The sequence below is a fragment of the Pseudomonas helvetica genome (genome assembly GCF_039908645.1).
Lineage (GTDB): Bacteria > Pseudomonadota > Gammaproteobacteria > Pseudomonadales > Pseudomonadaceae > Aquipseudomonas > Aquipseudomonas helvetica.
On sequence record NZ_CP150917.1, the window covers coordinates 3,823,736 to 3,880,622 of the forward strand.

Consider the following 56,887-nt stretch of genomic DNA (forward strand, 5'->3'; position numbering starts at 1 on the left):
GCACCAGGTCCAGCAGTTCGCCGATACGCTCGCGCAAGGCGGCGCCCTTGAGGCCGAAATACATTTTCAGCGGCCGGCTCAGAATGGTGCTGATGCTGTGCATCGGATTGAGCGCGGTGTCGGCGTTCTGGAAGACCATTTGAATGCGCCGGAATTGTTCATCGGTACGCTCGGACAGGCTGCCGCCCAGTGGCTGACCATCAAAGGTCAGGCCACCCAACGCCGGCGTCAGCAACCCGGCCACCACCCGCGCCAGGGTCGACTTGCCGGAACCCGATTCACCGATCACGCCGATGGCCTGGCCCCTGCGCACCGTCAGGTCGATGTCTTCCAGCACGCGGATCGACGGCATGCCTTGGGTGTTTTTGTTGCCATAGCCGGCGGTCAAACCTTTGATGGTCAGCAGTGGCTGATCTTCGGCCACACCACAGGGCGGGCGGATCGTTGTATCCGGGCGCGCCGCCGCCAGCAGGCTACGGGTGTATTCATGGGCCGGGCCTTTGAGCAAGGGCGCGGTGGCGCTCTGTTCGAAGATCTGGCCGCCATTGAGCACCACAATCTGATCGGCCATTTGCGCCACCACGGCCAGGTCGTGGGACACGTAGACCGCCGTCGCCCCACGCTCACGTACCACCCGCTTGAAAGCGCGCAGCACGTCGATTTGAGTGGTCACATCGAGCGCGGTGGTCGGCTCGTCGAGCACCACCAGCAACGGATCGCTGATCAGCGCCATCGCCGCCATCACCCGCTGCAGCTGTCCGCCGGACACTTGGTGCGGATAGCGTTGGCCGATGTGTTCAGGGTCCGGCAGGGCCAGGTCGCGGAACAGCTCGATGGCTTTGGCTTCGAGCACGGTCCGGTTGCCCAGGCCGTGAATCAGCGCGCCCTCCACCACTTGGTCGATGAGTTTTTTCGCCGGGTTGAACGCCGCCGCAGCGCTTTGCGCGATATACGACACACGGTTCCCGCGCAGGCCTTGCAGTTCACGTTCGCTCAACGCCAGCATGTCGTGTTCACCGACTTGCACCACGCCGCCGGCCAACCGGCAACCGCGCCGGGCGTAACCGAGCAGCGCCAGGGCGATGGTGGTCTTGCCGGAGCCCGACTCACCGATCAGCGCCAGCACTTCGCCTTTTTCCAGGGAGAAGCTCACACCCTTGACGATTTCTACTTCGCCGCGTTCGCCACAGGCGACCACGCGCAGGTCCTGGACCCGAATCAATTCACTCATTTCAATGCCCCCCCGTACGTCGACTACGCCGGGACGACAGCCTGTCGATAAACAGATTCACGCCAATGGTCAGGGTGCCAATCGCCAGCGCCGGAATCACGATGGCCGGCGCGCCCTGATTGAGGCCGCCAATGTTTTCGCGCACCAGCGACCCGAGGTCGGCATCTGGCGGTTGCACGCCCAGGCCGAGGAAGCTCATGCCGCTGAGCAACAGCACAATGAAACCGAAACGCAGCCCAAGGTCAGTCAGCACCGGGTTGAGCATGTTCGGCAGGATTTCCACACAGGCGATATACAGCCGGCGTTCACCACGGGTTCGGGCCACTTGTACGTACTCCAGCGCTTCGATGTTCACCGCCATGCTGCGGGCAATGCGGAACGCGCCGGGGGTGAAACTCAGCACTGCGGTGCAGATCAGCAACGTCACCGAAGAGCCGAAGGCCGAGACCATGATCAGCGCCAGCATCTTGCTCGGGATCGAAATGAACGCGTCCATCAAGCGGCTGATGATTTCATCCAGCCATTTCGGCGAAACCACCGACAACAGTGCGCAGCTGGTGCCCAGACCGCTGGCCAGCACGGCGGCAACCAGCGCCAGGCCGACCGTGAAACGGGCGCCGACGAGGATTCGGCTGAGCATGTCGCGGCCCAGGTAATCGGTGCCAAAGGGGTACGCTGCACTCAGGCTATCGAAGACATTGTCGGAGACCACTTCACCGACCGGGTGCGGCGCCAGCCACGGGCCGAAGACCGCCACCAGCAACCAGATAAAACACATCGCTGCCCCGACCAGACCCAGCCAGGATGGCCCGTTTGACACCTTGCCAACCGACAGGTCGGGGGTCACAGGCATCGATTTCACAATGAGCTTGTTCATTGGTTTCTCAGCCTTGGATTGGAAAGAATCGCGCACAGGTCGGCAATCAGCACCAACCCCAGGTACGCCGTGCAAAACAGCATGGTGCAGGCCTGGACCAGCGCCATGTCACGGTTGGTCACCGCATCGACCATCAGGCTGGCGATGCCGGGATAGTTGAAGATCGTCTCGACGATCACCACCCCGCCCAGCAGGTAGGACAGACTCAAGGCGATGGCATTGGCAATCGGCCCGATGGCATTGGGCAAGGCATGGCGCAGGACGATCCGCACCGGGCTCACGCCTTTGAGCCGGGCCATTTCCACATACGGGCTATCGAGTTGATCGATCACCGCCGCTCGGGTCATGCGCGCCATTTGCGCAACGATCACGCAGCAGAGCGTCATCACCGGCAAGGCGTACGTGCGTAGAAATTGCAGCGGTGAAGTGATGTCGCTGGCATAGGACAGCGCCGACAACCAGCCCAGGTTCACCGCAAAAATCAGCACCGCCAGCGTCGCTACCAAAAACTCCGGTACGGCGACCATCGCCAGGGTGACAAAGCTGAGAAAGCTGTCGATGCGCCCGCCCCGGCCCATGGCCGAACCGATGCCCAGAATCAACGCCACCGGCACTGACACCAGCGCCGTGGCGGCCGCCAGCATCAGCGTGTTGGGCACCCGACCGGCCATCAAGTCGCTGACCGGCATAGCGTTGGAGACCGACAGGCCCATGTCGCCGCTGAGCAGGCTCATCAACCAGTGCAGGTAACGCAACACACCGGGCTGATCGAGCCCCAGTTTCAGCCGCAGTGCCGCCACCTGTTCCGGCGTGGCGAACTGCCCGAGGGCCTGTTGTGCCGCGTCCCCCGGCAGTACCGCCGTGATGGCGAAAACCACCATGGACACGATCAACAAGGTCACGATCGCGGCGCCCATGCGCCGGCCGATCAACCACAGTGTGTTGCTATTCATCGCCCTGTTCTCCTGCAATGTTGCTACGGCACAAACCTCATCGGCGCATCAAGCGTCCAGCCAGACCTGCTCGGCGAACATGTAGCCCATGAAGCCGCCCAACGGGTTGCTGCCATAGCCTTTGACGCGCTGGTCGACGCCGTCGATGTTGCTGATGAACACCGGGATGCCGATACCGCAGTGGTCATGCGCCAGGGTCTGCATGTCCGCGTACATCTTGCTGCGCTTGGCGTCGTCGGTTTCCGCGCGGGCGAGCATCAGCAACTGGTCGAACTGGTCGTTCTTCCAGCCCGATTCGTTCCACGGTGCGCTCGACTGGAAGAACTGCGAAAACATCACGTCGGCGTTCGGCCGCGGGTTGATGTTGCCGAAGCTCAACGGGTGCTTCATCCAGTGGTTGGACCAGTAGCCGTCGCTGGGCAGGCGGTTGACGTCGAGCTTGAGCCCGGCCTGTTTCGCCGATTGCTGCAGCAGCACGGCGATGTCCACCGAACCGGTCGCGGCAGGTGATGCCACCAGCGGCATGTTGATGCTGTCCATGCCGGCCTTCTTCAGCAGGAACTTGGCTTTCTCCGGGTCGTAGACGGTCTGCGGCAGGTCAGCGTTGTAGTAGCGCGAACCGGGGGCAATCGGATGGTCGTTACCGACCACTGCAAAACCACGGAACACTGCGGATTTGATTTGCTCGCGGTCCATCAGGTACTTCATGGCCTGGGTGAATTCCGCGCTTTTGCCGGGCATCTGATCCTGACGGATGATCAAGTCGGTGTAGTTGCCCGAGGGCGCATCGACGACGCGGTGACCGGCGCTGGCCTTGATTCGCGTGGTGGAGCGCGGGTTGACCTCGTTGATCATGTGCACGTCGCCCGACAGCAGCGCGTTGACCCGCGATGGCTCGTCGGCAATGGCGATGAACTCGATCTCGTCCAGGTAAGGCAGGCCCGGTTTCCAGTAGCCGGTATTGCGCGCAGCAATCGAACGCACGCCCGGTTTGAATTCCTTGACCTTGAACGGCCCGGTACCGATGCCCTGATTGAAGTCGGTGGTGCCTTCGGGAACGATCAGCAGGTGCGACACGGCGAGGATCGACGGCAGTTCGGCGTTCGGCGCGCTCAGGCGGATCTGTACTTCGTGGGTGCCGGTGGCCTTGATCTCGGCGAACTGCTCCATCAGCGGCATGACCTTGGAACCGGTCAGCGGGTCCTTGTGTCGCGACAGCGAGAACACCACGTCGGCGGCGCTCAGGGTTTTGCCGTTGTGGAAGGTCACGTCCTTGCGCAAGGTAATGGTCCACAGCGTGGCATCGGTGTTGTCGATGCGCTCGGCCAGCTCCAGTTGCGGCACCAGATGGCTGTCGAAACGGGTCAAGCCGTTGTAGAACATATAGTGGCGCACGTAGTCGGTGGACAGCGCACCCTTGGCCGGGTCCAGGGTATCGGCGGTGGAGCTGGACATGCCGGCGACGCGAATCCGTCCGCCCGGCTTGCCTTTGCCGGGGCTTGCGGCTTCGTCGGCGAACAGTTTGCCGGCGGCGCCGAACAGGCTGCCGGCGCCCGCTGCAGCCACCCCGGCGACACCGAGCAATTGCAACGCGTTGCGGCGCGACATGCCGCGATTGAGGCCTTCGAAGACTCTCAGGCTTTCCTGGCCGGAGATCAGTTTGGAGTCGATCTTGTTATCAGTCATATCTGTTGTACCTGTCGATAAAGAGAAGGCTCGAGTGTTCCGGTTGACCGGAACGTCCTGGAAACGCAAACGACGGTAAAGCCACAACATCAACTCAATGCAAATAGTCCTGGAACCGGTAATAAGCGCCCACCAGCGGCAGGAACCACGGCTTGCCGAAATGCCCGGGAATCGCCGGCCAGTCGAGTTCGCGCCAGGGATTGGCCTCGACCTTGCCGGCCATCACGTCGGCCATGACCTGGCCCATGTGCACCGACATCTGCACCCCATGGCCGCTGTAGCCCATGGAGTGATAAACCCCGCCGTGCTGGCCGGCACGGGGCAACCGGTCGGAGGTCATGTCCACCAGCCCGCCCCAGCAGTAATCGATCTTGACGTTGGCCAACGCCGGGAACATCTGCACCATCGCCGCCCGCAGCACCTTGCCGCTCTTGGCGTCGGAGACGCTGTCGGACATGGCAAACCGCGCACGGCCGCCAAACAGCAGGCGGTTGTCCGGGGTCAGGCGAAAGTAGTTACCGATCATCCGGCTGGTGACATAGGCTCGCCGACCGGGCAGCAACTGGTCGATCAGGCTCTGCGGAAGGACCTCGGTGGCGATCACGAAACTGCCCACCGGCACGATCCGCCGCCGATACCAGCCCAACCCGCCGTGCTGACAGGCGCCCGTCGCCAGCAGCACTTGCCCGGCGTGCAGCGAACCCTTGGCGGTATTGACCTGATAGCCACCAGCCTGGGCTTTCCAGTCCGTCACCGGCGTGTCTTGATAGATCAACGCACCGTGCCGTGCCGCCGCTTCGGCCAGACCGACGCCGAAGCGCCCGACATGCATCTGCACGCCGTTACGCTGCAGCAATCCTCCGTGGAACTGGGCCGAGTCGACTTCAGCGCGGATCTGTTCGGCGGTCAGCAACTCGACATCGGCATCGACCTCCCGGCGAATCAATTCGCAAGTCCGTGCCAGGCCCTCGTAGTGCATCGGCTTGGCGGCCAGCTTGAGCTTGCCGTTACGCTTGAGGTCGCAAGCGATCTGCTCCTGCTCCACCAGCGAAACCACGCTGTGCACGGCACTCTCGTAGGCCTTGTAATAGGCCCGCGCCTTGTCGGCACCGAGGCTGGCGCTCAGGCCGGCGTAATCCTGGGCCACGCCGGTATTGCACTGACCGCCGTTGCGACCCGAGGCTTCGCCGATCACCCTGCCGGCCTCCAGCACCACCACACTGGCGCCCTTCAAGGCCAGCGCCCGAGCCGCCGCCAGGCCGGTGAAACCACCCCCGACGATGGCCACGTCGACCTGCCCGGGCAACGCGCCGGTCTGAGCACCGGTGAACGCCGGTGCAGTGTCGAGCCAGTAGGATTCACTGCCCATGTCTAACCCGCCTCTACCAAAAAGACTGCCGTGAGAATGCCGTTGCCGTGACGACTCAGAGACCGACCAGCGCGGCCAGCCCGCCGATGTCGGTGATCTGCCGGTACTCGTAGAAAGCGTTGGCCGGGACTTCGTGACCACGGGCGACGAAGGCCTTGTTCTTGATCTTCATGTCGTGGGCCGGCATCAGGTCGTAACGGAAGCTCGACGACACATGCAAGATGTCTTCCGGGCCGCAATTGAGGTTGTCGAGCATGAACTCGAACGCGGCCAGGCGCGGTTTGTAGGCTTGTGCCTGCTCGGCGGTAAAAACCTTGTGAAACGGTGCGCCGAGCTTGTCGACGTTGGACATGATCTGGCTGTTGCTGGCGTTGGAGAAAATCACCAGCGGGATTTTGTCGGCGATTTTCGACAGGCCGGCCGGTACGTCCGGGTGCGGGCCCCAGGTCGGCACGGCGTCGTAATACAGTTGGCCTTCGTCACGGTATTCAATACCCCAACGCTTGCAGGTCCGCGCCAGCGCGGTCTTGAGGATTTCGTCATACGGCCTCCAGTCACCCATGACCTGGTCCAGGCGATAGGCCGAGAAGTCCTTGACGAACTGCTCCATCTGCTCGGGCACCACGCGATCGGCGAACAGCTCGCGAGTCATCGTACCCATGTGGAAATTGGTCAGCGTACCGTAGCAGTCGAACGTAATGAATTTGGGGCGAAGAAAGCTCATTGAGTGCGGTCCTGAAGTTCGTTGAGGTCATGGCGTGACAAGCATTCGCTCCGTTCCGGGAGCCGTGATGCATCGCTGCAGCACACCGTCATTACACCACCGTGAAATCAGCAGATGGCGTTAAAAGCGACCTCTGCTCGATACAAACCACCGTTTTAGCGCCCCCCCTCAGCAGACTTTGCGGGTCGCTCCAGCCTTGGGCAAACCCCGTATTCATGCGCTCTTATGGGCCTTTATAACGCCGCAAGGCTCAAGCGCACACCCATTCACCGCAGAACCTGCGCCGGACAGAACGAAAACGGGCGCTTCCCTGAGGAAGCGCCCGTTTGGATGCGGTTTAAAGCTTACTTCTACCCCTCGTACCCTTCGTGCACCTCGTACACCTCGTAGCAGCTGCCGAGCCTGCGAGGCTGCGTTCGGCTGCGAAGCAGTCGTAAACCCGGTGTGCGAGATCTGCCTGATGTACCGCGAGTTCTGATTTTGCGACTGCTCCGCAGCCGAACGCAGCCTCGCAGGCTCGGCAGCTGCTACGGTGTTACAGGTTGCGTCGGGCTTTATGATCGGCGTGTTATTGGACGATATCGATCAACACACTCTTGAAGCGCAAATTGGCTTCGAACGCTTCACGCCCCAGGTCCTTGCCAATGCCGGAGCGTTTGTAGCCACCGGTCGGCAGGATGTAGTCGTTACTGCGTCCGTAACGATTGACCCACACCGTCCCCGCTTCCAGGCGCCGAACCAGACGCAAGGCACGGTTGATGTCGGCCGTGTGCACACCCGCCGCCAGACCGTAAGTCGCATGCGCCGCCAGGCTCAGCGCCTGCTCTTCATCATCGAACGCCTGCACCGTCAGCACCGGGCCGAAGATTTCTTCGCAGATCGCCGGGTTCTGGTGGTCCAGGCCGGTCAGTAAAGTCGGCTGGTAATAGGCGCCACCGAGCCCCTCGAACAGCCCGCCACCGGTCAGCACTTCGGCACCGGCCTGACGCGAGCGCTGGACGATGCCATCGATGCGGCTAGCCTGCAGCCGGGAAATGATCGGCGACAGCGTGCTCTCGGACGACCAGGTCGGGCCGGGGCGCAGCTCCTCGAAATACGCCTGCAAGTGCGCGATAAACGGCTCCATGATCGAACGCTGGATCAACAGCCGAGACCCGGACACGCACACCTGCCCGGCATTACCGGTAATGGCCATGGCCACCGTGCGAGCGGTTTTGGCGATATCCGGCACATCGGCGAAGACCAGTTGCGGGCTCTTGCCGCCAAGTTCCAGGGTGACCGGTTTCGGACCGACCAGCGCACAGGTGGACATGATGCTCGAGCCGGTCGCGGTGGAACCGGTAAAGGTCACCTTGCCCACCCGCGGATGACGGCACAAGGCATCGCCCGTAACGCGGCCATCGCCCTGAATCACGTTGAAAATCCCCGCCGGCATGCCCGCCTGCAACGCCAGCTCGGCAAAGCGCAGGCTGGAAAACGGTGTCAGTTCTGAAGGCTTGAGCACCACGGCATTACCTGCGGCCAGCGCCGGCGAGACTTTCCACGAAGCCATGCTCAACGGGAAATTCCACGGCGCGATGGCGGCAATCACGCCGTAGGGTTCGGCGATCTGCATGCCCAGTCGATCGGTCTGGGTGGCAGCCACATGACCGCCATGCTTGTCGGCCAGCTCGGCAAAGAAACGAATGCCTTCGGCGACGTAGGGAATATCCCAGGCGATCACATCTTTATGGGGACGGGTCGAGCCCACCGCTTCCAGCGGCGCCAGAACAGCGGCGTCAGCTTCGATCAGATCGGCCCAACGGCGCATGACCCGCGCCCGCTCCCGGGGTGGGCGGCTGGCCCAGTCGCTGCGATTGAACGCCTGCCAGGCATCGTTGACCGCTTCATCCACCAGGTCGGCATCGGCGACCGGCAACTGGGCATAGACCTGGCCATCCGACGGCCGCACCACCTCAAGTCCCGGTTGAGCATCGCGGTATTTACCGGCAATGAAATGAGCGCTGCGCACAGCGATAAGGCGAGGATCGAAGCTATCCATGGAGCACTCCAGATAAGGGACGGCGAGTCGTGAACTCAGGCCTCCATCGTAGAAAAAAAGCCCAAGCATTTGCTGCCGACCTTGCCGGGCAATTAAGTAGTAAGTGTGGTCTTGTGGCCTCGGGCGTGCGGAATCTGCCGAATGTTCCAGCCCCTCTTGTCAGGCCTTCGCGCAGATGGGATACAGGCACCATCGCGCCGCACAGCCGGTTGATTGCGCACACTGTCCAACGGAGACTCGCCATGTCCGCCCCGCACCCTTCTGCTTATGTTTATCGCCCGATGACGACCGCCGACCTGCCCTCGGCCCATGCCTTGTCCGTGCAATTGAAGTGGCCCCATCGCCTGGATGATTGGGCCATGGTGTTGCGCCTCAGCGACGGCGTTGTGGCACTCGATGGCGAGCGTCTGATCGGCACGGCGTTCACCTGTCCCCAAGGCGACTTCGCCACCATCGGCCTGGTGATCGTCAGCGACGACTATCAAGGCAAGGGTATCGGTCGCAAGTTGATGGAACAGGCACTTGATGCGTGCCAGTCACGCACCCCGGTACTCAACGCGACCCTTGCCGGTGCGCCGCTTTACGCGAGTCAGGGCTTTGTCGAGTTCGGGCGGATTCAGCAACACCAGGGCCCGGCGCAAACCGTTACACCTGTGCCGCTGGCCGATGGTGAACGCTGTCGCCCGCTGCGTGAGGCCGATAAGGCCCGCGTGCTGGAACTGGCCAATGCCGGCACCGGGCTGGACCGGCAAACGGTGCTCAACGAGCTGTTCGATGTGGCCGAGCATTCGGCTGTCATCGAGCGCGATGGCCAAGTGCACGCCTTCGCCCTGCTGCGTCCTTATGGCCGTGGTCGCGGCCTTGGCCCGGTGGTCGCCGAGAACATCGAACAGGCCAAACACCTGATCGCCGTGTTGCTGGCCCACGTACCGGAGGCCTTCGTGCGCATCGACATTCCGGCGGACAGTGGCTTGAGCGAATGGCTGGACTCGGTCGGTCTCAAGCAGGTCGATACCGTGGCGCAAATGGCACGGGGCACACCGCCGCAAGCGGTCAACGGCGTCCGACAGTTCGCACTCGTCACCCAGGCCATTGGCTGACAACCGCGCGCAAAGCAGTCGCCGCTCTCCAACATCCTCCACCCCCCATTTGCATGGAGCGTCACCCGCATGTCTCAACCTACCATTCTGCTGTTGGCTCGCGCCGACGGCAGCCGTGTCGCCATGTCTTTCAAGGCAACGTCCTTGAGCGCTGCCGACCCCTTCAAGGAATATCGTCAGGTCACCTACACCGGGCCTGATGGCATCTGCGCCGGGACCGTGAACACAGGCGAATCACTCGATATCAATGATTTCCCGCACACCGAAGTGATCGTGGTCCACGCCGGCCACGTCGTGTTGAAATCCAAAGGCCAGACGCTGGAACTGGGGATCGGTGCCAGCGCGGTGATCGGTCGTGGGACCACGCTGCGAATCGAGGCGCAAGCCGATACGTGCTGGGCATTCTGTGCCGTGATCAGCCCCAGCGCTGAACCGACTCCTGGGCTGACAGCGCTGGACCCGCTAGCGATGCTCTCCCCTTCGGCCGCGCCGGAACCGCAAATACTGATCGGGCCCACCCCGCAGTGCCGCTCACGCAATGCCTTCGAAGACAGCAGCACCGACCTGCGCGTCGGCGTCTGGGATTCGACCCCCTACGAACGCCATGGCCGGCCGCATAAACTCAACGAGCTGATGCACCTGATCGAAGGCAGCGTCACCCTGCGGGCAGCCGATGGTACGAGCCTGACAGTCAACACCGGCGACACCGTGTTCGTACCGCAAGGCGCACCGTGCGCCTGGCAAAGCACCCGGTATGTCCGCAAGTTTTACGCCGTGAAATAAGCCCCACGGCACAACGCCGGCAACCGCGCCGGCACTGAACCCACCGACCGGTCGCGAGCCAACGCAGACCGGCCGACGAGGCAAGCCGCCTCGCTACAACGCGGTACTACGGCGCCTCTGGCTGATCGTAATTATCCAACGCCCGATTCACCAACAACTCCCCCAACGAAATCATCTGCTGAATCGCCAACGCCACATGCCGACGCGTGCCTTCCAGCTCGAACGCCAGATCGCTGGCCAGCACATTCAGCGATGCCAGGGTTTCCGAGGCGTGAGCCAGCAGGGTTTCGTTATCCAGATCAGGGATGACCGCGAAGATGTTGGAGGGACGTTTATCGGGCGGGTTGCCCTTGTCGAACGGCGGCTTGAGGTAATGATCCAGCGCCCGCTCGGCGGCGTCGTGGAGTTTTTTGGAGTCGGTTGTGGCGTAAGGGGAAGTGCTTGGGGTTTCTGCGAGATCAGGAGTGATCTTGTGCATGGTGAAGCTCCTTTTTACGGATTGAAGCCCTTTCGCTCATCGGGTTTCCAGGCCCGGTCGCTGAATTGGCAGCGACAGCCGGAGGTTATCCATTCACCTTCCCACCCGGCAACCTTGAAAAGCTGTCGGAGAATTCTCTTGAGCACCTGATGTTTGTAGGTATTTCCTAGGACTGAATCGATTGCTCTTGGATCGGACATCCACGCAAGCGGGTCATAGGTTCAACCGATAAGTAGACTGCACCAACCCCGAAGGAAAGCAGCGGCTTGATACCAGTTTCAAATCAATATCCTGCTCAAGGGCCCCGAATAATGGCCTTCCCGACCCGATCAGCACAGGAACAGTGGTAATCACCATATCGGCGACTAACCCTTCGCGCAGGAATGATTGCACCAACTGCCCACCATCGACATAGACCCGACGCACGCCTTGCCTGGCCATTTCCGCCATCACGTCCCTGGGCTTGAGGTTGGAGAAACGCAATTTGCCCGTCAGTGCCTCGGGCACCGCCGAATCGGCCAGCTGTTCAGACAGCACCACGACGGGCCGGTCGTAGAACCACGTGTCGAAGGTCAGCGCCTTCTCATAGCTTCCCCGCCCCATCACAATCACATCCTTATCGGCGATGAAGGCTGAGTAGCCATGATCCTCAGTCGGATCATCGCGCTGCAACAGCCAGTCGATGTCGCCATCAGGTCGGGCGATGAAACCATCCAGACTGGTGGCGATGAAAACATGTGCCGTGGCCATCAAAATCTCCTTTGGCCGACTTTTGAAAAATCAGCAATTTAAACAATACTTAGGGTTTGCCTGTTGATTTGCCAACGTTCAGCCCGGCTGACTACGCGGCTGGAGTGAACGTATCAGACCTGATTCTGGAGAAGCAAAATGGTCAGCAAAAACACGATTTGCCTCTGGTACGACGGCACTGCGCAGGATGCTGCAGAGTTTTACGCCCGAACATTCCCGGACAGCGCGGTCGTCGCCGTCCATCACGCGCCTGGCGACTATCCGGCGGGCAAGCAAGGCGATGTGATAACGGTCGAGTTCACGGTGATGGGCATCCCTTGCCTCGGGTTGAACGGAGGGCCGGGGATCAAGCACAACGAGGCTTTTTCATTCCAGGTAGCGACCGACGACCAGGCCGAAACTGACCGCTTGTGGAACGCGATTGTCGCAAACGGCGGCCAGGAAAGCGTATGTGGCTGGTGCAAGGACAAATGGGGCCTGTCGTGGCAGATCACGCCCCGTGTCCTGAGCGCCGCGATATCCAACCCCGATCGAGCGGCGGCCAAGCGCGCTTTCGACGCCATGATGACAATGACCAAGATAGACATCGCGGCAATCGAAGCGGCACTTGCGGGTTAGCCGGTCGACACTCCGGCCGCTTGATTTCAGACGAGACGCTGCAAGGAACGATTCATCGGCGGTTGCCTGTGCGGCAACGTACGATTTATGGCGCGGGTCTGCCCGACAGCTCTCACTTAAACGTCGCGTGAGCCCTGGGTCACGACGTCTTCCCTGGAACCTGACGATGCAATCAATGTGCTCGAGGTGGCATGAACGCGAAACAATCACACCACCTCAATACCGCGAGATCAGTTAGTCATTCGCCGCTCCCCGCCAGCCGGCCCGATGCAAGGCTTTGAGCAGCGTCTCGGAATCCAGGCCCGGCACGGCATGGCCGTTGCCTTCAGCGGTGTCGGCGGCCAGCAAGGCATTGATGATGGCTTCTTCCACCGCTTCGGTGGCGGCCAGGAACAACTCGCTGATGTGGTCGTTGTTGACCATGCTCAGGTTGTCGGTAGTCGGCGCACGCTTACTCTCGTAAGCGGCCGGCGGCACATGCTGATTACCGGTGGCGAAGGCGATGAAGATGTCACCGCTGTGGTCTTCATTGCCGCCGCCGGTGCGGGCGAGGCCGAGGCTGGCACGTTGCGCCAGACGCGTGCATTGGTGCGGCAGCAACGGCGCGTCGGTGGCCAGGCAAACGACTATCGAGCCCATGCCCGGGTGCGGCAGCGACGCCTTGAGGAACGGCGAGTCGACCTGTTCCATGTAGCGTCCGACCGGGTAACCGTCGACGCGCAATTCGTTACGGATGCCGTGGTTGGCCTGGACGATGGCCCCAACGGTCCAGCCGCCCTGAGCACTGCTCAGACGCCGTGATGCGGTGCCGATGCCGCCCTTGAATTCATGACAGATCATGCCGCTACCGCCCCCGACGGAGCCTTCCGTTACCGGCCCGCTCTTGGCCGAACGCAGGGCCTCGGCCACATGTTCAATCTTCACATGGAAGCCGTTGATGTCGTTGAGCAGGCCGTCGAAAGTCTCCAGCACCACCGGCATGTTCCAGTAGAGGCGCCCGTCATCAGGCTGTTGTTCACGGTCCAGCACAACCAGCGCATCGCGCACCACGCCCAGGCTGTGGGTGTTGGTGAAGGCGATGGGACTGGTCAAAAGACCTGCCTCGCGAATCCATTCCAGACCGGTGGCGTCGCCGTTGCCGTTCAACACATGGACGCCGGCAAAGCACGGTTGCTGGCTGGTGGAACCGGCACGAGGCTCGATCAGGGTGACACCGGTCAGGATGTCGCGGCCATTGGCGGTGCGTCCTCGCACATTACTGTGGCCGACCCGTACACCGGGCACATCGGTGATGGCATTGAGGGGGCCGGATTGCAGTTGGCCGAACTGAATGTTCAGGTCGCGGGCACGTGGTTTCATCGTCTCTTTCATGGTCTCTCTCTTGTTTCATTTGTTGCATGAAGGGGCTTGGCTAGTCATCAGCAGAGCCGAGTTTGCCAATCAAGCGCCGGTCTTGACCGTGTTCCACGCGCGAGTGCGCACGCGCTCCATCTTCAGCGGGAGTGGTTCTAGCGGAAATAGCGTGTCAAGGACTTGCTTGGACGGATACACCCCGGGGTTGTCGCGGACTTTCTTCTCGACAAGCGCGGTGGCATCTTTGTTGGCGTTTGGATAGCTCAGGTAGTTGGATGACTCAGCGATGACTTCGGGACGCAGCATGTAGTTGATGAAGGCTAACCCTTGCTCCGGGTTCGGCGCATCGTTGAGCTGCACCAGGCTCTCCACCCACACCGGGGCACCTTCGCGTGGAATGCTGTAGACGAGGTTGCGATGGTTGCCGGCCAGCTCGGAGGCCTTTTGCGCATCGGCGACACCACCAGCCCAGCCCAGCACGACGCAGATGTTGCCATTGGCTAGATCAGAGATGAACTTGGAAGAATCGAAGTAGACAATATGGGGACGCAGTTTCAGCAGCAGATCCTGGGCTTTTTTGTAATCCTCCGGGTTCTGGCTGTTGTAGGGCAGTCCAAGGTAGTGCAACGCGATGGGAATGATCTCGCTAGGGGCGTCCAGCATGGCCACACCGCATTGACTCAGTTTGGCCAGATTTTCTTCCTTGAAAATCAGGTCCCAAGAATTAACTGGCGCATCTGGGCCGAGTATCGATTTAACCTTGTCCGCGTCATAGCCGATGCCAGTCGTACCCCACAGATAAGGGGCCGCATAGCTATTTCCGGGATCGTTGCTCTGCACCTTGGCGAGGATGTCCGGGTCGAGGTGAGACCAGTTCGGCAACTTGCTGCGATCCAGTTTCTTGAGCACACCTGCTTTGATCAGGTTCGGTAGTAGGTCACCCGTGGCGACCACCACGTCATAGCCACTTCGGCCGGCCATCAGCTTGCTTTGCATGACGTCGCTGTTGTCGAACACATCGTACACAGCGCTGACGCCTGCTTCTTTCTGGAAGTTTTTCACCGTGTCCGGGGCGATGTAGTCATACCAGTTGTAGATGTGCACGGTGGGGGTGGCGGGCTGGTCGGCCCTGGCGCCGACCAGGCCGACACTGAGAAGCGAGGCCAACGCGAATTGCATATAACGAGTCGATTTCATCGGGGTGCTCCAGAGCGTTAACGGCAGGTCCGTGGACGCGCGCGCCGCTCCTGCTAGTGTGTGAATTATTGTTATGGCAGGGCTGAAATCAGCATCAAGGTTGAAGAACCGTTTTCGTGCGAGACGCCCCCTCGCGCGGGGCACAGGGGATCAGTAGTTCACGGCGACCATCAGCGTGTTCAATCTGTTCGCCAGTCAGGAACAGGCGGCGGTCATTGAGGTAGTCATAGTCTCGGCGGGCGGAGCGCAGCAGATCGAGGTCCAGCTCGACAACCTGACGGCACTCTGCCCGCCCCGCTTCGAAGAGCGTGCGCCCGAAGGGATCGATCGCTGCACTTCCACCGGCAAAAACGAGGCCTTCATCGCCGTCGCCGACTCGATTCACCATCACCGTGAATGCCTGGTTTTCCTGAGCGCGAGCCATGATCGCGGTGCGGTGGACAGGGCCGTAGGGATCCATGTTGCCGTTAGTGACCAGAATCAGCTCGGCGCCGAGTTGACCGAGGGCTCGAGCGCTTTCCGGCAACTCAATGTCGTAGCAAATCAGGATGCCGACACGGACTCCCTTCCAGATCGCAGTGGCATAGCGGTCTCCCGGCTGGAACAGGCCGCGTTCCGACGGCCAAAGGTGAGTCTTGCGATAGCTCAAGGCGATCCCTTGTGGGGTTACCAGCAGGGAGGTGTTGTAGAAGGTGCCGGAGTCGTTCTCAGCCATGCCAACCACCACCGAGACGTTCCGTTCGCGTGCAGCGCGCTGCACGGCCTGCACACTTGGCCCGTTCAGGGGCTCGGCAACTTCGGCGAGCTGTTGCGCGCTGGCGAATCCCATCAACTGGGTCTCTGGAAATATCAGCAGATCGGTATCCGCTGTGCAGGTAGCGATAGCCTGCAAGGTACGCTCTAGGTTATAAGCGGTATCGCCATCGCGACCGGTAAGTTGTACGAGTTCAATCTTCATCGGTGATCCTTTCACGTGTATGTGGGCTCGCAATCGCCAAACTGAACAGCACCCGCCAGGGCTGGATGGAGTATGGAGAGCCATAAAACGGAAAGTAATCACATCGATGGGGTAACCCCGTATGGGTAGAAACGTGAGCATTACATTGCAGGATATGGCCTGGCACCAGGCAATTGGCAGGCTGATTGAGGCACTCGACCGTCCTGATTTCTGGCTAGCCCTGGTGCGTCTGCTAGATAGATACATACCGGTGGACAGTTGGGTCGTGCTGATTTTCAGCAATGGCCGGCCGCGGGTGCTCGCAGAAAGCCCTGGCAAGGATGGCGGGCCGGACCCGCTCTTTCAGGATTACCTCAAAGGCCTGTATCTACTCGACCCCTTTTACCTGGCCAACCGAGAGACACCGCAGAACGGCTTGTTGTGGCTAGCCGATGTGGCGCCGGAATGCTTCGAACAAACCGACTACTACCAACGCTACTTCCGCCTCAATGTCGTTGCCGACGAAGTCCATATCAACGTCCAACTCGACGCGAAACGCACCCTCAGCCTGTCGCTGGGAAGTGAGGCCCGCTTCAGTCCAGAGCAGATAGCCCTGCTCACACTCATCCAGTCCTGGGTTGCCGCCCTGATGCGTCAGCGCATGGCATTCGAGCGGGAGGTGCTGGAGCAGAACGCGTCGGCGACGCCAAACTGGCAGAGCTGGCTGGACTCCACTGACCAGCAGTTGGATACCCCGCTCTCCGCCCGCGAACTGGAAGTCGGCCGGCTAATGCTCAGCGGCTGCTCAAACAAGGAGATCGCGCGCAAGCTGGGGATTTCCGCCGAGACTGTGAAGGTCCACCGCAAGCACATGTACAGCAAACTCGGCATTAAATCTCAGTCCGAGCTGTTCTCACTGTTTCTGAACGCTCAGAGCTGAAAACGCCTACCTGCCTCTCAAAATCAGGCGTAATTGCGCGAAGACTGAATGACTTCGCGATAGGCAGAAATCGGCCAAATGAAGACATTTACCGAGCCACATACAAGCATCAAACAAGAGCGCCCCTCCCCCTGCTGCCCCCAAAATAACAAAGCCCAACACTGGACCAGGACTCAAGATGAGCGTGGATCGCTTATCAAGTATTCATTGAAAGGATGAGCATGATGAACCGAACCGGTCATATCTGCCTGATGGCGACCTATAACCAGTGGATGAACGCAAAGATTTATGAGGCCGCCAGTAGCCTGCCAGATGAAGAACTCTCCGTGGACAGGAAAGCATTCTTTGGTTCAATTCTCGGGACGTTGAACCACCTGGTGGCCGGCGACACTGTCTGGCTAAAGCGATTCGCCAAGCACCCAGCTGACTACTTGGCGCTGGAACCGATTCAGCAGCTTCCTGCCCTCAAAAGCCTCGACCAGTTGCTGTTCTCGAACATCCGAAAACTTTCGGCACATCGAGTGTGGCTCGACCAGAACATTGTCGAGTGGTCTCGCTCAATTGCAGAGCCGGATCTGGATCACACCCTCCATTACACAAGCATGGAGGGAATACCCGCTGACAGGAACTTTTATGGTTTGGTCATGCATTTCTTCAACCATCAGACGCATCACCGCGGACAAGTGACTACCTTGCTTTCACAAGCGGGTGTCGACATAGGTGATACGGATCTGGTCGCCCTTATTCCATCCGAGCCCTGCACACAGTAGAAAAGCCTGGCGCTAGACCAGGTATTTTCACATCTGATCGGGTCGGTGAAACAGCGCAGTCATCCGGACGGGTTGCCGATCCCGAGTGACGGTAAACGGTCAAGAACGGCCATTGCGCAACGACAACCCGGTTGCTCCCTCGACACCCTTGTGAGAGGTTGAAGTTTCGCTAATTTTTAGGAAGATCATGGACATTCGATCGACGGAAGCAAAAGACTGGATGCTGTTGAAGAAAGTCCGTCTCGCCGCGCTTTTGGACACTCCGACAGCGTTTGGTGTGAGTTACCAAACTGCCGCCAATTACAGTGACGAACAGTGGAAAGAACGAGCCTCGTCAGCCGGAACGGAATTCTGGCTGGCTATCAAGGAAGACAAACCGGTGGGAATGATCGGTGCCGTGGTCAGTGACGCAAATCGCTATAACTTGATCGGAATGTGGGTTGAACCCACTGCACGTGGCTCTGGCGTGGCAACTCAGCTGGTTGAGGCAGTGAAATCTCGCGCGATAGGGAAAGGGCATGATCGCGTTTTTCTGGACGTCTCTCCCGACAATGCGAGAGCCTCAAACTTCTATCTGAAGCAGGGTTTTTCTTTCATCGATGAATGGGAACCTTTAGAAAGTCACCCGCATATCATGGTTCAGACAATGCTCTGGACTATCCAAAACTAACTCACAAGCGTGTCTGCTCACTGAATGTCCACAGTTGAAAGCTGCCGGTCGCGACAGACAGCAAACGGCCAAAAGTGAACGTTCGCTCCACAGGGTCCCGCCCTGAATAAGGTCTACACCTGCTTCAGGACTACACAGGTTTTACTCAAGGCTGCTTCCGGTACATCCCCGTCAGCATGTCCTGAGAATCCGGCTCAGCGTTGTAGTTGATGACCGCGAAGTTTTTCACCAGCTGTATGTGATACGGGCCATTTATCTTGGACGCTTGCGGCTCACGCACAATGATCAGGTTTTCGGTTTCCATGGGTACGATGTGATGCTCGGTCACGATGTCTTTCAAGGTCACAGCGTCCTTCAATGTCACGGTGAACTCCGCCACTTCTCTCCCCTCGGCATCGCGGTCAGGCAGGATCTTCAAGTCCAGATCTCCGTCGCGCCCCAGAAAGTCCCGGCGCATCTGGTAATGGCCGCTGCGCTGGTCACGGTCGACTTCGTTGAGTTTGTCGTAGTCCGGTTCACGGTATTCATCGTGTAGCAGGATCGCCAGTTCGCGGTCGTCACCCTTGGCGCCGCTGACCCATGTGCCGGTGTAGTTGTGGGGTTCGATGGTTTGCCGTGTTATCCGCCAGATACCCGTCCGACGACCATCGTCAGCATATTCGTGAAGGTAGACAAAACTATCGTCGCCGTAGGCTTCCCGAGAACCCACCAGTTTGATCGGCTCACCGCTACCACCCTTGGTGTACCGCACCTCACCAATGAGGACCGCCCCCTGATCCTGGTACCAGATCTCTACCGGGATTTTGCCGTTGAGGGTTCCGACGAGACTCTGAGAATCTTCGATGACCGGTCCTTCCAGGCTGGGTTGTTCGTGCCACTGACCATCTTTCCAGTCGCCGGTGGTGCGCAGCATATAGCCGCGGGGCATGCTGGAATTTTCGCCAAACTCGGTCGGAGGGACTTCTTCCTGGGTGTACGAACGAAGCCGGACCAACTCGCCGTCGCGCATTTTCCATTGGCTAGTGCGCATCCAGCAGCAGCCGCGGTCAGTTTGCGAATACAGAATGCCGTCAGTTGGGCTGACCGAGAACATCCCGTTGCTCTCCTTCGCCAGGTCCGTCAATGCAGCGTTGAGGACCCATCGGGTTTGCTGCGGATCTTGCAAATAGACATCGAAATGCGCCTGGCCATCCACCTTGGGATCCGTGCCGTTGCGAATTGCCAGATCCTGACGACCATCGAAGTCGAAATCGGCGAAGTACAACAAGCCGTAGGGCCCGAGCAACCACGCGTCGGCTTTGTCATTGTGGTTTGCAGGCACGTTACCGGCCTGGGTCTGCAATTGCTGCAGGGTTTCGAGCGTGTTTTTGTCGCGCAAAGTGATGAGCGCTCGCGCCAGTTGATGCGGGTCTTCCGGTGGCTCCGGGAACAGCACTTCCACCAGGTACTTGCCACTGGGGTCATTTACCGCAAATGACAGTGGTGCGGCCACGACCGGGGCTACCAAGACCATGGAGAGGAGCACACCGTTGACGAACGAACGCATCCAAAGCTTCCTTGCTTAAATTTCGGGGGCCGCAGTGTAACGGCATACCCCATCTTATGGTAATCACGTCACGCCATTAACCCGAGATGCTCGCGATGTAGGCCCTCAGGTCTGTCAACGTCAGTTCCGGCTTTGTAGAATCCTGCCAGCGCTCACCATCAATTGAGGCCCGCATTGAAAAGTAGAATAAGACCGGAAATTGAGAGAGCGGCCTATGATGAGTTCTTAGCGCTTTGGGACAGCGGTGCATTCGAGAACCAGAGATTGGGTCAGGCTTTCTACAACCACTTCCGTCTGCATCGTCTCAGCGAGCAGAGGTTGCTACATGGTCTTTATGAATCTGACGGCAGGAAAGCCTTGAATGCAATTGCTGGAATCTTTCAGATCAAGTAACCACCACTCTTCATTGGTCAATGAATGTAATAGGCGGCTTTGGGTTGTGAATTCAACCGGTCGATAGCAGCCCTTGCTGACAGGCAGTCATCAGCCAAATGAAGACATTCGCCGAGCCACATACAAGCATCAAACAAGAGCGCCCCTCCCCCTGCTGCCCCCAAAACAACAAAGCCCAACACTGGACCGGGATTCAAGATGAGCGTGGATCGCTTATCAAGTATTCATTGAAAGGATGAGCATGATGAACCGAACCGGTCATATCTGCCTGATGGCGACCTATAACCAGTGGATGAACGCAAAGATTTATGAAGCCGCCAGAAGCCTGCCAGATGAAGAGCTCTCCGTGGACAGGAAAGCATTCTTTGGTTCAATTCTCGGGACGTTGAACCACCTGGTGGCCGGCGACACTGTCTGGCTAAAGCGATTCGCCAAGCACCCAGCTGACTACCTGGCTCTGGAACCGATTCAGCAGCTTCCGGCGCTCAAAAGCCTCGACCAGTTGCTGTTCTCGAATATCCGAGAACTGTCGGCACATCGAGTGTGGCTCGACCAGAACATTGTCGAGTGGTCTCGCTCCATTGCAGAGTCGGATCTGGATCACACCCTCCATTACACAAGCATGAAGGGAATACCCGCTGACAGGAACTTCTATGGTTTGGTCATGCATTTCTTCAACCATCAGACGCATCACCGCGGACAAGTGACGACCTTGCTTTCACAAGCGGGTGTCGACATAGGTGATACGGATCTGGTCGCCCTCATTCCATCCGAGCACTGCACACAGTAGAAAAGCCTGGCGCTAAACCAGGTATTGGCGAAACAGCTCAGCCATCGCTCCAGAGTCATTTGAACAATGTCCCGCAGGCTCTTTAGCGCCTATCAAGATAGCGGAACAGTTCCTCCTCCTGGTCGAAGTGCAGCTGCACGAGGGTATCCAGGCGAATTAACTGATGCTGAATCTCTTCGACAGGAACAGAGGTCGGGTCGGCACTGAAGTCGCTGCTCATGCGCGCCAGCAAATGGATACAGCGAAAAATCTCGCGGTGTCCGTGGCTCAGTGCCGACAAGGGGTCCTCGCCCGGCATGCTTCGGGTCAGCAGCGGGTACAGTGTGTTTTCATCGTCCCGTTCATGGCTGGCTAGCGAGACTTGCAGCTTTTCGACCAGATCCAACAGATCGGTCCGCGCTTGCTCAAGCGGACGCCGGGCGAAATCGCCGGCCAGTTGATGCAGATCACTCAGCACATTGGTGAGCTGTCGGTGTTCGTCTTGCAGGCGATCGATATGCTCGCCGGCCAGTCGCCGTTGGCCCAGTCCTGGCGATGGCCCCAATGCCCGCAGGGCATTAATGATGATGACCACGTCGATAACTTCCTGAACCACCGCGCCGGCGAGCGGCGGCAGGTAACCGAGGGCGGCCACGGTCATGGCCAGCAGTGAAAGCCCCATGCCGGCCAGCACGCCTTGCCGGGCGATATGGCGGGTACGGCGGGCAATCTCCAGCGCCTCGACCAGACGATCCAGGCGATCCACCAGCAGCACAACACCCGCCGCTTGTGCAGAGGCAGTGGCACCACTGGCCCCCATGGCCACGCCGACGGTGGCCGCCGCGAGTGCAGGAGCATCGTTGATGCCGTCGCCGACCATCAGCGTGCTGGCGCGCGTGCAGCCCTCCTGCACCGCGCGCACCTTGTCCTCCGGGGTCAACCCGGCACGCAGCTCGTCGATGCCGGCGGACAGAGCAATCATTTCGGCAGTTTCCGGGCGATCACCCGTAAGCATGACAATCCGCTTGATACCGCTGTTGCGCAGCCGGCGAAGGGTTTGCGGGGTTTCCCGACGCAGGCTGTCCGAGAAAATCAGCAGACCCGCGAGAACCCCATCCACTTCAATGAAGCTTCCACCGCAGGCCAAGTAGTCCATGTGGCGCAGCATTGCTTCGGTCCAAGCGCTGACAGACGCCTCTGTATGAGCAAAAGACAGTGTACCGAGGCGCACCCGCTGACCATCGATCAGCCCACAAAGACCGGAGCCCGGACTTTCTTCAACCTCTTGCGGGGCACTGAGCGGCAATCGGCGTTGGCGCGCCGCCTCGACGATGGCCTGGGAGATGGGGTGCACCGAGGCCTGCGCCAGCGAAGCGGCCAAGCCAAGCAGATGTTGTGGATCGACCTGGCCATTGACCTCAACCGACTGCAAACGGGCGTGACCACAGGTCAAGGTGCCGGTCTTGTCGAGAAACAGCTGTTTGCTCCCTGCCAGCGCTTCCAGGGTGGCGCCGTCCTTGATAAGGATGCCGCGCCGCGCCGCCTTCGAGATACCTGACATGATGGCGATCGGCACCGCCAGGATCAAAGGACAGGGCGTGGCCACTACCAGAACTGCCAGAGCCCGCACAGGATCTCCACTCAATTGCCAGGCCAGCCCGGCAATCAGCAAAGTCAGCGGAATGAAGAACAAGGCATAACGGTCGGCCAGACGCACGAAAGGCGCGCGCGAGCGTCGTGCCGTCTCGGCCAGCCGCACTATTCCGGCGTACGTACTCTGCGCCGCCGTCTGCGTCGCCATTAGCAGGATCGGCGCACCAGCATTGGCAACGCCACTGAGCATTTGCTCGCCTTCCCGGCGGGTTACCGGCAAAGACTCACCGCTGAGCGCCGACTCGTCCAGAGTGGCCGTGGGGCTGAGTAGACGGCCGTCGACGGGGACCACCTCACCCAGGCGTACAAGCAGTGTCTGACCCGGCTGGATCTGCTCAACCGGAATCTGGCGCAAGTCGTTCAGCTCCTGCAGCCAGGCAAAGCGTGGTGCCCGCTCGACGAGCGCACGCAGCTCGCGTTCGGCGCGCTGAGCAGTGAAAAACTCCAGGGTGCGCCCGGTGGCCAGCATCAAGGCAATGACTGCCGCCACCAGCATCTGCTCCAGCATCAGCGCCGCGCCGATCGACAGCAGCGCGATCAAGTCCACCCCTGCCTCATGCCGGGCCAGACGCCTGACGATCTCGATCAACAGCACAAAAGCCATCACCAGGCTGCCGAAGGCCCAGCACATTGCCGCCCAATCAGGCTGCTGGGCAAAATGCGCAACGCCACCCGCCAGCAGTGACAGCGTGGTCAGCAGCAATAGGGCGGGATCCAGCCACTTGTTGAGCATCGTTGTGGGTTCCTCAAAAGGGATACGCCTTCACGCTCTGCAAAAATGCCTGCTGCTCATCAGTATGAACAGGAGACAGACTTATTTATCTGCCGTTATGTCCGGGATTAGTGAACCACCACAACTCTACGCTCAACTGTTCGCGACGAAACACGCCCTTGACGCTTCCCGCACGATCTGGCTCCGGGTCGCCGAGTCACCCTTCGACATGAGCCTGAACGGCGCAGATCCACTTACCCGATAGCGCCCTAGGACGCCTGCTGAAAAAAGGCATTGTGTTGTCTCGAAAACAGATGTTATGTTTATAACATCAATTTAAATAATGACACCAAAATAACAAATAGCATTCGGGGGCTCTGACATGTCTATGGAAAAGAACAGCTTCCTACAGTTGCTGGAGCAAGAGTTCTCCAGCCTGACCCCTACCGGCAAGCGCATCGCCAGCTATCTGTTGGGTAACCCAGAACAACTTCCGTTCGAGTCGGCCGATAGCATCGCGCAGCAGACCTCCACCACTGGGATTTCTGTGGGGCGCTTTTTTCGATCCCTTGGTTACCAGAACATCGATGAGGTTAAACAGAGTCTGCGCGGTGAAACGCCGGCGTCATGGCTGATCACTGACCGCATCGGCGCCTTTCGTGCCGAAAGCAATCAGGAAGACGCTCTCGATCGTTCCATGAGTCGCGAGATCGAGGCCGTCCGACACGTCTACGGTCTAGCGCGCAGCAATGCCTTTGCCGATATCGTGCAGCGCATCTACGAAGCCGATGCAGTATTCATTCTCGGAATTCAGTCTACTCGCGGGATTCTCACAGCGTTTCATAGCCACCTTGAATACATTCGTCCCAAGGTCTACTACGTTGATGGCCTGTCAGGAATCTATGCAGAAACCCTGAACTCCGGCTTCGCCAATCCCTATGCAATCATTTCGGATTTTCGTGCTTATTCCAGCGTGACCCAGACCTTCTGCGACGCGGCGGTAGACAACGACCTACCACTGGCCCTGATCACCGACCTGCAATGCCCCTGGGCCAGAGATTACCCGGTTGACCTCTTGCAACTGAAAACCGATGTCGGGCAGTTCTGGGACTCCCCTGCCCCATTGGCCTGCCTGTTAAATCTCATCGTGTCAGCCGTCGCGGAGAAATACGGGGATCGTCTCGATGAGCGTTTGGCCAAGAACCGTCAATTGCAAAAAGCGTTCGGTCAGTTCGAAGGCTGATCCCATGGCCCCACCGAATCCCAACTGGAGTGTTTGCGTGAACAACAGCCCCCTTGTAGAGATTGATGCCCAGCGCTATCAGGTGCAAATCGACCTGATCTACGCCGGTGCAGACAACCTGGCTGGAAGAGTGATCTATCCGAATGCTCGTTGCCTGTTACATCGTCAAGCTGCCAACTGTTTGAACAAGGCTAGCCAGCTCGCGCGTCAGGCCGGGTTTACCCTGCGCATTTATGACGCCTACCGGCCGCCCTACGCCCAGTACCTGTTGTGGGACGCGCTGCCAAACAACGACTACGTGCGTGACCCACACTTGGGCTCCCACCATAGCCGTGGCGTGGCGCTGGATTTGACCCTGGTGGGTACTGATGGCGAGCCGTTGGATATGGGCACCGCATTCGACGCGATGGAAGAGAAATCCCATCAGTTCTACCCCGACTTGCCAGTAGACGTGCAACGCAATCGTCTGCTGTTGCTGGGGATCATGCTCGGTGCTGGTTTCCACGCAATTTCCACCGAGTGGTGGCATTACGAACTTCCGAATGCCGACGATTACCCATTGCTGGAGGACGAGTAAGCCAAGGCTTTTACAAGCAAATAGAACTGCAACACCGCGCAGCCCACGTTCAGTGCGGCTGATAACAACAACAAGTCAGCGCTACTTACGTTTCACCTGCAACTGCCCGGTTATAGCTTTTATAAAAAACCTGACGTACTTCCATATATCGAATGATCAAGGAAACCGGCATGAATCCAATGAACACCGTGACCAGCAAAACCTTTCCCGGCGCCGGCAAACTGCTGCTGACCGTTTTGTGCAGTGCATTGAGCCTCGGTGCCTGGCAGGCCGCGACGGCGGCTGTACCACAAGACACACTGGTCATCGGCAAACCCGCCGATCCGCAGACCCTCGACCCGGCCGTGACCTTTGATAACAATGACTGGACCATCACCTACCCGTCGTATCAACGATTGGTTGGCTACAAGGTCGAGGGTGGCAAAAGCAGCACCGAAGTTCAGGGCGACCTGGCCGAGAGCTGGACCGTTTCCCCGGACAATCTGGTCTGGGAATTCAAAATCAAGCCTGGCAACAAATTCGATGACGGCGCCCCAGTAGATGCCGCCGCCGTGAAGTTTTCCTTTGATCGCTTGATGACCCTTAAGCAAGGGCCTTCCGGTGCATTTCCGGAGGATATGGTGGTGGCGGTCGTCGACCCGCAGACCATCCGCTTCACCCTGAAGACGCCTTTCGCGCCGTTCCTGTTTACCCTGGCCCACAACGGTGCTTCGATCATCAACCCTGATGTGGTCAACAAGAGCTCGGACGTAAACGCCTGGCTGTCGAGCCACACCGCAGGCTCCGGGCCCTTTCGTTTGAGCAACTGGCAAAAAGGCCAGTCGTTGACCATGGAACCGAACACCTATTTCGCCGGCCCCAAACCTGCGTTAAAAACCGTTGTCATCAAGATCATCGGTGAGCCCTCCGTGCGTCGCTTGCAGTTGGAGCGCGGTGACCTGGACATCATCGAAGACATGCCCGAAGACCAGCTCGGCGCTCTCGCCAGCAAGTCGGGAGTGGTGGTCAAGGAGTTCCCGTCGCTGCGGGTGACCTACCTCTACCTGAACAACAAGAAGGGCCCGCTGACCAGCGTCGATGCTCGTCGTGCGGTTACCGAAGCGGTGGACTACAACGGTATAGTCAAAGGCATTCTCAAGGACAAGGCCAAGCTCATGAACGGGCCGATCCCTGACGGCATGTGGGCTTACGACAGCTCGCTGCCGCCAATGAAGCAGAACATGGCAGCCGCTAAGGAGAGCCTCGCCAAAGCACCGCAGAAAATCACCAACCTCAGCTACATGTACTCGGACAAGGATCCTAACTGGGAACCGATCGGCCTGACCCTGCAAGCAGCATTGGCGCCACTAGGCATCAACCTCAAGCTGGAAAAACTCGCCAATGCCACCCTGCGTGAGCGCGTCGGCCAGGCGGACTACGACATCGCTGTTGGTGCCTGGAGCCCGGATTTTGCTGATCCGTACATGTTCATGAACTTCTGGTTCGACTCCAAGATGCAGGGCCTGCAAGGCAACCGCTCGTTCTATAGCAGCCCGGAAGTCGACAAGTTGATCCGCGAAGCGGCCGCTAATAGCGACACCGCGAAGCGCGTCGAGCTTTACCAGACCGCGCAGAAAATGGTGCTCAAGGATAGCGTTTACGCCTACCTCTATCAGAAGAGCTACACCCTGCCGATGCGTGATTCGATCAAGGGCTACGTGTTCAACCCCATGCTCGAACAAGTGTTCAACCTGGGCAATATGAGCAAGTAAACCTGCTCCCTCGCGCTAGTCGTTCTCGACTGGCGCGGCTTCTGATTTTCGCCGCTCGTGTTACTGAGGTGCCAAATGGCCTTCCTGACTTTGTTGCGCAAACGCCTGCTTGGCCTGTTGTTGGTCGTGTTCGGTGTTTCGCTGATTACATTTGCAATTTCACACTTGATCCCGGGTGATCCTGCCCGACTGATCGCCGGCGATCGTGCCAGCGATGCGTTGGTGGCCGGCATCCGTCATCAGTTGGGATTGGATCTGCCGCTATATCAACAATACGGTCGTTACCTGATAGATCTGCTGCACGGAGACCTGGGTACCTCGATACGCACCAGCCGTCCCGTTCTGGAAGACCTGCAAGCATTCTTCCCGGCAACCCTGGAGCTGGCGCTGGTAGCGCTGGTGCTGGCGATCCTGGTCGGCGTGCCGCTTGGCGTGCTGTCAGCGGTTTACCACAATCGGGCCATTGACCAGATCGCCCGTACCCTTGCGGTCACCGGAATTTCAACGCCAGCCTTTTGGCTCGGCCTTGGTGCAATCGTTCTGTTCTACGGCCACCTTGGCTGGCTGCCCGGTGGTGGCCGGCTGTCCGAAGGGCTCGCGTCACCGCCGACAATCAGCGGTTTTTATCTGATCGACTCGCTGCTCGCCGGTGATGGCAGGCTGTTTCTCGATGCCGTGGAGCACCTGATTCTTCCAGCGGCAACTCTGGGGTTCGTGACCTTGGGCGTTGTCGCACGACAGATTCGTTCAGCCATGCTGGATCAACTGGGTGAAGACTATATCCGCACCGCACGCGCCTACGGTCTGTCTCGATGGACTGTGATCCTACGCCACGCACTCCCTAACGCCCTCATCCCTTCGGTGACCGTCCTCGGGCTGACCTTGGGTGATTTGCTGTATGGCGCGGTACTGACCGAAACAGTATTTGCCTGGCCTGGCATGGGCGCCTATGTCGTCAAATCGATCCAGTCGCTGGATTTCCCTGCGGTGATGGGCTTCGCAATTCTGGTTTCGTTCATCTATGTGCTGTTGAACATGGCCATCGATATTTTGTACCGCGTGATCGACCCACGCATCGGCGAGGTGAATTGAAATGTCCGTAACCCTGACGGCAACGCACCGCCCGCGCTGGAACGAAAAACTCGCTTATCTGGCCTATCGAGTCCGCCGGAGTCCACTGACCATGGCGGGCCTCGCGATCACCTTTATCGTCTTGCTGTGCATGATCTTCGCCCCTTGGCTCGCCAGCCACGATCCCAACGCACTGAACCTCGCCGAACGCCTGGCGCCGCCGTCCAGCGTCCACTGGTTCGGCACCGACGAAGTCGGCCGCGACCTGTTCAGCCGCGTGCTGTTCGGTAGCCAGCAGTCGGTGGGTGTCGGTCTGTTCGTGGCTTTTGCATCCTGCTTTATCGGCGGATTACTGGGATGCTTTTCGGGGGTGATCGGTGGTCGTTTCGACACGTTAATCATGCGTCTGATGGACATCATGCTGTCGGTGCCGTCGTTGGTACTGATTATGGCCCTGGCGGCTGCGCTGGGCGCGAGCCTGTTCAACGCAATGCTGGCGATTACCCTCGTGCGAATTCCGTCCTATGTGCGGCTAGCCCGTGGCCAGGCCTTGAGCATCCGAGAGATGGGTTACGTCAAGGCAGCCCAGACCTTCGGGGCCGGACGCTGGCACGTGGTGCACTGGCATGTGGCACGTAACGCCATGCCGCCATTGCTGGTGCAACTGAGCCTGGATATCGGCAGTGCGATCCTCATGGCCTCGGCCCTGGGATTTATCGGCCTGGGAGCGCAACAGCCTACGGCCGAGTGGGGCGCGATGGTCGCCACTGGGCGCAACTACATCCTGGATAACTGGTGGTACTCGACCTTTCCAGGTCTGGCGATTCTGATCACGGCCACCGGCTTCAACCTGCTGGGCGATGGCGTGCGCGATCTGCTCGATCCACGGCAACAGGGGAAATGACAATGCATACTGCGAGTCCAGTACTGGCCATCGACAACCTGAGCCTGGAATTCCCGGCTTATAAAAACAATGTCAAAGCCCTGAACGGCGTGTCGTTGCACGTCAATCCCGGCGAAATCGTCGGCGTGGTAGGCGAATCCGGGTCGGGCAAGTCGGTCACTGCCATGCTCAGTATGCGACTGTTGCCCGAGCGCAGCTATCGCATCACCGCCGGCAGCCTGAGTATGCTCGGTCGCGACATGTTGGCAGCTCCTGAAAAGGACCTACTAACGATTCGTGGACGCGACGCTGCGATGATTTTCCAGGAGCCGATGACAGCCCTGAATCCGACCCGGCGCATCGGTCGGCAAATGCTCGACGTGATCATCCATCACCAGAAGATCAGCGCCGCCGAAGCCCGTCTCATGGCGATTGCACTGTTGCGCGACATGCACATCGCCAGCCCGGAACAAGTATTGGAGAGCTATCCTTTCGAACTGTCTGGAGGCATGCGTCAGCGGGTGATGATCGCGCTGGCGTTCTCCTGTGAACCGCAACTGCTGATCGCCGACGAGCCGACCACCGCCCTCGACGTTACCGTGCAACGCCAAGTGCTGTTGCTGCTACGAGAAAAAGCCAGGCAGCGGGGCACGGCCATTCTACTCATCACTCATGACATGGCATTGGTTTCGCAGTTCTGCGACCGGGTGTACGTAATGTATACAGGTGCTGTGGTTGAGGAAGGCTGCACCGTCGAAGTTATGGGGAACCCGCAGCATCCCTACACGCAAGGGTTACTCAGTGGCCTTCCAGAAATGGTAGAGCCGGGCCAGCCGCTGCTGACTATCCCCGGTCAAGTGCCGAACCTGGCCTCTTTACCCGTGGGCTGCACTTTTCAGGAGCGTTGCCCATACGCCATGCCGGTTTGTGCCAAACGCCCGAACCTCAATACCATCAACGGTAATGACCAGCGTAAAAGTGCGTGCTGGTTACCGGTTAAGGAGCTTTCGTGATGAACAGTGCCGTCATTCATACCGTCACCAAAATGGCACCCACGATTCTTCAACTTAATGATGTTCGCGTCCGTTTCCCCGTCAGTAATGACTGGCTTGGTCGACCAAGGGGATATGCCCACGCCCTGAACGGCATTGACCTTCAAGTGCGGGCAGGCGAAACCCTGGGTATTGTGGGCGAGTCAGGCTGTGGTAAAAGCACATTGGCGCAGCTATTGATGGGCTTGGTGCCACCGAGCAGCGGTGAACTGAACTGGGCCGGTCGCAGCGGCAGCGAAGGCAGCAGAAACATTCAAATTGTTTTCCAAGATCCACAGTCTTCGCTTGATCCACGCCTGCCTATCTGGAGAATCATCACCGAGCCGTTATACGCCCGAGGCCATGCCCCCCGTGCGCAGATGCGCGATGTGGCGGCCAGGGTCGCGGCCCAAGTCGGCATCCGCCCAGAATACCTGGACCGCTTCCCCCACCAGTTTTCCGGTGGTCAGCGTCAGCGGATTGCCATCGCCCGAGCCCTTTCATCAGACCCGGATATTATTGTCCTGGACGAACCAACATCGGCGCTGGACATCTCGGTTCAGGCACAGATCCTTAACCTTCTTGCTGAGTTACAAAGAACTCGCAATCTGACTTATATCCTGATTTCCCACAACGTATCAGTAGTACGTCATATGGCAAACCGGGTAGCTGTGATGTACTTGGGGCAAATTGTTGAACTTGGCAGCGCAGCCCAAGTACTCGATCAGCCACGCCATCCTTATACCCGCCTGTTGCTTGAAGCTGTACCGCGACTAGGTGTGCCGCTGCATGCCGAACAAGTTGCGGCTCCTACCGAATTGCCAGGTAACCGTCTGCTACCGAGTGGCTGCTTCTTCCGCGAACGTTGCAGCCTGTGCACCGTTGGCTGCGAAAAGCCCCAGGCTTTGCTAGGAGATGAGCAGCAGCGTGTGCGATGTCATTTACAAAGCTGATATTTGCCAGCAGGCAATAGTGTCGAGTCTCAGAAATAGGATGGGGTTGACGAGTCAAGCTGAACAACTTATTTCTGGGGCGGGCCATTAAATTTGGCCTAGGCTAATACCGCTCCAGCTGAACAGTCTGGTCTTGAACGTGGAGTATCAGCACAGAAAATAATAGCTGGCGCTGCACACCACCAGGACGTTTGTAAAGGCACCGCCGCGGATCTTGCAAACCGGGGTGTTTTGGCTGTCTATCCCGGCATGGGGTGGTGAAGGACTCGGCCCAACCTGAAACGGTATGACCTACCAGCTCGCTACAGCTTGATTATCTCCAGGTCCCGTCCTGAAACAGCTGTAAACCTGTTTCAGGACTAGACACCTGCACAATCACCGGCTTTTTCGCCACAGGAAGTCCCCCTGCAACGGATTGTAATTCTGGGTAATGCCGGTAGCGGTAACTCTACCCTCGCCCGCACCCTGATCTCCTAGCGGGCTGTAAAGAGAAGCTCGACCGAGCGTTCCTGACCTTCCTGAGTTTCGTGTGGAATTTCGATCGCGGTTACCGCTCAGGTATCGAGAGCGTGCGCCTGTCCATAGGACCGGACGTTCCTACGGTGCACTTGCGCGATAACCGGCAGATTGCCGCATTTCTCGATAGCTTGCCCACAACGCCTGAGATCTGCCTTGAGATGACTGTGGTCTCTACCGAATCTCCGTTCCCAAGAGCCCACAGTGAGACTTCAAGGCGCTATAGCAACTGACGTCAGGGTGAAAATAATTGTTCAGAATTGACTTAAGGACAGGCCTTCAGCGCTGAAATAAAGTTCGCCCAACTGATGGCTACCAGCCATCAGTCTGTGCCGGGGGGGCAGAGTCCGGCAGGCAGAGTTGATGAACAGCCTTTGCGCTGCTGAACAAGTTGGCTGAATGTGGAGAGAATGATGAACGTAGTATTCTCTATATCTCATACGCATATTTGGTTCCAGAGAGAGTTTAAAGACTTATGCTTTGAGTGGTCGGTTTCAGATGAATATCTCCATGTGACGATGTGGTTGTCCGCCAAGTGCTGGACAGTGGAGCCTCGCTTTTCGTCGGCTGATTTAGTGTCAGGCAGACCGTTGCACTTTACAGTGATTTTGAAATGGGAAGAGCCGGGGTTGGTTTCGGCTGACGAAATTCTTGATACGTTTGTAACGGTGCGAAATAGATTCAAAAGAATAGAAGATGGTTGGCTTGTCAGTGCCGGTTATCTTGAACCTTCAACCGCTATCAGGCTGGTGGATTATTTGAGGGGGATTGCATACGAAAGCTGAGTCCGGTCGCTTGCGTTGCTGAAGGGCTGCGCCGATCACCTTCTGAAAATGAGTATAAATACCGGGTTGGCTGTATTTAATAGTGGGAGAAATATGGGTAGTGGCAGGTTTTCCCTATGTTTTTACAGGGATGAAAAAGCGCTGAGCGGCTGAGCTATAGTGTACCTGTCTGATGCCTGTCCACCGGTAATGGTGGTGTCGTTGCATTTTGGTGAGGTTTTTACATGGGGGGTAGTAGTCCGCTGAAAAAAAAGTCGTTGTCGTCCAGATGGAAGCTGCCATTAATCATATTTTGGTTATCGCTATTCGTTGGAGGGGGCGTGATATTCAAGCTGGAGTCCGCCCGCAGGAGTGTAGAGGCCGCTCGTGCCTTACAGATCGCCTCAACGTATTCAAATGCTATTGAGCGAGTGTTGGAGCACGCACTGTCGGCAACAAATGCTTTAGCGGTAATGGTTCGTCAAGGCCATGGCAGCGTTCCTGATTTTGCTGATCTTGCCCACTATATGATCCCTTTATATAAAGGAGCCTACGCGCTATCGCTGGCGCCGGAGGGTGTCATGCGACAAATAGAACCTATAGTGGATAACCGGTTGGTGGAAGGTCACGATTTATTTGAGGGGCAGGATCGAAACACTATCATCAGGGCGTTGAAGAATGAGGCATTGTTTTGGGGACCCTTTAAGTTGATCCAGGGACCGCAGGGAGCCATTGGTCGACTGCCGGTTTTTTTGGAGTCGGCATCCGGGGAACAATATTTTTGGGGGTTTACTGTCGTTACATTGAAACTTCCCGAAGCATTGGAAAATGCCGATTTAGGCGGAATTGAGAAGCAAGGTTATGCGTATAAACTTTCAGGCCTGAACCCGCAGACCAATAGCGAAGAAGTCATTTCGGCGTCAGCCGTACCAATGGATAACTCCAGGTTGGATGTTCCGGTGCGGGTATCTGGGCGGGAGTGGGTGCTGAGCGTATCGAAAATAGCCCTATGGCAAGATCAGGTCCGGCTGGCTTTTGACGTGGCGTTAATTCTGTTCGTCAGTATGTTGATGGCTTGGCTTGCGTACTCAATTGCTGGCTTGGCAGCGCAGAAGAAAAAACTGCAAGAGGTCGCATTGTATGATGCCCTGACAGGGTTGCCTAATCGGCGACTTTTGACCGAGCGCATGGAAACTGCTTTGGCAAGTGCACGCCGCAAGAATAAGAGAGTGGCGGTTTGTTATTTGGACCTTGATGGTTTTAAAGTGATTAACGACACCTTGGGGCATGCGGCAGGCGATTATTTGTTGGTGGAAGTGTCCAGACGATTACAGTCTTGCTTGAGAGCCACCGATACCTTGGCCCGCGTGGGGGGTGATGAATTTGTAATTTTGTTGGTCGATTTGATTGAAGTGAAAGAGAGTGAGGACATCCTCGGGCGTGTGATTGGTGTCGCGAGTGCACCAGTCGATATAAACGGGATAGAGGTTATCGTGTCTGCGAGTGTAGGTGCTGCATTTTTTATTCCTCAAAGTGGAGACGAGGCGGATCAATTACTACGTCGTGCAGATCACGCGATGTATACGGCCAAGAAAAAAGGAAAAAACAGGTACCTGTTTGCTGATGATCTGGAGGTTCGGCCATAAAGTGTTGCACGTATCTGCGTACAACGCTGAAGGCAGGCAGACAGAAATCGATCGGAAGCCGCCCTTGCTGACAACCAATAGCGAACGGTGGTGAACCGAGTTTGGGCCAGGCTACCTTCGTCCCTATGCCGACCAGGCTCCTGAATCAATCATTGTCGACCTGGAGCTCCTGCAGAAGAAACCCAAGTGAGTCCGGGGTTGAGCAATGACTTTTTCCCGAGCGTTGTTCATCCCATGGCATAGCGTCATCGGTGCAGAAATCTCCAATACACTTCATGCTCAGTTTGCCATCGAGAAGTCCAAGCGGAATCCAGAAGTAAGGCGTTTCGCGAAGAGCATTAGGCACGGTCGAGCCACATCGTGAGCAAAAGTCATTTCTGTACCCGCTGAATTTGCGCCAACTGGTGATCGCACCTGGCCCTTCTTCCCATCGAAAGTCGCGAGCTTTGACCACTGTGGCGAGATTATGGCCGACCCCGGTTTGCTTGCGGCACAGGCTGCAATGGCATCGATAAAAAAATCGTGGTTCAACCCCGAGGGAAAAATGTACAGCCCCGCAAAGACACTGCCCTGTTGTCATGGATATCTCCTTGAAGAACGATTCATCGGTATTCTGCCGGTTCAAGCGTTGGTACCGGAAAAGGGGTGGCCGTTATGTTACTGGCCTTAAACTGGAACATACACAACGAGGAGGCTCGCCCATTTCGAGCCTCCTCAGAAGCAATGGGTCAGCTGCCGACCGTAGCGATTTGCTTCGCACGAGCGTTCTGTTTGCCAATCAGAAACACCAATAACGAGCCGATAGCGGTCACTATGCAGAGCGGCATCAGTGCAATTGGAAAGCTCCCGGTCTGATCACGCAGTACACCGATCACCGAACTCATGGCACCCGTACCCAAGTGGGCAAAAGTATTGATCGCTGCAATCCCGGTGGCCAACGTCGCCGGCGGCAGGGATTCGGAGCAAAGTGCCCAGAACGGCCCCTTGATCGCATAGTTACCCATCAATACGAGCGTCAGCAGTACCAGCGTAATGGTCAGGGAGTCCGTGAACAGCGTGGCAGCGAAGCTCACCGCAGTAATGGCCAGCGGAATAGCAGTGCTCTTGATCCGCTCCCCGCTCTTGTCTGCACGCAGTCCCCAGTAAATCATGAACGCTGCGGCCATGCCGAACGGAATCATGTTCATCAGACCTGTTTGCATGTTGGTCAGATGGAAGGATTTCAGTATCTGCGGCATCCACAACGACAGCGTGTTGCTGGTTGCCGAACTGCCCATGTAGATAATCGAAAGCACCCATACATATTTGTTGGTAAACACGGCCTTGAGGGTGCCGCTGATGCTGTGAGCGTGCTGAGGAATGCCACTGTCGCGCGCGGCCTTATCGTTAGTCAGCTGCTCGCCTAGCCAATCCTGTTCCTGCTGAGTCAACCATTTCGCTTCGCTTGGGCGATTGGGCAACACTTTCAGCGCGAGCAATCCCAGGGTGATGGCGGGAATGGCTTCAAGCATCAGTAACCACTGCCATCCCTTGAATCCGGCCAGACCGTCCAATTGCAACAGCAGTGCCGACACCGGTGAACCGAGAAAGTTGGAGAGTGGTATCGCCACCATGAATAGCGCAACGATACGAGCCATGTACGCTTTGGGGATGCATTGCGTGAGGTAAAGAATGACGCCGGGAAAGAAGCCGGCTTCGGCTGCCCCCAAGAGGAATCGGGAAATCGAATAGGATATCGGCCCGACCGCAAATGCCGAACAGAAACCGACGATGCCCCAGGTGATCATGATGCGCGCGATCCACCGGCGGGCACCGAAACGCTCCATGGCCATGTTGCTGGGCATTTCGCACAGGACATAAGCGACGAAAAACAGCGTGGCGCCGAATCCGAAGGCACTGGCCGTCAGGCCGATGTCCTGGTTCATGGTCAGTGCAGCGAAGCCGATATTGACTCGGTCAACGTAGGCGATGAAATAACAGAGTACGAGAAAGGGGATCAGGCGAATCCCCAACTTGCGCATGGTCGATTTTTCAATGTCAGTACTGGATGGCTTGTTCATGGAAACCGCTCTCTTGTAGTTGTAATAGGCTGCTCTTGCGCAGAACCTCTCGATGCGGCACGAGAGGTTTGACTGCAACGTCGCGTTTCAGGCTTTCTGCACGTTTTCGTTACACGTGGGTGGGATGAAGGGTCATCTGCAAATGCGTGGGCGAGCTTCAGCCTTCACGTTGTGCAAAACCGAATAACCGTTGAGGTGCTTGCACGAGCAGCGAATGGCTCAGTTGCATCGAACACTCCAGGGCTTGCCGCTGATCGATCACTGTGCCGAAACCGATGCTTTTCTCATGCTGCGTGTGTGGCCAGTCACTGCCCCATACCAGTTGGTGGAGGCCGAAACTTTGCTCCAACAGCGGTAATGCCGATCGGGCGAAATTGAGGTTTTGTTGCGGCGTACCTCCCAAACGATAAATTCCCGATACCTTCATCCAGATCGACCCTCTCGATCCCAATTCGAGCAACTCGGAAAACCCTGGCTGATCAATTCCCAAACGGGCATCCGGCCGTCCGAAGTGATCAATCACCAGCTTCAAACCGATCGGCGTCAATTGATGGATCAGTGCCGGCAGATCCTTTACCTCCCGATGCAATTCGACATGCCAGTCAAGATCAGCGATGTGGCTGAAAAATTCTCTCCAGGTGCGATCGTGAAAATCAGGTAACGCCTTGTCCATCAGGTTCAAGCGAACGCCGACCACGCCGATGCGGGCCATGTCATTCAACAGGGCACGACTAACGCCCGGCTCCAGCACGACCACTCCTCGCAACCGCTCCGGCACTTGCCTCAGTGCCGCCAGCAGGTAGCTATTGTCGGTGCCCAGAAAGCTCGGCTGCACCAATACGCCGTGACTCAAGCCATGGGCACCCAGGTGATTCAGATACTCCGCAAGCGTGGCATCGTAGTCAGGGGCGTAGCGCCGTGTAGCGGCCAGCTTCAGCCCCCTGCTAAAGACATGAGCATGGGAGTCGATGCCAGTGATCGATGTTGAACAGGTAGCAGACATGGGTTTCATCTATCGCAAGTAATGATCATCACGCTCGGGCGCTCTCGCTGCCTTGCACCGAGACGGACGGGATCGCAGCGTCGAGACTGCGACCACGGGTTTCTGGCAGGCAAAGGGCTGCGATAACGGCCACGCCGTAAGCGATCCCGGCGTCGATGCCAATGGCCGAGCCCAGTGACATGGAATCGCTCATATGGCCGACCAGAAACGGGAATACCGCCGAGAGCACTCGGCCGAAGTTGTAGCAAAAACCCACGCCAGCGCCGCGCACGTCCGCCGGGTACAGCTCGTTGAACAGTGCACCGAGGCTGGCCGGAATACCCGCTGCGAAGAAGCCGAGCGGAAAACCGAGGAAGAGCATTTGGGTATTGGTCAGGGGCAGGAACACGTAGCACTGCACGGTAACGACGCAGCACAGGGCGAACAGCACGATGTTTTTGCGACGGCCAATACGGTCGATCAAGAATCCGCTGACGACGCAGCCACACCAGAAGGCAAGGATGATCACGGCAAGGTAGCCGCCAGAATTCAGCACCGACAGGTTGCGTTCGGTCTTGAGGAATGTCGGCAGCCACGTCATTACCGCGTGGTACCCGCCGTGTGCACCCAGGCCCAACAGCCCGCCGAACAGTGTCACGCGGATCAGTTCAGGACGGAAAATACCGGCCAGGGATTTGAAAAAACTTTGCGCGATGGCGTGTTCTTTTTGCAGACGCTGGAAGCTGTCGGGCTCCTCGACATTACGCCGTACCCAGATGATCAGGAGCGCCGGCAACAAGCCACCGATGAACATCACACGCCAGGCCATGTCTTGCGGTACGAACGAGTAAATCAACGCAAAAACCCCGACCGCCACCCCCCAACCTACGGCCCAGGCACTTTGTACGGTGCCCATCACTTTGCCGCGGTATTTCGGGTTGATGGTTTCGGCCATCAGTACCGCGCCGGCCGCCCACTCACCGCCAATGCCGAAGCCTTGCAGCGCCTTGACCATCAGCAACTGCTGGAACCCGGTGACGAAGGCGGACAGAAAGGTGAAGAAGGAGAACCACAAAATCATCCACTGCAATGTACGCACACGGCCGTAGCGGTCGGACAACGTCCCCCCTACCCACCCGCCAATGGCCGAAGTGACCAACGTGACGCCGCTGATGAGCCCGGCATCGCCCTTGGTCAGGGCGAAAGCGGCAATTAACGCCGGGATCGCCAGGCCGAACATTTGTACTTCCAGTGCGTCCAGCGACCATCCACCGAAGCAGGCCCAAAACGTTTTGCGCTCCCGAGGAGTGACTTGGCGATACCAGCTGAACATGATTTCTTATCCTTATAGGTGGAACATGAGGCAGCCGAGAGCGAACCGCGCCGCTACGAGGCCAGTCATGGCAAACAAAACGATGAATCCGCCAGCGATCGATTCGCCGGTGAGCGATCCGCTATCCGGGCAATACGCTAGCGAATATCCACGCTGTAACGGAAATGCTCGGCATGCCCACGGGAGCGCCGCCACTCCAGAGGCGTACCGGCGTAGTCACGCGCCAGACGCTCGATCACCACCACGGGACTGTTGACCGGTATTTTCAATAACCGCGCATGCACGTCATTTACCGACTCGGCGGTGAGTGCTTCTTCGGCAGAGGCGACGACCTGACCGCAGAGCTCTTCGTAAATCGGGTAAAGCAATGGCCCTTTTCGATTCAGGTCGATCTCCAGTAGCGGCTGAAACCGGCTGCGAGGCAGCCAGATTTCTTCGGCAAGTACCGGCTGAACATCCAGAAGACGAACGCGGACAATGCGAATGACCGGCGCGTCGATTGGCAGCCCTAGCGCCTGGGCCACCGCCGAGGGTGCGGCCACCGGTTCGATAGACAGAATGCGACTCTCCGGGACCTGGCGTTCACCCGCAGCAGTCTGGAAGCGGAAGAAGCGGAAAAGCGAAGATTGAAACTGAGGCCGACGAACGAAGGTACCTCGACCTTGCTGACGCTCCAGAACGCCCTCACTGACCAGCGCGTCGACCGCCTTGCGCACGGTGCCGGTGGACAGTTTGTACTCCGCTGAAAGCGCAGCTTCAGTGGGAATGGCCTCCCCCGGACGCCAACGATTGTTGGCAATCTGTTCAGCCAACTGATCACGCAGGCGTTGATAAAGCGGTAGGCGGACATCACTGGACAGGGAATTCATCGACTTTATTCACCTTGTTATCTAGTCATATATATGAATATTGGCCGAGTATTCTCCTGATGCATTTTTCTGTCAATAAGGGTTACCGAACCTGGCGGACGAACGGTGGGTGGATGGGACCTGCCGGAGTAGATCTCCGGATCTGGACTCGCCCATCCCGCAGCCCTGCCATACTGTTGAGCATGACCCGTGCAACCTTCCGCTTCTACGAGGAGCTCAACGATTTCCTGCCGGCCGAACGGCGGAGGCAGTCCTTTACCTGCGAGTGCGCGCGCGGGGCGACGGTCAAGCACATGATCGAGGCGCTCGGCATACCGCACACCGAGGTCGAGCTGGTGCTGCTCAACGGCGAGTCGGTGGGCCTCGAGCGGGTAATCTTCGACGGTGACCGGTTGGCGGTGTATCCCAAGTTCGAAACGCTGGACATCAGCCCGCTGCTAAAGGTTCGTGCGCAACCTTTACGGGTGCTGCGCTTCGTCGCTGATGCGCACCTTGGCGGGCTGGCCAACCTGCTGCGCATGAGTGGCTTCGACACCCTATACGACAATCGCTTCGAAGATGGCGAGATCGCCGAGATCGCGGCGCAGCAAGGGCGCATCGTGCTAACCCGCGACCGCGAACTGCTCAAGCGGCGGATCATCAGCCACGGCTGTTACGTGCATGCCCTGAAACCGTCGCTGCAACTGCGCGAAGTGTACGAGCGCCTCGACCTGGCGCGTAGCGCGCGGCCCTTCAGCCTGTGCCTGCATTGCAACCTGCCGCTGCACGAAATCAGCCCGGAACTGGCCCGGCCACTGGTGCCGCCACGCGTTGGTGCCCTCTATTCGCACTTCCTGCGCTGCGACGCCTGCCAACGAATTTACTGGGAGGGTTCGCACTGGCGCGGCATGTGTGCCCTGCTGGCACCTCTGCTGGACCGATAGCCGAGCGCATCGGGCAGATAACGGACAAAAGCGCTCAAGTGTGCACCACAAGGCTCTGACCCGATATTTAAGCTGATATCATTCGAAAACGTACAAGCCGAGTAGAAAAGATGAATCGTCGTAAAAAAATAAATCAGTTATTAAAGGCTAACGCCAAAAAGGCCAGCGCCAAATTGGCACCGAAAAGCAAGTCTAAATACATTTGCAAAGCCGACCGATTGAAGCTGGCGGCTGAATCCACTCTCGACTCAATCACTTCTTCCGAGAGCTGATCTGTGTCGCTTAAGCACCACCTGGATTTACAAATCAGCAGGCAGTGCTTTCGGCGGACTTATCCCGTGGCTACGTATTAGCGACGATAGTAGCGGTGATCGTCATCGTAGCGGTGCTCATGATGGCGCTCCCAATCACGACGGCGTTCGGCTTCCCGGCGCTCCTGTTCTCTACGCCACTCGTTTCTACGCCATTCGTCTCGGCGCCAGTCTTCTCTACGATCGTGCCAACGGCCGTCACGCCAGTATCGGTCGTCATGGGCAAGCAACGGCCCTGGCTGCTTGCCGGCCATACTGGCCAAGCTCGGCCAAGGGTTTTCGGCAGCCTGGACCGGAGCCTGAACGGCTGCGACTTCAGTTGCGAAAACAGGGTTTGAGGTCTTCATCTGTGATGCTGATGCCGAGCCCACTGCCGCAAACGCGAACAGGCTGAGGAGCACCATCCGTGGGACATAAGATTTCATGGGCGAAGACAACCTCTGATTGACAATTGGACGTGTCGCCATTTGGCTGCGGGAAACCTTCGGGTCGCGCTTACCGAGCTTTATGTGCGTATCCACATAGACCGGTAAATAGGGAAAAGTTCTAGCAAGCCACTGCATAAATAGCTGACGGCCTCCTCAAACAATGGAGGGATGCGACCCACTTCCTGATCCGAAGGCTTACTGGAGCAGGCGCAGAAATGAGCTTCAACGTGCCAGCGTTTTTACACACTCAGATCCAGAAGCAGCCCCTCTACAAACGTTAACCTCGCCCTCCTTCCGTACCGATTCCGGAGCAGGGATAATGCGCCCTCCCAGTTAATCGGGCGACTTGATCGCCCTGCACAAGCAGCCGTCTGTATTCAGCTAGCACACTCCAGGGAGGAGCTTTTACATGTCATACCGACTTGTCATTTTCGACTTTGATGGCACGCTCGCTGATTCATTTTCGTTCTTTGTTACGGTGTTCAACCAAGTTGCTGACAAGCACGCATTCCGTCGGATTCACCCGCAAGAGTTGGACTCTCTGCGCAAGCAGGGAGCTCGGGAGATCATGACGCATATCGGAATGCCCCGCTGGAAGTTGCCTCTGGTAGCACGAACCTTCATGGGCTTGATGAAGAAACATCGAAGCTCGATCCTGCTCTTTGAAAACATCGCCAATGCCCTGACCCATCTTGACGAAAAGGGACTGATTCTGGCCGTGGTGTCTTCTAATTCCCGAGAAAATGTCACGCAAATTCTGGGCTCCAGCTGTCGACATATCCAGGCCTTCGAGTGCGGTGCCTCGATTTTCGGCAAGGCGTCTCGCTTGCGTCGTGTCATGCGCAAATTCGGCGTGGCGCGAGAGGACGTGATCTACATCGGCGACCAACCTACGGATGGTGAAGCCGCAGCGACTGCCGGTATCGCCTTTGGCGCGGTTGCCTGGGGATATGGGACACATGATGCATTCGACACACTTCAATCCCATGAGTGGTTCGCCGATGTCAGCGAATTACGGCGACTGGCACTCAGAAACTCAACCGCGCACCAGGTAAGCCCCTAACGGAACCCGATGTCGCAGCTTCTTGCAGCTGCCGGGTGCGGGTTGATGCCCTGGCGGGCGATCAGGAAACCAGATTCGGCATTTACCTGGAGGCGGCCAATGACCGCGGGGAATCTCGACCTCGTCGTACTCGTACTCTGGCTCTGGCTCGACGGAAGTCATTTGCATTTGTCCTTCGGGCCGAGGTCTGCCAGCCGTCGGTGAATCCGATACCCCATCTGCCGTTGCGTAAGCGAAGTTGCCAGCGTCGCGCCCAGCATCCCGAGTGGATTGTTCAGCAACGGCCATTTCTGCTTCGCGGCGCCGTTGGGTCTCCTCTTCCAGTCCCTTCTGTACGGCGACCTGGTCCGCTTTGGCGTTGGGTGGGGTATTCGAAGCCTGGGCCTGCTGCGCCGCCTGGATCAATTGGAAGTTGCGGTTGCGTAACGCGACGTTGCTACCAACCCGCATGTTCGAGCGCGCCGCCAACGTTTCAGCCTGTTGGTACTGACCCTGCTGAAGACGCAATACACCGAGGTAATGCAGAGTCGCGGGATTGTTCGGCTGGATATGCAGGGCACGCTCCAGCGTGGCAGCGGCCTGGTCCAACTGGCCATCGCCGTACTGCCGCGAGGCCGTTTCGATCAGGGTGGTTGATGCGCTGTTACTTTGCGAGGGCGCTCTCCGCTCGGCAGCCACCGAACCAAGCGACGCGACGGCGCAGAACACCAGGATAAGACCCGGCAGAAAATTCTTGGTTGGCATCAGGGGGTGGACTCGACTGATCTCGGACGGCACTGCCGTAAAACAGCTCCCAACTGACCTGGCGAGTACCCTGAAGTTCCCGCTGCATAGGCTCCAGCTTGCGGATAATCTTCAGTGAGTCCCTTCCCGCACCGACCGTCTGACTTCAGCCTGTATGGCATAAGCCGGCGCCTCCACAGCATTGAAGTCTTGTGTATAGCGCTGGGCAAATACTTCTACCCCCCATTCCTGATACTGCTGCACGTGCTTGAGTTCGTGAGCCCAGAGTGCGATGTCCTGCTCTGCGGTTTGAACGTCCCGGAAGAGGATGATATCGATCAGCGTCACGGCACCGACATCGGGGTTTTGCAGCATGGCAGTGGCGGTGCTGAATTGACCGTTGTCGCTAACGGTGTAGCGCGCGGCATCGAGGACGCTGGGGTCGTACCAGCGCAGTAGCTGCTCCCGGATGTACGGCGGAATGGGTTGGATGTTGGCGTTGGCCGCTTCAGCACGGGCTTGGGTCAGCCACAGCGCCAGGGCAGGTGCCGCGATCTGGTCGATGCCATCAGGCATCTGCACCAGATCCGGCAGACAGATGCAGCCGTCCAGGCACACTTGTTTCTCGCCAGCTGGGCAGGTGTTGGCCTGGGCTGGCACTGCAAGAGTCAGGCAAAAAACAAACAGCGCCACCAGGCACGTGGTGATAGGCGGCATTGGGTCCTCCAGGGACAGACGCAGCGCGCACAGTCGATCACCATTGATCGACGACCTGCATAACTTTAGCGTATCCCTATCGGTCTCTTTTCGATGACTGCTGTGGGCCAGGCTGTGTGAAAACGCAGGCGTCCTATCAGAGTTTTGCTGCTTATAAAAAACACGCAGCGGAAATGTGAAGTCGGCGTTGACTATAAACTCCGTGACATAAGGTATTGTTCTTTCCCCCAAGCCTCAAAGCGCTCCAACACTTCCCAGCCAAGCGTGGTGTAATAATTGCTCTGGTTGTGGGTGTGCAAGTACAAGGTCGTGAATCCAGTGTCTCTTGCATGGTCACAGATGCCTTCGATTAACTGCGCTGCGAGCCCTCTCCTTCGAGCGTCAGGTGTGATGAACACACACGCAAGCCACGGGCCCAGATCCGGCCGGTCAGAAAGGTCGTTACTGGCAAGTGTAGCGCCGCCCAGCAACTGGTCTCGTTCCGTTGCGATCAGGCACTTCCAACGGCCATCACGCTGTCCATCGGAGAACTCTTGTTGCCAACTTGAAAGAGATTGCTGCGCAAATTCATAACTGAATTCCCGATAAAGCCATTCGGCCATAACATCGCACTTGTCCATTTGTGTATCGAGCCAATCCACTCGCAGCATCTGAATAACGTCCATTCACAGTCTCTCCAGTTTTTCAATTCACACTGCGCGCTGCATCCCAGATGTCTCGTGCACCCAGGCCGGCATGCCACTGCCGTTGCATATCCCGCAGCGTACAGTTGTTGCGCGTCGTCCAATTGCGCCACGCTGTCTGTGCAGATATTCGCAAGTGGGCAAGTTACTTCCGGAACGAGCATGGGGGCAACGACTCGGAGCGGTTTCACGAAAGCCAGCACGGCGGCTGGTAACGTCAATACGGTGATGGCCGATATCAGGATGATGCGTTTGAGCTTCATCACTGTTCAGCGCGTTGGCATGAGTTGATAGTTGAACAGATAGAAATGCTGCCCATCACGGATATCTATTTCCATCGTGCCGCTGAGTCCCTCCAATTCGCCGGTACCCGAGTCGGGCACGACCTGAATGGTCAGTGTTCGCTGGCCTCTGTCCATCGTTCCAAAATGCATCAACACAAAGCTGCCTGCCCTTCCCGCCAGATTACCCTCAACCCGCTCCATCGCCACATAGCCGGCAGATCCCGGGACCGTCGAGAGGGAGGCAAGCATCTCTCCCAGACTATTGGCCACCAAGTCTCCCTGAAACGTCTTGTGTATGGCCTTTCTGCTCAGTTGAGCGGCCTCGGTACCGGTCGCAACAGGATGGACGGGGAGTTGGACGTCGAATGTTCCCTTGGCTTGCATGCTGTCATCTCCATTAAAAATCCAGGTAATGCCGTAAGGTCTATACCTGACGCAGTTGTTGTCGACGCTAATCCCTCGACTGTTTACAGTCCGCCTATGCCGAGATCAGCGGCTTATTTGAGCGGTCCACACAGTCGGACCTATCCCTGATTTGTATTGGAGCAGATGGCGACCGAAGATGATTGGAAAAACACGACCAGCCTCTATTGTTATCCTGCAGCCCGCACGAGGCGTCCTTAATCAGCGATTGACGAGCCCGCAGTTCACTCACGTTCGCGAGGCCCCCTCAGTCCAGTTGACACCCTGGGTTGAGCATTATTGGTATGTCAGCTGGAATCTCAGCGATCAGCCTGCACAGCAACAGGAAACCCTGCCTCACCCCAATGTGCATCTCGTTGTGGAAAGGGGTCAGGTCCATGTGTGGGGACCCCGTCGCTCCCGCTTCAGCAAGACGCTGTCTGGCAACAGCTGGGCGTTTGGAATCAAGTTCCGTCCCGCTGCATTCCAGCCATTTCTCGGCGGACCTGTCAGCCGGTTGGCCAACCGATCGCTCCCGGCCTCTGAAGTTTTTGGGGCGGCGGTCGACAGGTTGGCCGAGCAAATCGAATGTCCGGGGATGGCGAGCCTGTGCGAGCAATCAGAAGCGTTGCTGAGTCCCTGCTTGCCGCAACCCGATGAGCGTGTAGAACTGCTCAATGACCTCATCGCCCAAATCGCGTCAGACAACAGACTGACAACAGTGGCACAACTCAGTGAGTTGTCCAGAGTTAGCGAGCGGCAGTTACAACGCCTCTTTGCCCATTACGTCGGCGTAAGTCCGAAGTGGGTGATTGCCCGATACCGGCTACATGAAGCACTGACCCTGCTGCAGAGCGGCGAAGCCAGGCCGGGGACGGATCTCGCGCTCAAGCTGGGTTATTTTGATCAGGCACACTTCATCAGGGACTTCACCCGGATGGTCGGTCTGGCACCCGCAAAATATGTCCAGACATATACGGCTTTGTTGCGGAATGCTGACGCGGGGTGAGTCTCCCCTCCCCCCAGGCGGACTTATCTCACTCGCACCGTCATCGGTACTCCAAGTGCTGAACTGATCACGATGAACCGATTGCTTCGTCCAGTGCCGCCCCACACAAAGGGGCCCGCCAAAGCATAGACGGTTGAATCCACACCCAAAAGTTGACTTTCAGGTCCGCGCATCAAAATCGAAGTTCTACCGAAAACCATGCTTTGAATGAGCCGCCCCTCTACCCCGCTTCCACTTCATTGACCGGCAACGAAGCAAACATTTCAGCGCGGCACACCTCAAGGATCTCATCCGCCAGCGCGGAATCATCCGGGCAGGCACGCGACAAAATAATCGCACCGACAGCACGAGACAGCAGGTCGATCATTTTCTTTCTGTCCTCACCCGGAGCGGCATCCGGCCTGGTCGGATATTTGTCCCCCAGTGTTTGCAGGATGTGCTCGATCCCTTCGGCAAACGTCGCTTTCACATCGTCCGATTGACGCGCCGCATCGCCACACAACGCGGCCATGGTGCAACCGCTGCCACGTCCGTCCCGATGCTCCCTCGTCACATAGACGTCGATGAAGCCCGGAACATCGAGCGCTTCCGCGCCTACCAGCGATTTGGAAAGACTGCAGGCAGAGGCTTCGGCCATCAGGTCGGCCTTCGAACCGAAATGCTTGTAGAAACCTCCGTGGGTGAAACCGGCAGCCGCCATGAGATCCGATACACCGACGCCGTCGAAGCCGCGCTCACGGAACAGCTCAGAGGCCGTTTCAACGATGTGCTCCCGATTGGCCTGCGCCTGGGCCTTGGTCACTCTCACGTGCAATACCTCATGTCCACTGGGAAATCATGCGCCCAATGATACATAGATGTTGGTCATAATCAAAATCGTTGACAGTTTAGATTTCGATCATCATCCTAATTGCACGCACAACGATCTCCATCAACGGGCACGGAAGAAATACCAAATGACCGACCAGAATCTGTTCACCCCTTACACGCTTGGCGCCCTCACGCTGTCGAACCGTGTCGTCCTCGCGCCACTGACACGCAACCGCGCAGGCGAAGGCTTTGTGCCAAGCGAGTTCGCGGCCACCTATTACAGCCAACGCGCAAGCGCAGGCTTGCTGATCAGCGAAGCTACGCAGATTTCCCAACAGGGTCAGGGCTATCAGGACACCCCCGGGATCTACACGCAGGCGCAGATAGATGGCTGGCGCAAAGTGACCGATGCCGTCCACGCCAAGGGCGGAAAAATCTTCCTGCAACTGTGGCATGTCGGCCGTGTGTCGCACGTTGATCTGCAAGAAAACGGCGCCGCCCCCGTGGCTCCTTCTGCGCTGCGAGCCGCCACAAAAGTATTCGTCAACAACCGCTTTGAAGACGTCTCCGAGCCGCGCGCACTGGACATCGGCGAACTGCCGGGGATCGTCTCCGATTTCCGCCGGGCCGCGGCAAACGCTGTCGCCGCCGGGTTCGATGGCGTGGAGATTCACGGCGCGAACGGCTATTTGCTGGATCAATTCCTCAAGGACAGCGCCAACGTGCGCACCGATGTTTACGGCGGCTCGATTGAAAATCGTGCGCGTCTGTTGCTCGAAGTGACGGCAGCCGTCGTCAATGAAATCGGCGTGGATCGCACCGGTGTGCGCTTGTCGCCGGTGTCGCCGGCCAATGGCGTTTCCAGCAGCGATCCGCAGGCGCAATTCAATTACGTCGTCGATCAACTCGACGCCCTCGGCGTCGTTTATCTGCACATGGTCGAAGGCGCGACCGGTGGCCCGCGTGACGTGGCGCCATTCGATTTCGGCGCCCTGCGCCAGCGCTTCAAAAACACCTACATCGCCAACAACGGCTATGACCTGGACCTGGCGACTTCGCGGCTCGCCGAAGACCAGGCCGATCTGATCGCGTTCGGTCGTCCATTCATTGGCAACCCGGATCTGGTGGAACGCCTCAAGCGCGGCGCGCCGTTGTCCGCTTTCAATCCCGCCACCCTCTATGGCGGCGGCTCGGCAGGCTACATCGACTACCCGACGTTGGCTGAATCGAGCGCCACCGCAAGCTGAGCAATCAATGACCGCGTTTTCTGTTTTCACACACCCTGAAAGAGAGATGATCCCATGAGCACTCGCCCTACTGTTCTCATCACTGGCGCCTCCACCGGCATTGGCGCCGTCTACGCCGAACGCTTCGCTCAACGCGGTCACGACCTGGTAATAGTCGCCCGAGACCAGGCACGCCTGGACGCACTTGCAGCCCGATTGCGCAGCGAACACGGCGTCGCCGTCGATGTGATTCCGGCGGATCTGACCCAACTCAGCGATCTGACAACCGTTGAGTCCCGCCTGCGCGACGACGCCCGTATCGGCATCCTCGTCAATAACGCCGGCGCCGCGTTGTCCGGCAACTTCATCGACCAAAGCACCGACAGCGTTGCACAACTGGTCGCCCTCAACACCACAGCGCTGGTGCGGCTCGCCAGCGCCATCGCCCCACGCCTGGCCAAAGCAGGCGACGGTGCGATCATCAACATCGGTTCGGTGGTGGGTCTTGCGCCGGAGTTCGGCATGTCGGTCTACGGTGCGACCAAGGCGTTTGTGCTGTTCCTTTCCCAAGGCCTGAGTTTGGAACTTTCACCTCAGGGCGTGTACGTGCAGGCCGTGCTGCCGGCGGCCACCCGCACGGAAATCTGGGATCGCTCCGGCGTCGACATCAACACCTTGAACGAAATCATGGAAGTGGACGATCTGGTGGATGCAGCACTGGTCGGTTTCGATCGTCGCGAACCGGTGACGATCCCGCCGCTGCAAGAAGCTGAACGCTGGGATGACCTGCAAATCGCACGTCAGGGTCTGCTGGGGCAAATCCGCCAGTCTGCGGTTGCCCAGCGCTACCACACTCAACAGTGATCTTTTGGTAGCGAGCATTCGCGCCGGATTCGATGCAGGCGTGCCAGACGCTGCATCGAATCCGGCCCGCTGTTCGGAGTAGAAATGAATCCAACGAAGACAAATACCCCCGCTGGCTCGCAGACGTCGTTCGTCGACGCGGCGAACCAGTCGATTACGGTCAACGGCATTCCCTTCGCCTATCGCGACACCGGCCCCACAACCGGTGTGCCACTCGTACTGTTTAACCATTGGGGCGCGGTGCTGGACAACTTCGACCCCGCGATAATCGATGGCCTGGCACAAACACGGCGCGTCATTGCCACCGACTATCGCGGCATCGGCGGCTCTGGTGGAACCGCGCCACTGACGGTCGGCGAAATGGCTGACGATGCCATCCAGCTGATACGTGCGCTGGGTTTCGAGACCGTCGACGTGCTCGGTTTCTCACTCGGCGGCTTCATCGCTCAGGACATCGCCCTGAAGGCACCCGAATTGGTGCGCCGATTGATTCTCAGCGGAACCGGGCCGGCCGGCGGCACCGGTATCGACAAGGTCGGTTCGGTGACGTGGCCATTGATGATCAAGGGCTTGCTGACCTTGCGAGATCCCAAGGTCTACCTGTTCTTTACTTCGACGCCCAATGGCAATCGAGCCGCATCGCAGTATTTGCAGCGCTTGAAAGAGCGCAAAAAAAATCGTGACAAAGGCCCGACGCCCAGCGCTTTCCTACGGCAGTTGAAAGCCATCACCGCGTGGGGCAAACAGGCGCCCCAAAACCTCGGGCGCTTGTGGATGCCGACGCTGATCGTCAACGGCGACAACGACATCATGGTGCCCAGCGTTAACTCGATTGCGCTTGCCAACTGCATTCCCAACGCACAGCTGGTCATTTATGAAGATGCCGGGCACGGCGGCATTTTCCAGCACTACGTTGACTTTGTGACCAAGGTACTGGCGTTCCTTGATGCCTGATAACACGGCGCAGCAACGCCGCAAACGCTCCGTCCACCCTCATTCCAACCGACAAGAGCCGCACAACGATGAAGGCATTTTTAATTGATCGCTATGGCAAGAACACCGGGCGCATTGGCGAAGTGCCCGCCCCCGCGGTGGGCGCCCGCGACGTCTTGATTGAGGTACACGCCAGCAGCGTCAACCAGTTGGATTCGAAGATCCGCAAAGGCGAATTCAAACTGATCTTGCCCTATTCATTTCCGCTGGTACTGGGCAATGACCTAGCGGGCATCGTGGTTGAGGTTGGCTCGCACGTGAAACGCTTCAAACCGGGAGATGAAGTCTACGCTCGCCCGCCCGAAGCGCGGATCGGGACGTTCGCCCAATTGATCGCCGTAAACGAAAACGCGATCGCCCTGAAACCTGCCAATACCAACATGGCACGAGCCGCGTCCATCCCCTTGGTCGCGCTGACCGCCTGGCAGGTGCTGGTCGAAACCGCCCAACTGAAAAGTGGCCAGAAAGTGCTGATCCACGCTGGCTCCGGTGGTGTCGGTACCCTCGCCATCCAACTTGCCAAACACCTCGGCGCCTTTGTCGCGACCACCACCAGCACCGCGAATGTCGAATGGGTGAAGGCGCTGGGGGCCGACCTGGTGATCGACTACACACAGCAGAATTTCGACAGTGTCTTGCACGACTACGACGTGGTGTTGAACAGCCTCGGCGCAGACGTACTGGAGAAGTCACTCAAGGTCCTCAAGCCCGGTGGCCAGCTCATTTCCATCTCAGGGCCACCCACTGCGCAGTTCGCGCAGGAGCAAGGGTTGTCCTGGCCATTGCAGCAAGTCATGCGCCTGCTGAGCCTCGGTATTCGGCGCAAGGCACGCAAGCAGGACGTCAGCTACGCGTTCGTGTTCATGCGCGCAAATGGCACCCAGCTGCAACAAATCACCGCGCTCATTGAGGCCGGAATCATCAAACCTGTAGTTGACCGCTCCTTCCCCTTTGAATCTACGGCAGAGGCATTGAAGTACGTCGAGCAGGGACGAGCCAAGGGCAAGGTCGTTGTTACGATCAAATGACTCCGCCATCTATCGATAAGTCGACCGCAGAGGCTGCGCAACGTTTGCCACTTCAGCAGTCATCATCCGGGGTGACTTCGCCAGAGTGGCAGAAACAGGAAGAGCTGCAACCGGACGTTGAAGTGAAAACAGGTGTAAACCTATTTCAGGACTGGACAGACAAAACTCGGTTATCCATAAATAAATCCGCCCCTTTCTCTCATCATAGCCATACCGAAATCAATTTATTTGACATTGACCACCATGGTCATGGCAAGCATATCGCCGAGACGGCGCCTAAACCCGAAAAACACAAAGACTGCGTCTAAAATACTAAACATCACTTTCGGAACGTTTCGTAACAGCGACTGAAAAATCGTGCACTTCGTATTCACAGGAAATCCTACTACGGACATCTTCAACAACCGTTTACCCACACTCTGGCCGTTCGGTAGAGCATCACAAAACAGAAAATAGCTGATCGCGAGAACCAGCAGAATATTATTGATCACGCTGTAAAAAAGCGCGACGCTGTAGGAGCTACTCGCCATGAGTTTATAACCAATCAATCCTTTCAAAAACATCAGAACAAACACAATAGACAGATCAATAAAATATCCGGCCAGGCGTTTGCCCGGACTGGCCAAATCATATAACGACTTCAATGCTTTGGATTCAGCATTACGCATCAAGCTCTCCACCATCTAAAAAAAACACAAAAAAAACGGACCAAAAAGCGGACAGATTTATTTTCAACGACTAAATCATTTATCAATAAATAAATCCCTCCCCTTTTCATGTCTAGATCTTGAGAAATACCAGTTCGTGCCGCTAAGTCTTCGCGCAAACCATCCCGAGCAAGTGGTGATACTGCCGGAATATCATCTACAGCCCCGATCACACGACCTTTTTGCAGCAACTATCCATTAGAAGAGGATTGTTTCATCCAGTCCTCTCTAAGCCCAACCAAAATATTCATAACATTAGAGTAAGTCAAGAACGGTAGAGAAAGCGACAAATGAAATGAGCCATATTCTATATCTAAAGGAACATAAAAATCCAAATCCCCTGAGCGCCCAGCGTTCAAAAACAACTCTACCTTCAGGTGGCTGTTAATGCTAGAAATGTCAGCAAACAATATTTTATCCACGATTTCATTTTTCCCAAAGGAAAAACCATCCACATATACATCTAGCCTGCCATCTTCTAGATTAGTAGAAAGTAATACCTCCCCCTCTTCAGCACCCTCATGAAAGCGCCCTCGACCTGAGGTCTCTATAGCTTTCATCCTTTTTTCAAGAGATCGACGAATCTTCACTGCCCAACCCCCTTTTCGTGCATCCTTGAATCGCAGTTTGCCAAGGACCAGGCAAACCCATCCCACATCTGAACCATCCCCCCCCCAAATGGATGACACCCAAACCGACACCGACTGCCGAACTGATCCTCCTCTCAAACTGAGGGGGGTGATCGAGCGTGTGAAGGGGAAGAACGATATCAATTCAGCCAAGTCTGATACCCGCGAGGAGCTTCGCAAGAACCTACCTGCTGCTCTGAAGGGCGGGGGGTATGTGCATCCGTGGCGTCCTTGAATCACTACTCACTGGTCAACTACGTCACCGTCCACGCTCATACGCGTGTTCAACTGGCGTCGCGTATTGCCAAAACAGCAACACGGCGGCCAGGTGGATCAAGACAAGGGCGTGACGGATTTACATGCGTTCGCCATAGATATTCCATTCCACTTTCAATCATCAATTCTGCCAGCACTGTGCGTATCGTTCGCACACTCCATAACGCTTGTCCAATTCGGCCATGCGCGCCCAGTTATTCGCCATCACCTCCTTTTGCAGCTGTTCATTGAGCCGGTGGTAGTACTGCAACATGGCACCGTTAGTGGCCAGCGCCTGGGTGACGTCAGTTGCTTGGGTATCAGGCACCAGCGCCTTGATGGAGGGTGTATCCAATCGGGAGAGGCGCGTGCGGTACTCAACTTTGTACTGATCAAACGCGTTGGCCTTTATCCCTTGCGTTTGAACCAGGTAAGTCGCGACGTTCTGTCGATATTGGACCCAATAGGCATCCGGCAGATCAAGGTTCATCTGCTGTTTGCGCTTGTTGACCACCAGATCGACGGCCTCGACCTGGGCGCTCTCGCTTAGAGAAGTGGCCCCGGGTTTCATCTCCGTGATGATACTCTGCGAGACAATCTGCTCAATCAATCCGTCACGTTCCGGGGTGGCCGGCAGGCCTTTTGCGGGCACAGGGAACAGGGCGTTAGCGCCCATGCAGCTTGGTATTCCTTTATTCACCAGCGGGACTGGTGAGCGCGCCACTTGGCCCGGCACCTGGTGCAGACGTTTAAGCATTGTCATGCACTGACTGCCGGCGCGATTGAACGTCAACTCGTATTCAGCGCCACTTTGCGGCGTGAAGGTGAAGGCCATGCCACACACCGAGCCTGTCCCTTGGGTATTCAAATGCAGCAGCAGCTCTTTATTCGGGGACAGCCGGATTTCCAGATAAGGCGTTTTATCAGAGACCGGTGGCATCGACATGTCCACTCGCCTGCGAGTATTGGCGAGGAACAAGTTATTGAGGATGCCCGTGGTTTGCCCACCGCAGTGCTGCTCATCGAGCACGCTCAAAGTGGCACTACTCATGTCGCTGATAAAACGTAGCTTGGCGGCGTCTAGCTCGGTTGCGTCCGGGTAACTGCCCGATACACTGCAGCCGCTCAAGATCAATGCGAAAGCCACGGCACCCAATACACGGCCCGTAAAAAAACTACTCATAGAGGGGTGTCATCCTTAACGCTTGAGTTGAGAAGTACTGCATCATAATAGGAAAGCCACATTTTGTTTCGATGGACCGAGGATTGAATGCACAAGATAAGTCAGCTGTTTGTGATTGGAGTCACAGCCTTAGTGGGTGCCTGCTCGGCATTGCCGCCCGAAATGGCCCTGGACTCAAAAGTCTATTCCGCAGAAAACGCAGGCCTCGTCCTGGGTGCACTGATCGAGGGCGGCCCCTATGGCACCTGGATCAGCTTTCGCGACGTGAATACCGGCAAAACCTACGGCTGGGCCCCTAAGGATTATTACTCGGCATGGCTGCCCGCAGGCACCTATGAGGTGAGTGACCTTGGCTCGCGTCGCGGCCTCATGGGGCCCTACTCAAAACCCCTGCGCTTTACCGTGACGAATGGCCAACTCAATTACTTGGGCGAGATGACGTACGGCTGCCCACTCGCTGCGCACCCAGCAGCCATCTATGGCGTCAAGAACTGCGGCATTCTTGCACTAGCAACCTGTACGGTCGACCACCCCAGCATTGCCGTGTGTGTGGCGGACAGGCAGGAACAGTCGGTTCGAACCTTCGTGAAACAGCACCCACAATACTCCGAGCTTCCGGTCAGGCCGGCAGTGATGTCGACGCATTAAGGAGGCGAATTGTAGTGGTCTAATGAAACCGGACACCCATTTAGGCGAGAATGCTCGCCAAATAGCAAAAAGGGGACGCCCATTTTCGGTTCAGTGCCGACCCACACGAAGGGGCCCGCCGAAGCATAGGTTGCCCAAACCAGCAGGACCAACGCAATGATGCTGGTAATCACGGCCGGGGAAACTCTTCCTGCCTCCGCTGCGCGGGCGAAACGTTCGCCCCTTCCGGGCAATACGTCTTGTTGATCCAGCGCTTAGGGCGTTGGTGTATCACACCATATCGTCTGCATGGACAAAGCACAGTTTGTTACCCTCGGGATCGCGGCAATACGCGCCAAAGTAGTCTTCCGAATACTGTGGCCGTAAGCCCGGCGCTCCTTCGTCCTTGCCGCCCATCGCCATCGCGGCTTCCCAGGCAGCTTGCACCTGTTTTTGTGAGTGGGCTGCAAAGCTGACTTGTGTGCCGTTCCCCCACGTAGCCGGTAATCCGTTAAAGGGCAACTGAACGAAAAATTGTGGCCATTTTCTTCCTGGGAGCCGCCAGCCTGCTCCAGCAGGGCCATCGTCATCTTCATCAGGCATACGCACCAACCCCAAGGTCGTGAGAACCGCATCGTAGAAAGTGATCATGGTAGCGAGGTCACGAGCGCCAATCTGAATGTGACTGAACATGTCTTCTCCAAAAAAATATATTCGAAATGTCTAGTCCTGAAACAGCTGTAAACCTTATTCAGGACGGGACAACATCCATAAATAAATCCGTCCCCTGTTCGTTACCTTTTCGTTACCTTTTCGTTCCAGCGGACGGTCAGCGATTATCGGCACAGAGGCAACAACCTGTAAGGACGGCGCGGTGGCGACTGTGCTTCATGAGCGAGTTGCAGCTGGGCTGTCGACGGGAGGGATGGCAAACAGATGCTCGGCGGCAAAGTCCACGAATACGCGGATTTTCGGTGAAAGATGGCGACTGGACGGCCACAATGCCCAGAACTGCCCTTGATCTTCGCTGTGACCGTCGAGCAGCGTTTCCAGGCGCCCTTGGGCGATAGCTTCGCGCGCCAGGAAGTCCGGGACAAATGCGATACCGTGCCCATCCACCACGGCCATCAGCATGGCTTCCATATTGTTCAATGTCAGAGCGGTTGGCAGGCGCAACTGCGTGAACTGGGGGGCCGAAGACATACTCCAGTCCATTATTTTACCCGTCGTGACAAATCGATAACGCAAGCACTCGTGATGCTCGAGGTCACTGATAGTGACAGGCCGTCCCTTACGCTGCAGATAGTCAGGTGATGCGCACAGGACAAACTTAAAAGGCCCCAACTTTCGGGCCATCAGCTTGGAGTCGGCCTGGCCGCCGCTGCGAATCACTACGTCAAAGCCTTCATCGATCACATCCACCAACTGGTCGTTGAAGTCCAGTTCCAGCTCAATCTCCGGATAGGTTTTGCGGAACCGCGCCAAATGGGGAAAAAGAAAGCGATAACCGATGGTGGGCAAGCTGACGCGTAACTTTCCACGGGGTTCCTGTGTGGCATGGGAAAGCATCGCCCGGGCATCTTGAAGATCGTCGAGGATCTTTCGGCAGCGTTCATAGAACAACTGTCCCTCCGCTGTCAGGCTGACTTTGCGGGTGCTGCGGTGCAATAACCGCACATTCAGCGAAGCCTCAAGTTTGGCGACGTTTTTGCCCACGGCCGAGGCAGAAATCCCCAACCCCCTGGCGGCGCTGATGAAACTGAGCGCCTCGGCGGTTTTTACGAATGAGATCACCCCACTAAGACTGTCCACAACTCGATTACATCCTTTTGGTTCACTATAAGTGGAATAAAAGCCCGTTTATCTTCGATTGTATCCTAACTAGAGTGTACGAACGATCGCGCGCCTCGGCCTGGACAGCACTGATACTTCATAGATATGCAGGGAATCACCTAATGAACTCAGCTACCGAACCGCTGCCGGCCCATGGCCGGCACTCCATATTGGCTGCAATTTGCCTCGCCGCCTTGGTATTGCCCATGAGCTTTACCGGCGGGGCAGTGGCCACGCCGTTCATTGGTCAAACCTTTGATGCCCATCCCACGGAACTGGCCTGGATCACCAATGCTTTCATGCTTAGCTTCGGCAGCCTGCTGATGGCCGCCGGCACCCTCGCTGACCTCTACGGGCGCAAGCGACTATTCATGTGCGGCATGGCGTTGTTTGCACTGGTGTCGATCCTGTTGGCGGCGGTCCCCGATATTTTCTGGCTGGACCTGTTGCGTGGCGTGCAAGGCATTGCCGCGGCGGCAGCCCTGGCCAGCGGTTCGGCGGCACTGGCGCAGGAGTTTGATGGGCATGCCAGAACTCGTGCTTTCAGCCTTCTGGGCACCACTTTCGGGGTTGGCCTGGCCTTCGGTCCGTTGTTATCGGGGTTGCTGATCGAGTACTTGGGCTGGCGTGCAATTTTCCTTTTCACGGCCCTGCTCGCCATCCTTTCCTTGATATTTGCCCTGCCGAAAATGCGCGAAAGCCGCGACCCGCAAGCACAGCGTCTGGATACGCCCGGCGTGCTGACGTTTTCCGGCCTGCTGATCATGTTTACCACGGCGGTGATCCTGGCACCTGAGCAAGGCTGGGGCTCGCCGGTCATCCATGCGCTGCTTGGCGCGTCGGTGGTCTTTTTGCTGCTGTTTATCATTGTTGAAAATCGGGCGAAACATCCGATGCTGGATCTGGGGCTATTTCTGTTTCCGCGCTTTGTCGGTGTACAGATCCTGCCGATCGGCACCT

General features: G+C 57.6%; 57 protein-coding genes and 1 pseudogene (2 of these 58 cut by a window edge). 28 read left to right on the plus strand and 30 right to left on the minus strand.

The features are described 5' to 3' along the window. From AABM55_RS17640 to AABM55_RS17670, 7 genes are all read right to left on the minus strand, one after another. A protein-coding gene (locus AABM55_RS17640) for an ABC transporter ATP-binding protein (protein WP_054597941.1) crosses the window boundary here: on the minus strand, positions 1–1,231 show its 5' portion. It extends 611 nt beyond the left edge of the window; only the first 1,231 of its 1,842 coding nucleotides appear in the window; the start codon lies at positions 1,229–1,231; its stop codon lies beyond the left edge, outside the window. 1 nt (position 1,232) lies between these two features. Beyond that, positions 1,233–2,108, minus strand: a complete 876-nt coding sequence (locus tag AABM55_RS17645) for an ABC transporter permease (RefSeq protein WP_054597942.1) — start codon at positions 2,106–2,108, stop codon at positions 1,233–1,235. Then, positions 2,105–3,061: an ABC transporter permease gene (locus AABM55_RS17650; RefSeq protein WP_054597943.1), complete on the minus strand. Its 957-nt coding sequence runs from the start codon at positions 3,059–3,061 to the stop codon at positions 2,105–2,107. Before AABM55_RS17650 ends, AABM55_RS17645 begins: the two co-directional genes overlap by 4 nt. 48 nt (positions 3,062–3,109) lie before the next feature. After that, positions 3,110–4,747 carry an ABC transporter substrate-binding protein gene (locus AABM55_RS17655; protein WP_347927132.1) on the minus strand — a complete coding sequence of 546 codons (1,638 nt, stop codon included), beginning with the start codon at positions 4,745–4,747 and terminating at the stop codon, positions 3,110–3,112. Between the two features lie 94 nt (positions 4,748–4,841). After that, entirely contained in the window at positions 4,842–6,116 is a 1,275-nt protein-coding gene (locus AABM55_RS17660) for an FAD-binding oxidoreductase (RefSeq protein WP_347927133.1), read from the minus strand. A 55-nt stretch (positions 6,117–6,171) separates the two neighbouring features. Beyond that, a complete protein-coding gene (locus AABM55_RS17665; RefSeq protein WP_347927134.1) occupies positions 6,172–6,840 on the minus strand; it encodes a haloacid dehalogenase type II in 669 nt (222 codons plus the stop codon). A 568-nt stretch (positions 6,841–7,408) separates the two neighbouring features. Further along, positions 7,409–8,881, minus strand: a complete 1,473-nt coding sequence (locus AABM55_RS17670; RefSeq protein WP_347927135.1) for an aldehyde dehydrogenase family protein — start codon at positions 8,879–8,881, stop codon at positions 7,409–7,411. Between the two features lie 242 nt (positions 8,882–9,123). Between AABM55_RS17670 and AABM55_RS17675 the strand changes: the two genes are divergently transcribed. Both AABM55_RS17675 and AABM55_RS17680 read left to right on the plus strand, forming a co-directional pair. Beyond that, positions 9,124–9,981, plus strand: coding sequence for a GNAT family N-acetyltransferase (locus tag AABM55_RS17675; RefSeq protein ID WP_347927136.1), 858 nt, complete (start codon positions 9,124–9,126; stop codon positions 9,979–9,981). Between the two features lie 69 nt (positions 9,982–10,050). After that, positions 10,051–10,764 (plus strand): cupin domain-containing protein, encoded by a 714-nt coding sequence (locus AABM55_RS17680; RefSeq protein WP_347927137.1) that lies wholly within the window; start codon positions 10,051–10,053, stop codon positions 10,762–10,764. 106 nt (positions 10,765–10,870) lie between these two features. On the opposite strand, the gene AABM55_RS17685 is transcribed toward AABM55_RS17680, so the two are convergent. After that, positions 10,871–11,242, minus strand: coding sequence for a DUF6124 family protein (locus tag AABM55_RS17685; RefSeq protein WP_347927138.1), 372 nt, complete (start codon positions 11,240–11,242; stop codon positions 10,871–10,873). Between the two features lie 213 nt (positions 11,243–11,455). Beyond that, on the minus strand, positions 11,456–11,992 hold the full coding sequence (locus AABM55_RS17690) for a dihydrofolate reductase family protein (protein ID WP_054597951.1): 537 nt from the start codon (positions 11,990–11,992) through the stop codon (positions 11,456–11,458). A 138-nt stretch (positions 11,993–12,130) separates the two neighbouring features. On the opposite strand from AABM55_RS17690, the gene AABM55_RS17695 reads away from it, so the two are divergent. Then, positions 12,131–12,610, plus strand: coding sequence for a VOC family protein (locus AABM55_RS17695; RefSeq protein ID WP_054597952.1), 480 nt, complete (start codon positions 12,131–12,133; stop codon positions 12,608–12,610). Positions 12,611–12,844: 234 nt separating this feature from the next. On the opposite strand, the gene AABM55_RS17700 is transcribed toward AABM55_RS17695, so the two are convergent. The 3 genes from AABM55_RS17700 to AABM55_RS17710 form a co-directional block, all read right to left on the minus strand. Continuing rightward, complete coding sequence (locus AABM55_RS17700; RefSeq protein WP_347930051.1) at positions 12,845–13,969, minus strand: P1 family peptidase; 1,125 nt, start codon at positions 13,967–13,969, stop codon at positions 12,845–12,847. 81 nt (positions 13,970–14,050) lie between these two features. Further along, complete coding sequence (locus tag AABM55_RS17705) at positions 14,051–15,160, minus strand: polyamine ABC transporter substrate-binding protein (protein WP_103317342.1); 1,110 nt, start codon at positions 15,158–15,160, stop codon at positions 14,051–14,053. Positions 15,161–15,254: 94 nt separating this feature from the next. Beyond that, positions 15,255–16,118: a carbon-nitrogen hydrolase family protein gene (locus AABM55_RS17710; protein WP_347927139.1), complete on the minus strand. Its 864-nt coding sequence runs from the start codon at positions 16,116–16,118 to the stop codon at positions 15,255–15,257. 133 nt (positions 16,119–16,251) lie between these two features. Here AABM55_RS17710 and AABM55_RS17715 point away from each other — a divergent pair, with 133 nt between their 5' ends. From AABM55_RS17715 to AABM55_RS17725, 3 genes are all read left to right on the plus strand, one after another. Continuing rightward, positions 16,252–17,037, plus strand: coding sequence for a LuxR C-terminal-related transcriptional regulator (locus tag AABM55_RS17715; RefSeq protein WP_347927140.1), 786 nt, complete (start codon positions 16,252–16,254; stop codon positions 17,035–17,037). 224 nt (positions 17,038–17,261) lie between these two features. Continuing rightward, a complete protein-coding gene (locus AABM55_RS17720) occupies positions 17,262–17,807 on the plus strand; it encodes a DinB family protein (protein ID WP_347930052.1) in 546 nt (181 codons plus the stop codon). A gap of 187 nt (positions 17,808–17,994) precedes the next feature. Beyond that, complete coding sequence (locus AABM55_RS17725; protein WP_347927141.1) at positions 17,995–18,477, plus strand: GNAT family N-acetyltransferase; 483 nt, start codon at positions 17,995–17,997, stop codon at positions 18,475–18,477. A 145-nt stretch (positions 18,478–18,622) separates the two neighbouring features. On the opposite strand, the gene AABM55_RS17730 is transcribed toward AABM55_RS17725, so the two are convergent. After that, positions 18,623–20,023, minus strand: coding sequence for a hypothetical protein (locus tag AABM55_RS17730; RefSeq protein ID WP_347927142.1), 1,401 nt, complete (start codon positions 20,021–20,023; stop codon positions 18,623–18,625). A 174-nt stretch (positions 20,024–20,197) separates the two neighbouring features. On the opposite strand from AABM55_RS17730, the gene AABM55_RS17735 reads away from it, so the two are divergent. After that, positions 20,198–20,416: a hypothetical protein gene (locus AABM55_RS17735; RefSeq protein ID WP_054597957.1), complete on the plus strand. Its 219-nt coding sequence runs from the start codon at positions 20,198–20,200 to the stop codon at positions 20,414–20,416. A gap of 244 nt (positions 20,417–20,660) precedes the next feature. Then, positions 20,661–21,206, plus strand: coding sequence for a DinB family protein (locus AABM55_RS17740; protein WP_347930053.1), 546 nt, complete (start codon positions 20,661–20,663; stop codon positions 21,204–21,206). An 82-nt stretch (positions 21,207–21,288) separates the two neighbouring features. Here the strand turns inward: AABM55_RS17740 and AABM55_RS17745 are convergent, their stop codons facing one another. Beyond that, positions 21,289–23,571 (minus strand): heavy metal translocating P-type ATPase, encoded by a 2,283-nt coding sequence (locus tag AABM55_RS17745; RefSeq protein WP_347927143.1) that lies wholly within the window; start codon positions 23,569–23,571, stop codon positions 21,289–21,291. Between the two features lie 361 nt (positions 23,572–23,932). Here AABM55_RS17745 and AABM55_RS17750 point away from each other — a divergent pair, with 361 nt between their 5' ends. The 10 genes and pseudogenes from AABM55_RS17750 (at position 23,933) to AABM55_RS17795 (ending at position 33,985) form a co-directional block, all read left to right on the plus strand. Then, positions 23,933–24,793: a MurR/RpiR family transcriptional regulator gene (locus tag AABM55_RS17750; protein WP_347927144.1), complete on the plus strand. Its 861-nt coding sequence runs from the start codon at positions 23,933–23,935 to the stop codon at positions 24,791–24,793. A gap of 37 nt (positions 24,794–24,830) precedes the next feature. Next, the gene (gene ddpX, locus AABM55_RS17755; RefSeq protein WP_347927145.1) at positions 24,831–25,370 is read left to right on the plus strand and encodes a D-alanyl-D-alanine dipeptidase; all 540 of its coding nucleotides are present in this window, start codon (positions 24,831–24,833) and stop codon (positions 25,368–25,370) included. Positions 25,371–25,540: 170 nt separating this feature from the next. Further along, a complete protein-coding gene (locus AABM55_RS17760) occupies positions 25,541–27,121 on the plus strand; it encodes an ABC transporter substrate-binding protein (RefSeq protein ID WP_347927146.1) in 1,581 nt (526 codons plus the stop codon). 75 nt (positions 27,122–27,196) lie between these two features. Further along, entirely contained in the window at positions 27,197–28,213 is a 1,017-nt protein-coding gene (locus tag AABM55_RS17765) for an ABC transporter permease (protein ID WP_347927147.1), read from the plus strand. 1 nt (position 28,214) lies between these two features. Further along, complete coding sequence (gene ddpC / locus AABM55_RS17770) at positions 28,215–29,096, plus strand: D,D-dipeptide ABC transporter permease (RefSeq protein WP_347927148.1); 882 nt, start codon at positions 28,215–28,217, stop codon at positions 29,094–29,096. A gap of 2 nt (positions 29,097–29,098) precedes the next feature. Then, complete coding sequence (locus tag AABM55_RS17775) at positions 29,099–30,088, plus strand: ABC transporter ATP-binding protein (protein WP_347927149.1); 990 nt, start codon at positions 29,099–29,101, stop codon at positions 30,086–30,088. Next, complete coding sequence (locus AABM55_RS17780) at positions 30,088–31,059, plus strand: oligopeptide/dipeptide ABC transporter ATP-binding protein (protein ID WP_347927150.1); 972 nt, start codon at positions 30,088–30,090, stop codon at positions 31,057–31,059. The genes AABM55_RS17775 and AABM55_RS17780 overlap by 1 nt, the downstream gene beginning before the upstream one ends. 455 nt (positions 31,060–31,514) lie before the next feature. Beyond that, positions 31,515–31,808: pseudogene (locus AABM55_RS17785) on the plus strand (hypothetical protein); the annotation flags it as partial. A 180-nt stretch (positions 31,809–31,988) separates the two neighbouring features. Next, positions 31,989–32,360 (plus strand): hypothetical protein, encoded by a 372-nt coding sequence (locus AABM55_RS17790; RefSeq protein ID WP_347927151.1) that lies wholly within the window; start codon positions 31,989–31,991, stop codon positions 32,358–32,360. A gap of 320 nt (positions 32,361–32,680) precedes the next feature. Next, a complete protein-coding gene (locus tag AABM55_RS17795) occupies positions 32,681–33,985 on the plus strand; it encodes a sensor domain-containing diguanylate cyclase (protein WP_347927152.1) in 1,305 nt (434 codons plus the stop codon). Positions 33,986–34,130: 145 nt separating this feature from the next. Here AABM55_RS17795 and AABM55_RS17800 read toward each other — a convergent pair whose 3' ends face one another. The 5 genes from AABM55_RS17800 to AABM55_RS17820 all read right to left on the minus strand — a co-directional run bounded on the left by AABM55_RS17800 (position 34,131) and on the right by AABM55_RS17820 (position 39,229). Then, positions 34,131–34,565 carry a GFA family protein gene (locus AABM55_RS17800; RefSeq protein ID WP_347927153.1) on the minus strand — a complete coding sequence of 145 codons (435 nt, stop codon included), beginning with the start codon at positions 34,563–34,565 and terminating at the stop codon, positions 34,131–34,133. Between the two features lie 148 nt (positions 34,566–34,713). Beyond that, entirely contained in the window at positions 34,714–36,045 is a 1,332-nt protein-coding gene (locus AABM55_RS17805; protein ID WP_347927154.1) for an MFS transporter, read from the minus strand. Between the two features lie 157 nt (positions 36,046–36,202). Then, positions 36,203–37,048 (minus strand): amidohydrolase family protein, encoded by an 846-nt coding sequence (locus AABM55_RS17810; protein WP_347927155.1) that lies wholly within the window; start codon positions 37,046–37,048, stop codon positions 36,203–36,205. A 28-nt stretch (positions 37,049–37,076) separates the two neighbouring features. Next, positions 37,077–38,360 (minus strand): MFS transporter, encoded by a 1,284-nt coding sequence (locus AABM55_RS17815; protein WP_347927156.1) that lies wholly within the window; start codon positions 38,358–38,360, stop codon positions 37,077–37,079. A gap of 137 nt (positions 38,361–38,497) precedes the next feature. Beyond that, entirely contained in the window at positions 38,498–39,229 is a 732-nt protein-coding gene (locus AABM55_RS17820) for a GntR family transcriptional regulator (RefSeq protein ID WP_347927157.1), read from the minus strand. A gap of 182 nt (positions 39,230–39,411) precedes the next feature. Here AABM55_RS17820 and AABM55_RS17825 point away from each other — a divergent pair, with 182 nt between their 5' ends. Then, positions 39,412–40,152, plus strand: a complete 741-nt coding sequence (locus AABM55_RS17825; RefSeq protein ID WP_347927158.1) for a Mut7-C RNAse domain-containing protein — start codon at positions 39,412–39,414, stop codon at positions 40,150–40,152. Between the two features lie 110 nt (positions 40,153–40,262). Beyond that, a complete protein-coding gene (locus tag AABM55_RS17830; RefSeq protein ID WP_081013843.1) occupies positions 40,263–40,424 on the plus strand; it encodes a DUF2986 domain-containing protein in 162 nt (53 codons plus the stop codon). Positions 40,425–40,501: 77 nt separating this feature from the next. Here the strand turns inward: AABM55_RS17830 and AABM55_RS17835 are convergent, their stop codons facing one another. After that, complete coding sequence (locus AABM55_RS17835; RefSeq protein ID WP_347930054.1) at positions 40,502–40,888, minus strand: hypothetical protein; 387 nt, start codon at positions 40,886–40,888, stop codon at positions 40,502–40,504. 412 nt (positions 40,889–41,300) lie between these two features. Between AABM55_RS17835 and AABM55_RS17840 the strand changes: the two genes are divergently transcribed. Continuing rightward, the gene (locus AABM55_RS17840) at positions 41,301–41,954 is read left to right on the plus strand and encodes an HAD hydrolase-like protein (RefSeq protein ID WP_347927159.1); all 654 of its coding nucleotides are present in this window, start codon (positions 41,301–41,303) and stop codon (positions 41,952–41,954) included. Here AABM55_RS17840 and AABM55_RS17845 read toward each other — a convergent pair. The 4 genes from AABM55_RS17845 to AABM55_RS17860 form a co-directional block, all read right to left on the minus strand. After that, complete coding sequence (locus AABM55_RS17845) at positions 41,928–42,698, minus strand: tetratricopeptide repeat protein (RefSeq protein ID WP_347927160.1); 771 nt, start codon at positions 42,696–42,698, stop codon at positions 41,928–41,930. The genes AABM55_RS17840 and AABM55_RS17845 overlap by 27 nt on opposite strands. A gap of 111 nt (positions 42,699–42,809) precedes the next feature. Continuing rightward, positions 42,810–43,394 (minus strand): DUF4157 domain-containing protein, encoded by a 585-nt coding sequence (locus AABM55_RS17850; RefSeq protein WP_347927161.1) that lies wholly within the window; start codon positions 43,392–43,394, stop codon positions 42,810–42,812. Positions 43,395–43,585: 191 nt separating this feature from the next. Beyond that, the gene (locus tag AABM55_RS17855) at positions 43,586–44,044 is read right to left on the minus strand and encodes a GNAT family N-acetyltransferase (RefSeq protein ID WP_054598374.1); all 459 of its coding nucleotides are present in this window, start codon (positions 44,042–44,044) and stop codon (positions 43,586–43,588) included. 302 nt (positions 44,045–44,346) lie between these two features. Next, a complete protein-coding gene (locus AABM55_RS17860; protein WP_347927162.1) occupies positions 44,347–44,745 on the minus strand; it encodes a DUF3224 domain-containing protein in 399 nt (132 codons plus the stop codon). 178 nt (positions 44,746–44,923) lie between these two features. On the opposite strand from AABM55_RS17860, the gene AABM55_RS17865 reads away from it, so the two are divergent. After that, entirely contained in the window at positions 44,924–45,772 is an 849-nt protein-coding gene (locus tag AABM55_RS17865) for a helix-turn-helix domain-containing protein (RefSeq protein ID WP_347927163.1), read from the plus strand. Positions 45,773–45,992: 220 nt separating this feature from the next. On the opposite strand, the gene AABM55_RS17870 is transcribed toward AABM55_RS17865, so the two are convergent. Next, a complete protein-coding gene (locus AABM55_RS17870; protein ID WP_347927164.1) occupies positions 45,993–46,580 on the minus strand; it encodes a TetR family transcriptional regulator in 588 nt (195 codons plus the stop codon). A gap of 148 nt (positions 46,581–46,728) precedes the next feature. Between AABM55_RS17870 and AABM55_RS17875 the strand changes: the two genes are divergently transcribed. The 4 genes from AABM55_RS17875 to AABM55_RS17890 all read left to right on the plus strand — a co-directional run bounded on the left by AABM55_RS17875 (position 46,729) and on the right by AABM55_RS17890 (position 50,693). Then, positions 46,729–47,829, plus strand: coding sequence for an alkene reductase (locus AABM55_RS17875; protein ID WP_347927165.1), 1,101 nt, complete (start codon positions 46,729–46,731; stop codon positions 47,827–47,829). Positions 47,830–47,883: 54 nt separating this feature from the next. Then, positions 47,884–48,672, plus strand: a complete 789-nt coding sequence (locus AABM55_RS17880) for an SDR family oxidoreductase (RefSeq protein ID WP_054597971.1) — start codon at positions 47,884–47,886, stop codon at positions 48,670–48,672. A gap of 84 nt (positions 48,673–48,756) precedes the next feature. Next, entirely contained in the window at positions 48,757–49,626 is an 870-nt protein-coding gene (locus tag AABM55_RS17885; protein ID WP_347927166.1) for an alpha/beta hydrolase, read from the plus strand. Between the two features lie 68 nt (positions 49,627–49,694). Then, on the plus strand, positions 49,695–50,693 hold the full coding sequence (locus AABM55_RS17890) for an NADP-dependent oxidoreductase (RefSeq protein ID WP_347927167.1): 999 nt from the start codon (positions 49,695–49,697) through the stop codon (positions 50,691–50,693). A gap of 224 nt (positions 50,694–50,917) precedes the next feature. Here the strand turns inward: AABM55_RS17890 and AABM55_RS17895 are convergent, their stop codons facing one another. From AABM55_RS17895 to AABM55_RS17905, 3 genes are all read right to left on the minus strand, one after another. Further along, positions 50,918–51,361: an RDD family protein gene (locus AABM55_RS17895; protein ID WP_347927168.1), complete on the minus strand. Its 444-nt coding sequence runs from the start codon at positions 51,359–51,361 to the stop codon at positions 50,918–50,920. A gap of 230 nt (positions 51,362–51,591) precedes the next feature. Further along, positions 51,592–51,990: a hypothetical protein gene (locus AABM55_RS17900; protein ID WP_347927169.1), complete on the minus strand. Its 399-nt coding sequence runs from the start codon at positions 51,988–51,990 to the stop codon at positions 51,592–51,594. Positions 51,991–52,426: 436 nt separating this feature from the next. Then, entirely contained in the window at positions 52,427–53,467 is a 1,041-nt protein-coding gene (locus tag AABM55_RS17905) for a hypothetical protein (protein WP_347927170.1), read from the minus strand. A gap of 87 nt (positions 53,468–53,554) precedes the next feature. On the opposite strand from AABM55_RS17905, the gene AABM55_RS17910 reads away from it, so the two are divergent. Beyond that, positions 53,555–54,115: a hypothetical protein gene (locus AABM55_RS17910; RefSeq protein WP_347927171.1), complete on the plus strand. Its 561-nt coding sequence runs from the start codon at positions 53,555–53,557 to the stop codon at positions 54,113–54,115. 270 nt (positions 54,116–54,385) lie between these two features. On the opposite strand, the gene AABM55_RS17915 is transcribed toward AABM55_RS17910, so the two are convergent. Together AABM55_RS17915 and AABM55_RS17920 are read right to left on the minus strand one after the other, a co-directional pair. Then, entirely contained in the window at positions 54,386–54,787 is a 402-nt protein-coding gene (locus AABM55_RS17915; RefSeq protein ID WP_347927172.1) for a VOC family protein, read from the minus strand. 195 nt (positions 54,788–54,982) lie between these two features. Continuing rightward, positions 54,983–55,906, minus strand: coding sequence for a LysR substrate-binding domain-containing protein (locus AABM55_RS17920; RefSeq protein WP_347927173.1), 924 nt, complete (start codon positions 55,904–55,906; stop codon positions 54,983–54,985). Between the two features lie 143 nt (positions 55,907–56,049). Here AABM55_RS17920 and AABM55_RS17925 point away from each other — a divergent pair, with 143 nt between their 5' ends. Continuing rightward, on the plus strand, positions 56,050–56,887 hold the 5' portion of the coding sequence (locus tag AABM55_RS17925) for an MFS transporter (protein ID WP_347927174.1). Its footprint extends 716 nt past the window's final position; 838 of the gene's 1,554 nt are visible here — the first part of the coding sequence; the start codon lies at positions 56,050–56,052; its stop codon lies beyond the right edge, outside the window.

Coding starts and splice junctions, on each gene's coding strand:
- AABM55_RS17645 (WP_054597942.1), bottom strand. CDS start 2,108: ATGAACAAGCTCATTGTGAAATCGATGCCTGTGACCCCCGACCTGTCG.
- AABM55_RS17650 (WP_054597943.1), bottom strand. CDS start 3,061: ATGAATAGCAACACACTGTGGTTGATCGGCCGGCGCATGGGCGCCGCG.
- AABM55_RS17655 (WP_347927132.1), bottom strand. CDS start 4,747: ATGACTGATAACAAGATCGACTCCAAACTGATCTCCGGCCAGGAAAGC.
- AABM55_RS17660 (WP_347927133.1), bottom strand. CDS start 6,116: ATGGGCAGTGAATCCTACTGGCTCGACACTGCACCGGCGTTCACCGGT.
- AABM55_RS17665 (WP_347927134.1), bottom strand. CDS start 6,840: ATGAGCTTTCTTCGCCCCAAATTCATTACGTTCGACTGCTACGGTACG.
- AABM55_RS17670 (WP_347927135.1), bottom strand. CDS start 8,881: ATGGATAGCTTCGATCCTCGCCTTATCGCTGTGCGCAGCGCTCATTTC.
- AABM55_RS17675 (WP_347927136.1), top strand. CDS start 9,124: ATGTCCGCCCCGCACCCTTCTGCTTATGTTTATCGCCCGATGACGACC.
- AABM55_RS17680 (WP_347927137.1), top strand. CDS start 10,051: ATGTCTCAACCTACCATTCTGCTGTTGGCTCGCGCCGACGGCAGCCGT.
- AABM55_RS17685 (WP_347927138.1), bottom strand. CDS start 11,242: ATGCACAAGATCACTCCTGATCTCGCAGAAACCCCAAGCACTTCCCCT.
- AABM55_RS17690 (WP_054597951.1), bottom strand. CDS start 11,992: ATGGCCACGGCACATGTTTTCATCGCCACCAGTCTGGATGGTTTCATC.
- AABM55_RS17695 (WP_054597952.1), top strand. CDS start 12,131: ATGGTCAGCAAAAACACGATTTGCCTCTGGTACGACGGCACTGCGCAG.
- AABM55_RS17700 (WP_347930051.1), bottom strand. CDS start 13,969: ATGAAACCACGTGCCCGCGACCTGAACATTCAGTTCGGCCAACTGCAA.
- AABM55_RS17705 (WP_103317342.1), bottom strand. CDS start 15,160: ATGAAATCGACTCGTTATATGCAATTCGCGTTGGCCTCGCTTCTCAGT.
- AABM55_RS17710 (WP_347927139.1), bottom strand. CDS start 16,118: ATGAAGATTGAACTCGTACAACTTACCGGTCGCGATGGCGATACCGCT.
- AABM55_RS17720 (WP_347930052.1), top strand. CDS start 17,262: ATGAACCGAACCGGTCATATCTGCCTGATGGCGACCTATAACCAGTGG.
- AABM55_RS17725 (WP_347927141.1), top strand. CDS start 17,995: ATGGACATTCGATCGACGGAAGCAAAAGACTGGATGCTGTTGAAGAAA.
- AABM55_RS17730 (WP_347927142.1), bottom strand. CDS start 20,023: ATGCGTTCGTTCGTCAACGGTGTGCTCCTCTCCATGGTCTTGGTAGCC.
- AABM55_RS17740 (WP_347930053.1), top strand. CDS start 20,661: ATGAACCGAACCGGTCATATCTGCCTGATGGCGACCTATAACCAGTGG.
- AABM55_RS17745 (WP_347927143.1), bottom strand. CDS start 23,571: ATGCTCAACAAGTGGCTGGATCCCGCCCTATTGCTGCTGACCACGCTG.
- AABM55_RS17750 (WP_347927144.1), top strand. CDS start 23,933: ATGTCTATGGAAAAGAACAGCTTCCTACAGTTGCTGGAGCAAGAGTTC.
- AABM55_RS17760 (WP_347927146.1), top strand. CDS start 25,541: ATGAATCCAATGAACACCGTGACCAGCAAAACCTTTCCCGGCGCCGGC.
- AABM55_RS17765 (WP_347927147.1), top strand. CDS start 27,197: ATGGCCTTCCTGACTTTGTTGCGCAAACGCCTGCTTGGCCTGTTGTTG.
- ddpC (WP_347927148.1), top strand. CDS start 28,215: ATGTCCGTAACCCTGACGGCAACGCACCGCCCGCGCTGGAACGAAAAA.
- AABM55_RS17775 (WP_347927149.1), top strand. CDS start 29,099: ATGCATACTGCGAGTCCAGTACTGGCCATCGACAACCTGAGCCTGGAA.
- AABM55_RS17780 (WP_347927150.1), top strand. CDS start 30,088: ATGAACAGTGCCGTCATTCATACCGTCACCAAAATGGCACCCACGATT.
- AABM55_RS17790 (WP_347927151.1), top strand. CDS start 31,989: ATGAACGTAGTATTCTCTATATCTCATACGCATATTTGGTTCCAGAGA.
- AABM55_RS17800 (WP_347927153.1), bottom strand. CDS start 34,565: ATGACAACAGGGCAGTGTCTTTGCGGGGCTGTACATTTTTCCCTCGGG.
- AABM55_RS17805 (WP_347927154.1), bottom strand. CDS start 36,045: ATGAACAAGCCATCCAGTACTGACATTGAAAAATCGACCATGCGCAAG.
- AABM55_RS17810 (WP_347927155.1), bottom strand. CDS start 37,048: ATGTCTGCTACCTGTTCAACATCGATCACTGGCATCGACTCCCATGCT.
- AABM55_RS17815 (WP_347927156.1), bottom strand. CDS start 38,360: ATGTTCAGCTGGTATCGCCAAGTCACTCCTCGGGAGCGCAAAACGTTT.
- AABM55_RS17820 (WP_347927157.1), bottom strand. CDS start 39,229: ATGAATTCCCTGTCCAGTGATGTCCGCCTACCGCTTTATCAACGCCTG.
- AABM55_RS17825 (WP_347927158.1), top strand. CDS start 39,412: ATGACCCGTGCAACCTTCCGCTTCTACGAGGAGCTCAACGATTTCCTG.
- AABM55_RS17830 (WP_081013843.1), top strand. CDS start 40,263: ATGAATCGTCGTAAAAAAATAAATCAGTTATTAAAGGCTAACGCCAAA.
- AABM55_RS17835 (WP_347930054.1), bottom strand. CDS start 40,888: ATGAAATCTTATGTCCCACGGATGGTGCTCCTCAGCCTGTTCGCGTTT.
- AABM55_RS17840 (WP_347927159.1), top strand. CDS start 41,301: ATGTCATACCGACTTGTCATTTTCGACTTTGATGGCACGCTCGCTGAT.
- AABM55_RS17845 (WP_347927160.1), bottom strand. CDS start 42,698: ATGCCAACCAAGAATTTTCTGCCGGGTCTTATCCTGGTGTTCTGCGCC.
- AABM55_RS17850 (WP_347927161.1), bottom strand. CDS start 43,394: ATGCCGCCTATCACCACGTGCCTGGTGGCGCTGTTTGTTTTTTGCCTG.
- AABM55_RS17855 (WP_054598374.1), bottom strand. CDS start 44,044: ATGCTGCGAGTGGATTGGCTCGATACACAAATGGACAAGTGCGATGTT.
- AABM55_RS17860 (WP_347927162.1), bottom strand. CDS start 44,745: ATGCAAGCCAAGGGAACATTCGACGTCCAACTCCCCGTCCATCCTGTT.
- AABM55_RS17865 (WP_347927163.1), top strand. CDS start 44,924: ATGATTGGAAAAACACGACCAGCCTCTATTGTTATCCTGCAGCCCGCA.
- AABM55_RS17875 (WP_347927165.1), top strand. CDS start 46,729: ATGACCGACCAGAATCTGTTCACCCCTTACACGCTTGGCGCCCTCACG.
- AABM55_RS17880 (WP_054597971.1), top strand. CDS start 47,884: ATGAGCACTCGCCCTACTGTTCTCATCACTGGCGCCTCCACCGGCATT.
- AABM55_RS17885 (WP_347927166.1), top strand. CDS start 48,757: ATGAATCCAACGAAGACAAATACCCCCGCTGGCTCGCAGACGTCGTTC.
- AABM55_RS17890 (WP_347927167.1), top strand. CDS start 49,695: ATGAAGGCATTTTTAATTGATCGCTATGGCAAGAACACCGGGCGCATT.
- AABM55_RS17895 (WP_347927168.1), bottom strand. CDS start 51,361: ATGCGTAATGCTGAATCCAAAGCATTGAAGTCGTTATATGATTTGGCC.
- AABM55_RS17905 (WP_347927170.1), bottom strand. CDS start 53,467: ATGAGTAGTTTTTTTACGGGCCGTGTATTGGGTGCCGTGGCTTTCGCA.
- AABM55_RS17910 (WP_347927171.1), top strand. CDS start 53,555: ATGCACAAGATAAGTCAGCTGTTTGTGATTGGAGTCACAGCCTTAGTG.
- AABM55_RS17915 (WP_347927172.1), bottom strand. CDS start 54,787: ATGTTCAGTCACATTCAGATTGGCGCTCGTGACCTCGCTACCATGATC.